The sequence below is a fragment of the Silvibacterium sp. genome (assembly GCF_047605705.1).
In the GTDB taxonomy this organism is placed as follows: Bacteria; Acidobacteriota; Terriglobia; order Terriglobales; family Acidobacteriaceae; genus Silvibacterium.
In genome coordinates, this window is the sequence record NZ_JASGFD010000034.1 from 1 (window position 1) to 56918 (window position 56918).

The 56918-nt window shown below is 62.6% G+C and carries 56 protein-coding genes and 1 riboswitch; of the genes, 33 read left to right on the forward strand and 23 right to left on the reverse strand.

Annotation, left to right across the window (positions count from 1 at the left end):
- Both QM649_RS13035 and QM649_RS13040 read left to right on the forward strand, forming a co-directional pair.
- Positions 1–341, forward strand: a 341-nt coding sequence (locus QM649_RS13035) for a hypothetical protein (protein ID WP_415199483.1), incomplete at its 5' end; no start/stop codon positions are given.
- 98 nt (positions 342–439) lie between these two features.
- A complete protein-coding gene (locus QM649_RS13040) occupies positions 440–829 on the forward strand; it encodes a putative quinol monooxygenase (protein ID WP_415199484.1) in 390 nt (129 codons plus the stop codon).
- Between the two features lie 201 nt (positions 830–1030).
- Here QM649_RS13040 and lepB read toward each other — a convergent pair whose 3' ends face one another.
- Positions 1031–1783: a signal peptidase I gene (gene lepB, locus QM649_RS13045; protein WP_415199485.1), complete on the reverse strand. Its 753-nt coding sequence runs from the start codon at positions 1781–1783 to the stop codon at positions 1031–1033.
- A gap of 290 nt (positions 1784–2073) precedes the next feature.
- Here lepB and efp point away from each other — a divergent pair, with 290 nt between their 5' ends.
- The 6 genes from efp (at position 2074) to QM649_RS13075 (ending at position 4909) form a co-directional block, all read left to right on the forward strand.
- On the forward strand, positions 2074–2634 hold the full coding sequence (gene efp / locus QM649_RS13050) for an elongation factor P (protein ID WP_129207150.1): 561 nt from the start codon (positions 2074–2076) through the stop codon (positions 2632–2634).
- A 111-nt stretch (positions 2635–2745) separates the two neighbouring features.
- On the forward strand, positions 2746–2991 hold the full coding sequence (locus QM649_RS13055) for a hypothetical protein (RefSeq protein WP_415199486.1): 246 nt from the start codon (positions 2746–2748) through the stop codon (positions 2989–2991).
- Positions 2992–3178: 187 nt separating this feature from the next.
- Entirely contained in the window at positions 3179–3592 is a 414-nt protein-coding gene (locus QM649_RS13060) for a DNA-binding protein (protein WP_415199487.1), read from the forward strand.
- Positions 3571–3954, forward strand: coding sequence for a hypothetical protein (locus QM649_RS13065; RefSeq protein ID WP_415199488.1), 384 nt, complete (start codon positions 3571–3573; stop codon positions 3952–3954). The genes QM649_RS13060 and QM649_RS13065 overlap by 22 nt, the downstream gene beginning before the upstream one ends.
- 82 nt (positions 3955–4036) lie before the next feature.
- Positions 4037–4318: an acylphosphatase gene (locus tag QM649_RS13070; protein ID WP_415199537.1), complete on the forward strand. Its 282-nt coding sequence runs from the start codon at positions 4037–4039 to the stop codon at positions 4316–4318.
- Positions 4319–4366: 48 nt separating this feature from the next.
- The gene (locus QM649_RS13075; protein WP_415199489.1) at positions 4367–4909 is read left to right on the forward strand and encodes an adenine phosphoribosyltransferase; all 543 of its coding nucleotides are present in this window, start codon (positions 4367–4369) and stop codon (positions 4907–4909) included.
- A 111-nt stretch (positions 4910–5020) separates the two neighbouring features.
- Here the strand turns inward: QM649_RS13075 and QM649_RS13080 are convergent, their stop codons facing one another.
- On the reverse strand, positions 5021–5176 hold the full coding sequence (locus QM649_RS13080) for a lmo0937 family membrane protein (protein WP_415199490.1): 156 nt from the start codon (positions 5174–5176) through the stop codon (positions 5021–5023).
- Positions 5177–5409: 233 nt separating this feature from the next.
- On the opposite strand from QM649_RS13080, the gene QM649_RS13085 reads away from it, so the two are divergent.
- Positions 5410–6432, forward strand: coding sequence for an energy transducer TonB family protein (locus QM649_RS13085; protein WP_415199491.1), 1023 nt, complete (start codon positions 5410–5412; stop codon positions 6430–6432).
- Here QM649_RS13085 and QM649_RS13090 read toward each other — a convergent pair.
- Both QM649_RS13090 and QM649_RS13095 read right to left on the reverse strand, forming a co-directional pair.
- Complete coding sequence (locus QM649_RS13090; protein ID WP_415199492.1) at positions 6377–6727, reverse strand: hypothetical protein; 351 nt, start codon at positions 6725–6727, stop codon at positions 6377–6379. The genes QM649_RS13085 and QM649_RS13090 overlap by 56 nt on opposite strands.
- A gap of 90 nt (positions 6728–6817) precedes the next feature.
- The gene (locus QM649_RS13095; protein ID WP_415199493.1) at positions 6818–7216 is read right to left on the reverse strand and encodes a hypothetical protein; all 399 of its coding nucleotides are present in this window, start codon (positions 7214–7216) and stop codon (positions 6818–6820) included.
- Between the two features lie 217 nt (positions 7217–7433).
- Between QM649_RS13095 and QM649_RS13100 the strand changes: the two genes are divergently transcribed.
- The 4 genes from QM649_RS13100 (at position 7434) to plsX (ending at position 10145) form a co-directional block, all read left to right on the forward strand.
- Positions 7434–7832, forward strand: a complete 399-nt coding sequence (locus QM649_RS13100) for a TraR/DksA family transcriptional regulator (protein WP_415199494.1) — start codon at positions 7434–7436, stop codon at positions 7830–7832.
- 437 nt (positions 7833–8269) lie between these two features.
- Positions 8270–8821, forward strand: coding sequence for a YceD family protein (locus QM649_RS13105; RefSeq protein ID WP_415199495.1), 552 nt, complete (start codon positions 8270–8272; stop codon positions 8819–8821).
- A 76-nt stretch (positions 8822–8897) separates the two neighbouring features.
- A complete protein-coding gene (gene rpmF / locus QM649_RS13110) occupies positions 8898–9083 on the forward strand; it encodes a 50S ribosomal protein L32 (RefSeq protein ID WP_415199496.1) in 186 nt (61 codons plus the stop codon).
- A 12-nt stretch (positions 9084–9095) separates the two neighbouring features.
- Positions 9096–10145, forward strand: coding sequence for a phosphate acyltransferase PlsX (gene plsX, locus QM649_RS13115; RefSeq protein WP_415199497.1), 1050 nt, complete (start codon positions 9096–9098; stop codon positions 10143–10145).
- 616 nt (positions 10146–10761) lie between these two features.
- Here plsX and QM649_RS13120 read toward each other — a convergent pair.
- Positions 10762–11208, reverse strand: a complete 447-nt coding sequence (locus QM649_RS13120) for a hypothetical protein (RefSeq protein WP_415199498.1) — start codon at positions 11206–11208, stop codon at positions 10762–10764.
- A gap of 165 nt (positions 11209–11373) precedes the next feature.
- Between QM649_RS13120 and QM649_RS13125 the strand changes: the two genes are divergently transcribed.
- Together QM649_RS13125 and glgC are read left to right on the forward strand one after the other, a co-directional pair.
- Entirely contained in the window at positions 11374–11679 is a 306-nt protein-coding gene (locus tag QM649_RS13125) for a hypothetical protein (protein ID WP_415199499.1), read from the forward strand.
- A gap of 112 nt (positions 11680–11791) precedes the next feature.
- A complete protein-coding gene (gene glgC, locus QM649_RS13130) occupies positions 11792–13045 on the forward strand; it encodes a glucose-1-phosphate adenylyltransferase (protein ID WP_415199500.1) in 1254 nt (417 codons plus the stop codon).
- Positions 13046–13195: 150 nt separating this feature from the next.
- Here the strand turns inward: glgC and QM649_RS13135 are convergent, their stop codons facing one another.
- Positions 13196–14518: a tetratricopeptide repeat protein gene (locus QM649_RS13135; protein ID WP_415199501.1), complete on the reverse strand. Its 1323-nt coding sequence runs from the start codon at positions 14516–14518 to the stop codon at positions 13196–13198.
- Positions 14519–14752: 234 nt separating this feature from the next.
- Here QM649_RS13135 and QM649_RS13140 point away from each other — a divergent pair, with 234 nt between their 5' ends.
- From QM649_RS13140 to QM649_RS13160, 5 genes are read left to right on the forward strand one after another with little or no spacing between them, the layout of a single operon-like run.
- Complete coding sequence (locus QM649_RS13140; protein WP_415199502.1) at positions 14753–15562, forward strand: RNA polymerase sigma factor; 810 nt, start codon at positions 14753–14755, stop codon at positions 15560–15562.
- Complete coding sequence (locus tag QM649_RS13145) at positions 15563–16489, forward strand: zf-HC2 domain-containing protein (RefSeq protein ID WP_415199503.1); 927 nt, start codon at positions 15563–15565, stop codon at positions 16487–16489.
- Positions 16486–17532, forward strand: a complete 1047-nt coding sequence (locus QM649_RS13150) for a LiaI-LiaF-like domain-containing protein (protein WP_415199504.1) — start codon at positions 16486–16488, stop codon at positions 17530–17532. The genes QM649_RS13145 and QM649_RS13150 overlap by 4 nt, the downstream gene beginning before the upstream one ends.
- On the forward strand, positions 17529–17900 hold the full coding sequence (locus tag QM649_RS13155; protein ID WP_415199505.1) for a hypothetical protein: 372 nt from the start codon (positions 17529–17531) through the stop codon (positions 17898–17900). Before QM649_RS13150 ends, QM649_RS13155 begins: the two co-directional genes overlap by 4 nt.
- Before the next feature lie 3 nt (positions 17901–17903).
- Positions 17904–19484, forward strand: a complete 1581-nt coding sequence (locus QM649_RS13160) for a DUF4097 family beta strand repeat-containing protein (protein ID WP_415199506.1) — start codon at positions 17904–17906, stop codon at positions 19482–19484.
- Between the two features lie 385 nt (positions 19485–19869).
- Here the strand turns inward: QM649_RS13160 and QM649_RS13165 are convergent, their stop codons facing one another.
- From QM649_RS13165 to QM649_RS13185, 5 genes are all read right to left on the reverse strand, one after another.
- Complete coding sequence (locus QM649_RS13165) at positions 19870–21165, reverse strand: dihydroorotase (protein WP_415199507.1); 1296 nt, start codon at positions 21163–21165, stop codon at positions 19870–19872.
- Complete coding sequence (locus QM649_RS13170) at positions 21162–22283, reverse strand: aspartate carbamoyltransferase catalytic subunit (RefSeq protein ID WP_415199508.1); 1122 nt, start codon at positions 22281–22283, stop codon at positions 21162–21164. Before QM649_RS13170 ends, QM649_RS13165 begins: the two co-directional genes overlap by 4 nt.
- Positions 22284–22367: 84 nt before the next feature.
- On the reverse strand, positions 22368–22931 hold the full coding sequence (gene pyrR, locus QM649_RS13175; RefSeq protein WP_415199509.1) for a bifunctional pyr operon transcriptional regulator/uracil phosphoribosyltransferase PyrR: 564 nt from the start codon (positions 22929–22931) through the stop codon (positions 22368–22370).
- 115 nt (positions 22932–23046) lie between these two features.
- Positions 23047–23727, reverse strand: a complete 681-nt coding sequence (locus QM649_RS13180) for a hypothetical protein (RefSeq protein WP_415199510.1) — start codon at positions 23725–23727, stop codon at positions 23047–23049.
- A gap of 307 nt (positions 23728–24034) precedes the next feature.
- The gene (locus QM649_RS13185; RefSeq protein WP_415199511.1) at positions 24035–24637 is read right to left on the reverse strand and encodes a hypothetical protein; all 603 of its coding nucleotides are present in this window, start codon (positions 24635–24637) and stop codon (positions 24035–24037) included.
- 220 nt (positions 24638–24857) lie between these two features.
- Between QM649_RS13185 and QM649_RS13190 the strand changes: the two genes are divergently transcribed.
- Positions 24858–25157, forward strand: a complete 300-nt coding sequence (locus QM649_RS13190) for a hypothetical protein (RefSeq protein WP_415199512.1) — start codon at positions 24858–24860, stop codon at positions 25155–25157.
- Between the two features lie 200 nt (positions 25158–25357).
- Positions 25358–25909, forward strand: a complete 552-nt coding sequence (locus tag QM649_RS13195; RefSeq protein ID WP_415199513.1) for a MerR family transcriptional regulator — start codon at positions 25358–25360, stop codon at positions 25907–25909.
- A 393-nt stretch (positions 25910–26302) separates the two neighbouring features.
- Here the strand turns inward: QM649_RS13195 and QM649_RS13200 are convergent, their stop codons facing one another.
- The 7 genes from QM649_RS13200 to QM649_RS13230 all read right to left on the reverse strand — a co-directional run bounded on the left by QM649_RS13200 (position 26303) and on the right by QM649_RS13230 (position 37583).
- Positions 26303–26575 carry a hypothetical protein gene (locus QM649_RS13200; protein ID WP_415199514.1) on the reverse strand — a complete coding sequence of 91 codons (273 nt, stop codon included), beginning with the start codon at positions 26573–26575 and terminating at the stop codon, positions 26303–26305.
- A gap of 117 nt (positions 26576–26692) precedes the next feature.
- Positions 26693–27103 (reverse strand): hypothetical protein, encoded by a 411-nt coding sequence (locus QM649_RS13205; RefSeq protein WP_415199515.1) that lies wholly within the window; start codon positions 27101–27103, stop codon positions 26693–26695.
- Between the two features lie 84 nt (positions 27104–27187).
- Positions 27188–29167 carry a tRNA uridine-5-carboxymethylaminomethyl(34) synthesis enzyme MnmG gene (gene mnmG, locus QM649_RS13210; RefSeq protein WP_415199516.1) on the reverse strand — a complete coding sequence of 660 codons (1980 nt, stop codon included), beginning with the start codon at positions 29165–29167 and terminating at the stop codon, positions 27188–27190.
- A gap of 430 nt (positions 29168–29597) precedes the next feature.
- Complete coding sequence (locus tag QM649_RS13215; protein ID WP_415199517.1) at positions 29598–30089, reverse strand: PIN domain-containing protein; 492 nt, start codon at positions 30087–30089, stop codon at positions 29598–29600.
- Positions 30016–30300, reverse strand: coding sequence for a hypothetical protein (locus tag QM649_RS13220; protein WP_415199518.1), 285 nt, complete (start codon positions 30298–30300; stop codon positions 30016–30018). Before QM649_RS13220 ends, QM649_RS13215 begins: the two co-directional genes overlap by 74 nt.
- A 229-nt stretch (positions 30301–30529) precedes the next feature.
- Positions 30530–34000 (reverse strand): TonB-dependent receptor domain-containing protein, encoded by a 3471-nt coding sequence (locus QM649_RS13225; RefSeq protein WP_415199519.1) that lies wholly within the window; start codon positions 33998–34000, stop codon positions 30530–30532.
- A gap of 310 nt (positions 34001–34310) precedes the next feature.
- Positions 34311–37583, reverse strand: a complete 3273-nt coding sequence (locus QM649_RS13230; protein ID WP_415199520.1) for a TonB-dependent receptor domain-containing protein — start codon at positions 37581–37583, stop codon at positions 34311–34313.
- A gap of 245 nt (positions 37584–37828) precedes the next feature.
- On the opposite strand from QM649_RS13230, the gene obgE reads away from it, so the two are divergent.
- The 5 genes from obgE to QM649_RS13255 all read left to right on the forward strand — a co-directional run bounded on the left by obgE (position 37829) and on the right by QM649_RS13255 (position 43187).
- The gene (obgE, locus tag QM649_RS13235; protein ID WP_415199521.1) at positions 37829–38854 is read left to right on the forward strand and encodes a GTPase ObgE; all 1026 of its coding nucleotides are present in this window, start codon (positions 37829–37831) and stop codon (positions 38852–38854) included.
- Between the two features lie 240 nt (positions 38855–39094).
- On the forward strand, positions 39095–39646 hold the full coding sequence (locus QM649_RS13240; protein WP_415199522.1) for a Panacea domain-containing protein: 552 nt from the start codon (positions 39095–39097) through the stop codon (positions 39644–39646).
- 30 nt (positions 39647–39676) lie between these two features.
- On the forward strand, positions 39677–40036 hold the full coding sequence (locus tag QM649_RS13245; RefSeq protein WP_415199523.1) for a hypothetical protein: 360 nt from the start codon (positions 39677–39679) through the stop codon (positions 40034–40036).
- Between the two features lie 63 nt (positions 40037–40099).
- Positions 40100–40161: riboswitch (Fluoride riboswitch) on the forward strand.
- Positions 40162–40178: 17 nt separating this feature from the next.
- Positions 40179–41564, forward strand: coding sequence for a voltage-gated chloride channel family protein (locus QM649_RS13250; RefSeq protein ID WP_415199524.1), 1386 nt, complete (start codon positions 40179–40181; stop codon positions 41562–41564).
- Between the two features lie 204 nt (positions 41565–41768).
- Positions 41769–43187 carry a phosphatase PAP2 family protein gene (locus QM649_RS13255; RefSeq protein WP_415199525.1) on the forward strand — a complete coding sequence of 473 codons (1419 nt, stop codon included), beginning with the start codon at positions 41769–41771 and terminating at the stop codon, positions 43185–43187.
- 69 nt (positions 43188–43256) lie between these two features.
- On the opposite strand, the gene QM649_RS13260 is transcribed toward QM649_RS13255, so the two are convergent.
- The 3 genes from QM649_RS13260 to QM649_RS13270 form a co-directional block, all read right to left on the reverse strand.
- Positions 43257–44396 (reverse strand): redoxin family protein, encoded by a 1140-nt coding sequence (locus tag QM649_RS13260; RefSeq protein ID WP_415199526.1) that lies wholly within the window; start codon positions 44394–44396, stop codon positions 43257–43259.
- Positions 44397–44529: 133 nt separating this feature from the next.
- Positions 44530–46470, reverse strand: a complete 1941-nt coding sequence (locus tag QM649_RS13265) for a CocE/NonD family hydrolase (protein WP_415199527.1) — start codon at positions 46468–46470, stop codon at positions 44530–44532.
- A gap of 176 nt (positions 46471–46646) precedes the next feature.
- Positions 46647–47399: a hypothetical protein gene (locus tag QM649_RS13270; protein ID WP_415199528.1), complete on the reverse strand. Its 753-nt coding sequence runs from the start codon at positions 47397–47399 to the stop codon at positions 46647–46649.
- Positions 47400–47561: 162 nt separating this feature from the next.
- Here QM649_RS13270 and QM649_RS13275 point away from each other — a divergent pair, with 162 nt between their 5' ends.
- From QM649_RS13275 to QM649_RS13285, 3 genes are all read left to right on the forward strand, one after another.
- Positions 47562–48632 (forward strand): 3-deoxy-7-phosphoheptulonate synthase, encoded by a 1071-nt coding sequence (locus tag QM649_RS13275; protein WP_415199529.1) that lies wholly within the window; start codon positions 47562–47564, stop codon positions 48630–48632.
- A 307-nt stretch (positions 48633–48939) separates the two neighbouring features.
- Positions 48940–49356, forward strand: coding sequence for a MerC domain-containing protein (locus QM649_RS13280; protein ID WP_415199530.1), 417 nt, complete (start codon positions 48940–48942; stop codon positions 49354–49356).
- A gap of 64 nt (positions 49357–49420) precedes the next feature.
- Entirely contained in the window at positions 49421–51700 is a 2280-nt protein-coding gene (locus tag QM649_RS13285) for an endo-beta-N-acetylglucosaminidase (protein WP_415199531.1), read from the forward strand.
- Between the two features lie 235 nt (positions 51701–51935).
- Here QM649_RS13285 and QM649_RS13290 read toward each other — a convergent pair whose 3' ends face one another.
- On the reverse strand, positions 51936–52700 hold the full coding sequence (locus QM649_RS13290; RefSeq protein ID WP_415199532.1) for an SDR family NAD(P)-dependent oxidoreductase: 765 nt from the start codon (positions 52698–52700) through the stop codon (positions 51936–51938).
- 104 nt (positions 52701–52804) lie between these two features.
- On the opposite strand from QM649_RS13290, the gene QM649_RS13295 reads away from it, so the two are divergent.
- Entirely contained in the window at positions 52805–53752 is a 948-nt protein-coding gene (locus QM649_RS13295) for an AraC family transcriptional regulator N-terminal domain-containing protein (protein WP_415199533.1), read from the forward strand.
- Positions 53753–54149: 397 nt separating this feature from the next.
- Positions 54150–55007 carry a DUF1003 domain-containing protein gene (locus QM649_RS13300; protein ID WP_415199534.1) on the forward strand — a complete coding sequence of 286 codons (858 nt, stop codon included), beginning with the start codon at positions 54150–54152 and terminating at the stop codon, positions 55005–55007.
- Between the two features lie 96 nt (positions 55008–55103).
- On the opposite strand, the gene QM649_RS13305 is transcribed toward QM649_RS13300, so the two are convergent.
- On the reverse strand, positions 55104–56177 hold the full coding sequence (locus tag QM649_RS13305; protein WP_415199535.1) for a helix-turn-helix domain-containing protein: 1074 nt from the start codon (positions 56175–56177) through the stop codon (positions 55104–55106).
- Positions 56178–56494: 317 nt separating this feature from the next.
- On the opposite strand from QM649_RS13305, the gene QM649_RS13310 reads away from it, so the two are divergent.
- The coding region (locus QM649_RS13310) for an aldehyde dehydrogenase family protein (RefSeq protein WP_415199536.1) at positions 56495–56918 on the forward strand (424 nt) is incomplete at its 3' end.

Here is a 56918-nt window from a genome sequence, read left to right on the forward strand (position 1 = left end):
CCCGCTGGTCGCGCTGCTGCGCGCAGGGCGATTCCGCCTTCGGCACCCGCTCCCGCTGGTCGCGCTGCTGCGCGCAGGGCGATTCCGCCTTCGGCACCCGCTCCCGTTGGTCGCGATTCAGCCTGAGCGGGGATATCTATCATTCCGACCGCAGCGAGACGCTCTTTGTCTCGCGTAGTGGAGGAACCTGCGGTTCTTCGCTCGATCGAAACGCTGCCAACTGTTCTCTTCCCACCCAAGCGGAGCTTGGATGGGGCACCCTCATCCTCGCTTCGCCGGGTGCCCCACGTCTCGACTTTGAGACGTGGGTTCGCAGCGTCCCGGCGGAGACAGGAAAATAGAACCCGCGCACATATTCAGAAAAGCAGCGAATCCCGCAGGCCTGCACGCTCATCTGGAAAGGATCTACGCAAAAATGCGTAACACGTTAAGGAGTTCTATGAAGACAGGCCTGCTGGCTCTTACGATTGTTGCTCTTGGATCTTTTTCCAGTCTGCATGCGCAGAATGCCGCGCCCGACACCGGGCCCATCACCATCGTGGACCACGTCGACATCAAGCCGGATGCCTACCTGCCTGGAGCTGAAGAGAAAGCGGCAGCGCTCTTCCGTGCGGAGGAAGCCGCGTCCCGCAAGGATGCGGGCATCGTTTCCTACGAGATTTACCAGCAGCTCGACGCGACGAACCACTTCACCTTTGTCGAGACCTGGCGCAGCCTGAGAGACTACCAGCGCCACGAAGGCTCCGACCACACCGTTGCCTTCCGCAAGCAGATCGAGCCGGTGCTGGGTGGTCCGTTCGATGCGCGGCTCCATAAGGCCTGGAAGTAGGGACTGGCCGTCCAGGCCATTCGCCTTCGGCACGCAGGTTCCTCCACTCCGCTACGCTTCGGTCGGAATGACAACAGGAGAGGAGAGCGGGGTTAGGGTATACCCCACTCAAGCCAGCCCCAGGCTTGAATGGGCCACCGTTTGGGTGCCTGCAGCCCCACGTCTCGCACAGAACGAGACGTGGGGCACCCGCCTCTTGCTTTACACCACGCGGTGCAGCGTGCGCGACCAGCGTGTGTTCTGGAAGAACGTGAGCGCGGTGTGGACGAAGTCCTGGAGCCGGGCGCCGATGCCGGTGATCTCGTCTTCCTGCTCCGGCATGTCATAGGACCAGTACACGAACATCGGCCGCCCGAGGATGTTTTCCTTCGGCACGAAGCCCCAGTAACGGCTGTCGAGGCTGTCCTCGCGGTTGTCGCCCATGGCGAAATACTTGCCCTCGGGAACGACGAGGTCGCCACTCTGGATGCGGGTAGGCAGCTCCGCCGCCCATTGCTCCGTCACCCCCATCGCCTCATCCGCGGGCACGCGCGGAAAATCGTCGACATACGGCTGAAAGGGGGCGCGGTCGTCTTTGTAGACATAGGGCTCCGTCTGCGCCTTGCCGTTGAGGTAGACCGTGCCGTTCTCGAGATGGATGTGGTCGCCGGGGATACCGATCACGCGCTTCACGAGCGGGGATTTCGTCTCATTCGGCTTGATGAAGACGATGATGTCGCCGCGACGGATCGGGCGATAATGCACCAGCGGCATCCACTTCGCGGGCTTCGCGAAGGTCGTCCGGTCGACGACGACGTGGTCGCCGATGAGGATCGTATTCAGCATCGATCCGCTCGGAATGATGTAATTCTGAAAAACGAAGCTGAAGGCGAACAACGCCACCACGATCATCACGCAATATCCGGCGAAGCCCTCAAGCGCCGTTTCGCCGCTCTTTTCCTGTTCCTGCGTCAACGATTTCCTCTCCTTGCCCTGCCCGGATCTAGTCCAAGGCTATCCGGACGGCTGCCGCTTCGTCTTCGATAGACCGCCGCGACCGTCCTTCCGTCACCGGGGCCCCTGCTAAGATAGAGTACTGGAGCGTTTCGCGCGCGCCTGCCCATAGCCTGGTCATGGCCGCGCATTCCGGGGCACTCTTCTTTCGGCCGCACAGGCGGCCACCGCCGGAATCGCCCCGCCGGGCTTCCCATCGCCATCGAAGGGAAGCTCAAATATCCAGGATTTTGGTTTAGGAGCGATTTTTTATGGCGATTCCCGCCACTCAGATGCGTCCCGGCATGATCATCAAGCACAACAACGAGCTGCATGCCGTTTTCTCGGTCGAGCACCGCACGCCCGGCAACCTGCGCGCCTTCATCCAGGCCAAGCTGCGCAACCTGCGCACTGGCGCCATGTTCGAGCACCGCTTCCGTTCGCCTGATCCGATCGATCGCGTCATCGTCGACGAAATCGACATGGAGTTCCTCTACAACGACGGCGACGACTACTACTTCATGGACACGACGAACTACGAGCAGACCCACCTGAAGCGCGACACGCTGGGGGATGCCGTCGAGTACCTGACGCCGAACCTCCAGATCACCGTCTCGTTCTTCGACGGCGTGGCCGTCGGCATCGAGCTGCCGCAGGTCGTCGAGCTGACCGTGGTCGAGACGGAGCCGGGCCTGAAGTCGGCCACCGCTTCGTCGGTGACCAAGCCGGCCAAGATGGAAACCGGCCTCGTCGTGCAGGTGCCGCCCTTCATCAACGAAGGTGAGAAGATCCGCATCGACACCGCCGAAGGCGCATACATGAGCCGCGCGTAAATCCGGCTTTTCGTCCCGGAACGGCGCAGCTTCGGCTGCGCCGTTTTTATTCTTCTTTATCGTGACGGCAGATACACACAACCCTGGCCTTGCCGTGCTATTGTGCCGGGCATGAAAGTGCAAGAGATCTTTCGCCGCCTCTATCGAGTGGACAACTGGCTCTTCTATGCCGGCCTGCTGCTGCTTGGGGCCGGGATGTTTTCCGAGCTGGTGTACCAGTCCAGGGTCAATCGCACGCTCTTTTTCGACCCGGTATCGATTACCGGGATGCGTATCGCTATTCTCGGACTCTGGATCGCGCTCATCGCCGGTCTGCTGCGCATTGTGCTCTGGTTCACCGGGCGGACGATCCGCTAGCGTTCGCTCTGCGCGTTCGCGAGAGCCGCAGTCGAGGGGGTCCATTTTTGCGCCCCGACTCTGCCCCTGCGCTATCCCTGCACGATCCCTGAGCAGACATAAGCAAAACTTTCGTACCAGCCCCGACAGGCGTCGCGGATCATTCCGCGCCATTTTGCTTTGCGCCGTCCCTACAATCATCGCCAGCATGAACCGGCGAGACCTGCAGGCATTGGCGAATCTCCGCATTTACGAGGCCCAGGCGCTCTATCGCGCCAGGCAGTACAGCGGGGCCTATTACCTGGCGGGATATGCGGTGGAGTGCGCATTGAAGGCGTGCATCGCAAGAAGGGTGAGACGCTACGATTTCCCGGATAAGCGCATCGCCTTCGAGTCCCATACTCACGACCTGCAAAAGCTCGCGACAATCGCCGGTATCCGGACCGAACTGCAAACCGTCGCAGCAGAAGATCCAGCCCTTGCCCGTAACTGGACCACAACCCAGTCCTGGTCCGAGGAGAGCCGCTATCGCGTCATCCCGCGCATGGATTGCCGCACCCTGCTCGATGCCATAATGAACGAGGAACATGGAGTGTTGCCATGGATTATCCAGCGCTGGTGAACATCGAATTCGACAAGGGCGGTGCCGTACTTTCGGCTCTCGAAGCTGCCGAGATTCCTGTCACCGTCGCATTGTGGGTACAGTTTCCCGAATATTCCGATTGGCGCCTGGTCCTTGCTGCAAAGAAACTTGACCCTCTGGATACCGGCGACGCGTACGGCAGGATCCTTGAAGCGCTCCGCGCGGCAGGGTTCACACCCTGGAACACTCCAGGGCTGTACTTTATGAGAACCACCGATCCATTTATCCGCGCTCTGCGCAAATCCTATCGCCACGTCAACCTTATGGCAGGGTCACACCTTGGCGGGCAGACCTGGGGCGATCGCTACGTGATCGACGCCTACGCCTGCAGGATCGCCTGACGGCAAGGCAAGAGCGCGTCCCGCTCCACGCGCGGTGGCCTTGCTTCGTGACCGGGGATTTGAAACACTAACCCCGCATCGCATGGTCCGCCATTATCTCGTCAAAGGACGCGTCCAGGGGGTCGGCTTTCGCTGGTTTGTCCACCGCGAAGCCGCGGAACTCGCCCTGCACGGCTGGGTCCGCAACACCGAAGACGGCCACGTCGAAGTCGTCGCCTCCGGCTCTGCCGATCAGCTCGCGGCGCTCGACCAGACGCTGCACAAGGGCTCGCGCGGCAGCCGCGTCGATGCCGTTGTCATCCACGAACTCGACGAGAGCGAGGCCGCGAAGCTCGGCCCCTTTCAGATTGAAGGCGCCTGGTAGCGGCGCCGCCCATCCACTCAAGACCGAATTAAAGGAGCAATACCACCAATGTCCCACCGGCCCATTGATTGCGAGCCTCTGAAGGAACTCGTCCGCACCGTGCCCGACTTTCCCAAGCCCGGCATCCTCTTCTACGACATCACCACGCTGCTCAAGGACAAGGCCGGTTTCGCCGAGATGATCGATGCGCTCGCCGCGCACTACATCGGCAAGGATATCGATCTCGTCCTCGGCATCGAAGCACGCGGCTTCATCTTCGGACCCGCGCTGGCTTATCGCCTCAATGCGGGCTTTGTGCCCGTCCGCAAGCCGCGCAAGCTGCCTGCGGAAGTGGCGCGCGTCACCTATGACCTCGAGTACGGCAGCGATACGCTCGAGATCCACGTCGATGCGATCGAGCCCGGGCAGAAGGTAGTCATCGTCGATGACCTGCTCGCCACCGGCGGCACCATGGAAGCCACGGTCAAGCTGGTTCGCCAGCTCGGCGGCCACATTGCCGGCCTCGGCTTCGCGGTCGAGCTCGACTTCCTCAAGGGCCGCGAGAAGTTTTCCGACCTCGACGTCTTCAGCCTGCTCCACTACAACGAGTAGCGACGCAAGATATACGGGCATAGATAGATATCTGTAACTGTTACAGACACAAAAAGAGCGACCCCGACCGGGGCCGCTCTTTTTCTTGCTTCCGCTGGAGCTACGCCGGGACTAGACCGCCGCGGAGCGGCCGCCGCGCAGGAAGTGGAAGATGATCGAGATCACAGCGAAGATCAGCAGCAGGTGAATGAGAAAACCTGCCGTGTGGAACACCACGAAACCGCCAATCCACGCCAGGAACAGTACCAATGCCAGAATCAGAAACATATCGGTTGTCCTCGCTTTGCTTGTAGCTTCTGCCAACGAGAACATAGATGGAGAATGCGGCATTTAGGTTATCCGGAGCCGGTTATGCCTTTGGTCCACGCAGAATCCGCGTATGCGGCTCGCGGGTCTTTCGTGCGATCCGCATCGTCTTCCTGATGTTCGGCAGCACACTCTTCAGCACAGCTGCTGCCGAGGATTTTGTCTGATAGCTTCAGAACGAAAGAGAGTTCTGCATGCCGCGTGCCTCGATGTTGCGCTCGCTCCTTTACTTCGCGGGGCTTCTTCTCGTTCTTCCTTTCGGAATCACCCGGGCCGCGCACGCGCAGGTCATGCCGACACGCAACTGGCAGCGCGCCCTGGCGCAGGCGCGCAGCATGCTCCCCGGCACGAGCAACGACGGCGTGCCGTATCACCTTCACTACGACCTGCATTTCCGCGGACCGCATGACAGCGACCGCATCGGCACCTACGACATCTACGTCGACCCGCATCGCTTCCGCCGCACGGATATCGACTCCGGGGATTTTCATGAAACCTTCGTGGAGAACGTCCAGGACAACTCGGCATCCTGGCGCTCCATTACCGGCGAGATGCCTCTCGGCATCTACGATTTCGAAAGCATTCTTCGCGACCCGTCTCCGGCCATCTTCGCCATCGATCACAGCGAGAGCCCAAAGCCGCCTGTCGTCCGCCAGCAGATCCTCGAAGGATCTCCCTATGACTGCGCCGACGATGGAGAGATGGCGCGCGTCTGCTTCGATCCCTTCACCCGCGTCTTTGCCATCGCCCAGATTCTTAACCAGAGCTTCGTCTACTCCGACTGGATTCCCATGAACGGGGCGCAGAGGAACCGGCGCGCGATCCCTTCCCTCATCCGCATATACGACGGCAAGACGCTGCTGTTGACCGCGAACGGCAAGGTGGAGAAGTTCCAGCAGTTCGCGCCGTTGTTCTTCGTGCGGACGAGCCCCCAGCAGAAGGATCCCGTGGAGCTTCGCCCTGTCGTGCGCTTTGGGGATTTCAAGGCCGTTCCCTGGTACGGCAATGCGGCCGTGCGCATCACGGTGAACGCGGAAGGCAAGGTGGAGCACGCCGACGTGGTCGACATCGACAACCACAAGATCGAACACGCGGCGGTGAAGTTCATCCGCGACCTTCGCTTCCGCCCGGCCAGCGAGGTTCCCGACGCGCCCGCGACCTTCACGACCCTGTTTTATCTGCGCTATCTGCCTCGAGCGGGGATGTCTCTTCCGTAGCCAGCGGATGCAAGATGAGTTCGTCTTCCGGCTTCAGGTAGCCCTTGCGGCGAAACCAGCTTTCCATGGCCGCGTGCAGCGCATCGAGCGGCACCTTGAGGCCGGCTTCAAGCAGGCCGTCGTCTATGGGGAGCGTGTCCTCTAAGGCCGCGCAGGCCGGAGATTCCCGCTGGGCAGAACTTCCGGCCCCACTCTCGCTCCGGCATTCCATCCAATTTTCGATCCAGACCACCGGACAGGCATGCCGCTCTCCGGACGCATCTACCCACTCCACGCGCAGTTTACGCAGGAACATGGAATCCCCGTCGCGCCCGCAGGCGCAGGTTCTTGGCAACCTCTTCTCAACACAAAGGCTCCACGCGGAGGCGTGGAGCGCGGTCGGTGCTTACGGCAACGGCTGCGCGTCGTCCTCGGTCGGAATCAGCGCAGGAAGCTTGCTGGTGTGTCCAGCCTCGTGCAGCACGGCGTCCAAGTGCCCCAGCACCTCGTCCACCGTCATGGTGTACATCTCGCGGCCATTGTCATAGCCGGTTTCGATGGCCTGCTTCAGATAGCGGCCGGCGATCTGCACCGCCAGGGCGTCGGTGATCACCTTACCCGTCCGCTTCTTTTGCTCCACCCATGCCGTACACGGCATGGCCATCCAGACGGAGCGCCCATTTACGTCGAAGCGTACGTCCACAGCATCGGCATGGCGGGTGGCAATTGCCACCACGTTGGCCGTCCAGCGGCAATGCAAAGACTCGCCGCTCCACGTATCGGTCACCTGGAAGTCTTCGTACATAGCACCACCAGCCTAATGGCACCCGTAGCGCCCTGCAAGGTCAAGCGTCACCTTCGCCCGGGAAAATTCGATCCTGCCTTGAAGCTGCACCAAAACCCTAAACGGGTGCGTCATTTTCTTTGGAAGCAGAACAAATCTTTTGCGCAAGTCTGCGTCCAAAACGTTGTCATATAAGTAACCCCGGCCAACGCCGGATCCCCTGAAGGAGCCTTGCGCTGTGAATCACTCCGACCTCACCCCCTCCACCAAGAACCCAAACCGCATGTACGAGGAGAAGCTCCTGCACCAGAAGCAGCTGCTCGAGTCCACGATGCGCGCCACGGTACGCCAGGGACGGCAGACGATCGCCGAGGACATCCTCGACCCGGCCGACCAGGCCGTCTTTTCCTATGAGAAGGAGCTGCTCTTCAGCCAGGGCTCGCATGGCCATGCCCAGCTCAACCTCGTGAAGCAGGCGCTGCTGCGCCTCGAGGACGGCAGCTACGGCGAGTGCCAGCACTGCGGCGAAACCATCGGCAGCAAGCGCCTGGAGGCGGTGCCATGGGTGCGTTCCTGCATCACCTGCCAGGAGAAGATCGAGCGCGGCGAGATGGACGACTCGGTCCGGGCGGCCTAGGACGGGCTCAGGGCTCAGATAGAGCACCAAGCTCGACGGTGGCCCATTCAAGCCCGGTTTTGGCTCGAGTGGGGAAGCACAAACTCCGAAGCAGATGTCATTCCGACCGAAGCGAACAAAGTGAGCGGAGTGGAGGAACCTGCAGTTCTTCGCAGGATCGGAGAGAACCGCAGGTTCCTCCACTGCGCGGCCTACGGCCGCTCCGGTCGGAATGACAACCCATAACGTGAAGAGCAAGTAGCAGATGCTTGGGGCAACGTTCGAGCTTCGCGGCCCAGGCTGGCCTGGGCATGCGTGGGAGGCCTGCGGGGGCCATCCGGAAAGGGCGGCGTTTTACTGCGCTCTGAGCCCGGAAAGCTGAGCCTTGTATGAGCCCTGTATTTGACCCGCCACCCCTCGAATCCTTACTCTCGAAAGAGAACATTCAGAGGATAGCCATGCAGATCACCGTGCTCGATCTCGAACGGGAGCCGCTAGAATTCGACCTCGCGTTGCCTCCCGGCGCCATCCAGTACGGCGAGGAAGTCGCCCAGACGGGTGACCTTGCCGTAAAGGGACGCGCCGACGTCATCGAGGAGCATCGCGGTCCGCGCGACATCGTCTCCGACATCCGCCTCCGCGCCAGCTACAAGGGCAAGGTCGAAATCGGCTGCGCCCGATGTCTCGAACCGGTTCCGCATGCCGTTTCGGGCGAGTTTGACCTGATCTTCCGCCCTATCGACGCAGAGAAAGACGGTGGCGAACACGCCATCTCGGCATCAGAGACCGAAATCGGTTATTATCAGGGTGGCGGTCTTTCGCTGGAAGACGTGTTGCGGGAGCAGGTGCTTCTTTCCCTCCCCGTTCGAACACTCTGCCGCGAGGACTGCAAAGGACTTTGCCCGCACTGCGGCCGAGATCTGAACTCCGAATCCTGCACCTGCGAAGCGGCTTTGTCCGATCCACGGTGGTCGGCGCTCTCGGACTTGCGCAGCCGGATAAAATCATAGTGTTTACGGTCCTTCGCACCGGCCGGCTGCCTTAAGGCGCCTGAAACAGCGAGGGATACCGCGAAAGGAATCTGCAATGCCTAATCCAAAGCGGCGTCATTCCAAGGCCCGCACTGCAAAGCGTCGCGCGCATGATGCGCTGACCGCAACCGGCATCTCCGAGTGCCCCAGCTGCCACGAGCGCAAGCTCCCTCATCGCGCCTGCCCGAAGTGCGGCACCTACAAGGGTCGCGATGTCCTGGAAGTCAAGGAAGCCAACTAACTGCCGCATTCGATGCTGATTGACATCGCTCTCGATGCCATGGGTTCGGATAAGTCTCCCGAACCCGAACTCCGCGGAGCGATTCTCGCCTGCCGTCAGCTGCCCGTCCGTGTCCACCTGGTTGGGCCGCAGGATATCCTGCGGCGCGGCTTGAAGGACATGCTTGGCCGCGAACGCCTGCCGATCGAAATCGTCCATGCCAGCGAGCATATCGCCATGGACGACAAGGCCGCGCATGCTGTCCGCACCAAGAAGGACAGCAGCATGCGCGTAGGGCTGAAGCTCGTCCGCGAGAAAAAGGTCGCCGGATTCTTTACTGCCGGCAACACCGGCGCTGCCATGGCCACTGCAAAGATGGTCCTGGGCGCGCTCCCGGGCGTCGATCGCCCGGCGCTGGCGCTCATCGTCCCCACGATGTCCGGCTCCCCCGCCATTCTTCTCGACGTAGGCGCGAATGTCGACTGCAAGCCGCAGAATCTGGAGCAGTTCGCCGTCATGGGCGAACTTTACGCGCGCAGTGTGCTCAAGATCAGCCGTCCCCGCGTCGGCGTGCTTTCGGTTGGCGAAGAAGAAGGCAAGGGCAACGACCTCACGCGTGAGGCCTACGCCCTGATCAAGCAGCTTCCTCTCAATTTCATCGGAAACGTCGAAGGCCGCGATATCTATAACGGCAACTGCGACGTGATCGTCTGCGACGGCTTTGTCGGCAACGTGGCCCTTAAGACCTCCGAAGGCCTCACCCGGCTTGTCCGCGAGATGCTCAAGGCCTCGCTGACCTCGACGGTGACCGCGCAGGTAGGCGCTCTGCTCTCACGCAAGGCGTTCAATGCCTTCAAGCGCCGCCTCGATCCCTCGGAGTACGGCGGAGCCCCTCTGCTGGGTGTTCGTGGCGTCTGCATCATCGGCCACGGCTCCTCGAATGACCGCGCCATCATGAATGGCGTCCGCGTCGCCGCGGAGTTTGCCCAGGCAGGCATCAATGAACGGATCGCGACGGAATTCAGCCAGCGCACACCTGAGCCCGCGACCACTGCCGATTCCCTCGGCCTGCCTCTCCAGTAAATCCCGCTTTCTCTCAAGCGCAGAAAAGCCACCGCTGAGCGGTGGCTTTTTCTGCAATTTGAATGGCCAGTCACTGGCCTCCCGAAATGCCTCAGGAGCCCTATGAGCTTCCCTGGCTTGTGCACTCGGCCCGGGCAGAACCTCTTTGGGTCGCTGCTCTCGCGGCCGGTGCGTATCTTTTGGCTCTCGCTTTTTGTTTTGCGGAGCCTGTAACGTCGCTGGCACTTACCTATTAAGCAATCGGTGTGCCAATCTTTGCATCTTTAAAAATCAACGACTTAGATCGAGGCATAGGAGGCAGAGTTCCATAATCTGGAATCCATCCTGCTTTCAGAAAATGGAAAACCATAGTCCGGGATGGATTGCGTGGGGAATGTCATATCGATTTCTGGAAATTCCCTGTCCCACAGGCGGCCTTCGACGAACCCACGTCTCAGAAGCGAGACGTGGGGCACCCGGGTGCTCCTTCTATCAAGGACAGATGCTCTTATGAGCTCGTTGCTCCCCACTCAAGCCAAAACCGGGCTTGCATGGGCCACCGTCGGGATTCTGCGAGCCCACGTCTCAGAGGCGAGATGTCGGGGCCCCCGGGATCGGAATGACAGACGTTTCGGAACTAGCTGCGGAGGGCTCGCTTGCGGCGTTCCTTCTTTCGCGCGCCGAGGAACGAGCTCATTGCGAACCAGAAGAAGATCAGGGCCAGCGCCGCGTAGGTGACAAAATGAACATGTTCATCACCGGCGTGCCAGTTCTGGCGAAGTTTCCATGCGCTCTGTACGAAGAAGAGTCCGAAGATGGCGAAGAAGACTCCGGTGATCTCGAGCCAGAGAACGCCACCGGCATGGACGAATGGTCCCCAGATGGATTCTCCGAAGCGTTTGCCTTCACGCCGGACGGTCCTGGCCGTCTCACCCGCCTGGCGGACGCGCTCTTTATAGACCGGCGCCTGTTGCTGCACATGTTGTGTTGTCTGCTGCGCCGCCTGCGAGGCGCGCTCGCGCAGCATTCCCGAAGCCACCCGCAACCCGACACCCAGCCCGCGGCCTACCCGCTCCGGTTTCATGCAAAAAGTTTAGCAGCCGCCTTTCTGATTCGAATTGCGGCCCTCTCTCATCAGAAGTAAGGTAGAGAGATATAGTAAGGTAGAGAGATATACCGTCTCCGGCCCCTGCCTCGTCGGAATTCCATCGATTCCGTTTCCAGACAGGGCGGAAAGGAAGTCAATCCGTTGAATTCAAATCTCAGGAAGCTGGTCGAAAAGCTGGGAGAAGCGATCCACGAGAGCGTCTCCGAGTCTGAATATATTGCAGGCGTCGTTTCCGACATCCGCAAGCAGGGTTTCGACGTACTCCTCATGCTTGAAGCCACCATTGGCCTCAATGAAGTGGAACAGCAACCTGCAGGCGCATCCGAGCCATCGAATGCACTGAACCAGGAAGGGAATGAGACGTTTACCGCGCAGGATTTGAGCTTCCTCAAATCCCTCCGCATTTCACTTCAGGATGACAAGGAGCCCGAAAGCCAGCTCGATTAGCGGCTGATCTCCGCCCCCGCTCCTGTGGTAGTATCCGCTCGTCCCCGTCTGGCCAAATCACTCTTGCCGTTACCATTAGAGGCCAGGGGACCAAAGAGGATGCGACCGCGTCATGAAAGATACACTCGGCGTTCTGTTAGCAGGCGGTGCTGGGGAACGGCTCTTTCCCCTCACCCGTGACCGCGCTAAACCGGCTGTGCCCTTCGGGGGCAACTACCGGATCATCGACATCACACTCTCCAACTGCATTAATTCCGGTCTGCGCCGCGTCTACATCCTGACGCAGTACAAGGCTCTCTCCCTCAATCGTCATATTCGTGAAGGCTGGACCAGCGTTGTAGCCCAGGAGCTGGGCGAGTTCATCGAAATCCTACCTCCCATGCAGCGCGTGAGCGCCAACTGGTACATGGGCACGGCCGACGCCGTTTATCAGAACATCTACTCCATCGGCGCAGAGCAGCCGAAGCACGTCCTCATCCTCTCCGGCGACCATATCTACAAGATGGACTACGGCAAGATGCTCGAGCACCATAACGCATCGGGCGCCGACGTCACCCTGGCCACGCTCCCGATCGAGCCGCACGAGGTCTCCCGCTTCGGTGTCGTCGAAGTCGAGCGTTCGGGCGAGGTCATCGGCTTCCAGGAGAAGCCCAAGAGCACGAACCTCCGCTCGCCCTTCAATCCGAACATGGTCGACGCCTCGATGGGCATCTACCTCTTCAATACGGATGTGCTGCTCCCGGCCCTGATGCAGGACGCCGAGGATCCTACCTCGAAGCATGATTTCGGGCACAATATCCTGCCCAGCATCCTCGGCAAGTACAAGATTCAGGCCTACAACTTCGTCGACGAGAACAACCAGCATGCCCTTTACTGGCGCGACGTGGGCACCCTGGACGCCTACTATGACGCCAACATGGACATCGCCTCGGTCTCGCCGATCTTCAATCTGTACGACGAGCACTGGCCGATGCGTACCCGCGTGCGCCAGTATCCGCCGGCGAAGTTCGTCTTCGGCGAGCCGGGCCGCACGGGCATGGCCGTGAACTCGATCGTCTCGGCCGGCTGCATCGTCTCGGGCGCGGTGGTGCGCAACTCCGTCCTCTCGCAGGATGTGCGCGTCAACTCCTACTCCGAGGTCGACTCGAGCATCGTCTTCTCGCACGTCAACATCGGCCGGCACTGTCGCATCCGCCGCGCCATTATCGACCGCGACGTTCACCTGCCCGAGGGCACCGTCATCGGCTACGACCAGAACGAGGACAAGAAGAACTACTTCGTCACGCCCAGCGGCCTGACGGTGGTCACCCGTGACCACTCTCTCTATGAGAGCCCGGTCCGGCCGGATTTCCTGCAGCCGAGTTAACGGGCAGCGGGAACGGGTAGTTCTGTATTGGATACTTCGGGGGCGGTTTGGCAGGAAAGACCGCCTCTGGAGACATAAAAGGAAATGCAAAAGCCCCGGAAAAGCGATAAGATTGGTGATTATGAACTGTCTTCTGAAAGAAGATCCTGCTTAAGCGTCGCTCTCCAGCTGGCGCTGCAGTTTTCTTAAATCCCTGAGCAGGTTGTAGTGTCTCTGGTCCGAGACGCACATGAGCGTCCCGCCGGGGCCCAGTTCACGCGCGAGACTCGCGGTCGCCGTATCGATGTGCCTGAATTTGACGGCCTCGTCGTACACATTTCTGCAATCCTGATAAATCTCTTCCCGCATTCCCTTCCGCTTATTCCTGTCCGCGATTGTGGGGCAGAGTCTTGCATTGGCGCAGGCCCGGTTGATGAAGACCTTGATCATCCTTCGTCCGCGCTCGACGGCAGGCAGCTTGTCGCGCTGAATCACGACTTTCTTGAGTAGACGGGCGGCTTCGTCGTATTTGCCCAGCTCGTCGGCGATCCAGGCCAGGTTGTAGAGCCCGCGTACATCTCTCGGATTCAGTTCAAGGCATCTTTCGAGATAGCGTTCGGCCTCCTTGATCTGCGTGCGGGAGACGGGCTCGCCCGCTTTCGAGATGTTTGAGAGGGTGAAGGCCGCCCGCTGAGCGAAAATACGCGCATTCGATTTGTCCATGTCGTTTGCGCGCTGGATGTAGATGAGCGCACGCCGCATGTCGGCCATGTCATATTTGCCTGAATCGACCCTGGCTCGTGCCGAATAGAAGTTTGCGAAGCTGGCCATGATCTCAGCGACGGTCGCGCATTGCGCCTCTGAACCCTCGTGGCTGAAATATTCGAAGGCGGCCAGCGTCATCTCCGCGAGCATCAGCTCCTGCTTTTGATCCTCCGACATCTTGAGATAGGGATCGCTGTGGGTCCAGACCTCCGACATGTCGACTTTGCGCCGGATTCGGAACAGCAGCGCATTCAGCGCCTGCTGCATGCCGAACAGGCTGGGGATGTCAGCGCGGAACTCCCGGCGCTCCTCGCGGGCCTTGTTCAGATCCAGCTCCGCGTCGGCTTTGAACTTGGCAATCTGCTTTTCGAGAGAGCCGAGTGAGCGGTCGGCCTCGGCGCGAGCGTTGTTCAGCCCGAAGGCGGTGAGCAGTCCGAGGAGCAGGGTGTAGAGGCCGTTGCCGACAATCATCTCGGTGATCAGGTGCTCCAGATCGTCGGCGCGCTTGTCTATCTGCTGGGCGCGGCTATCCAGCGCCTTCTGCTCCAGCTCGAGCTGCTTCGTCTGCCTGTCCAGATCTGCCTGAAGACGAGGCAGGTCTCCGCGTTCTTCGACGATGACAGTCGCGGCCGGCGCCGGTGCAGGCAAAGCCCGCGGCGGGTGTCCGACTTCCCAGGCGGCGTAGAGCTTCAGAATCATGAAGCAGGCGAAGGCGAACGTAAGCAGCAAGAGCGCCGTCCCCCATATCCATTTCCGCAGGCCCGACCATTTCCGCAACCACCGCCGTTGCCATCGCCGCATACCGCCTCCGATATGTTCGAATTTCTGTCCGCGCCGCGTTGCCCCCCACACCGTACACTACGAAGACATTGCCGGGTACTTTGTTTTGCCTTCCGGGCACCACGAAGAGCCTGCTCCGGTTGCCCACGGAACCGGAACCGCGCAGGCTGCGTATGGATGTACATGAGCACGGCAGCAACACTTTCGTGGGGCATCGATGGATTCGAAGGATTGGGCGACCGGTTCGGGCTTCGCCGCCCGCAGCCGGCCTCGCAACAGCCGCCGCGGCAGACCTTCGAATCGCATCCCCAACCGGCACGACCGGCGCAGGATCCGGCACGGCCCCGCACCCCCGAACGTCACTCCGACCGTAGCGCAGACCGTGGAGGCCTGAACCGCGCAGTGGAAGCCGACTGGCAGATTGTCGTACAACGCTGTCTCGATGGCGACTCCGCCGCCTGGGCGGAGCTGGTGCGCTTTCACCACCGCCGCATTTATTCTCTGTGCTTCCGGTTCACCGGTTCCGCACAGGATGCCGAAGACCTTACGCAGGACGTCTTCATCAAGGTGTACGGCAATCTTTCCAGCTTCGATCTCACCCGCGGCAGCTTTCAGACATGGATCACCACGCTGGCCCGCAACCTTCTTGTCGATCACTTCCGCCGCACCAAGAACCAGCGGGTGACCGATTCGATGGATGCCGGCTGGGAGGAATCCGAAGAGCTGCCTCTTGCCGGCCGCCTCGCAGCGTCCGGCCCAACCCAGCACGACCGCGCCGCCCAGAAGGAGATCGCACGCATGGTTCAGGACGCCCTGACCCGCATCTCCCCCGAGCTTCGCGAGGCCGTCATTCTGCGCGACCTGCAGGACATGGATTACAAAGAAATTGCCCAGGTTTTGCGCATCCCAGAAGGTACCGTGAAGTCCCGTATCAGCCGCGGCCGGGCGGAACTCGCCCGCATTCTTGAGCGTAATAAAGGCCAGGTGGTTTAAATGTCCGAGCGCAATCCATTCGATCCGCACAGCAAGCCCGCCGGCTCCAACTCCGGCCATGGCATGCGCCGCGACCTCAGCTGCGAGGAATGGGAAGCCCTGCTGGCCGATGCCCTTGACGGCACGCTCCCGGCGGGCGAAGACCGCGTCTTCGACGAGCATGCCGCCGCCTGCGCCACCTGCGGCCTGCTGCTCAGCCAGGCCCGCGATGGCCGCGACTGGCTCGAATTCCTGCATCCCGAACCGGAGATGCCCTCCGACCTCGTCGACCGCATCCTGGGCAAGACCAGCGCCGCCACGGCTGACCGTCCGCTGGCCGTCTACGGCGCGCCAATCGCCGCCGCACCCGGCGTCCTGACCATGCCGGCACGGCGCTTTATGCCGGGCTTCCGGGCGATGGACTCGCGAATGATGATGACCGCGGCGATGGCCTTCTTCTCGATCGCACTCACGCTGAACCTGGCCGGTATCCGCGTGACCAACCTGCGGCTCGCCGACCTGACGCCTGCCAGCATCCAGAACAACCTGACCCGCCAGTTCTTCGGCGCGAAGACCCAGGTTGTGCGGTACTACAACAGCCTCCGCGTGGTCTACGAGTTCGAGTCGAAGATGCGCGAGCTGCGCCAGGACGAAACGACGGAACCCAGCCAGCCGGTCCGTCCCTCTGCGGGACAGGACAAGCCGGCATCCGAGGCTCAGCCGCCCGCGGCCAATCACCATAACGGCGGCAAACTTCTGGCCCTCCCCAACGCGCCCCACTCGGACGATGCCCTGCGTGGTCATCCGGAGCTGGCGTCCACTTCCCATTCCTTCCCCGGCGCGGATGCCCGCCTGCGCCGGAGCACCCCCGACAGCGGAGTCTCCCACCATGAGGTAGTCGCATTGCTCGCTCTGAACACAGACCAGGCAGAAGGGAGCTTGGCATGAACTGCGCAAACCATCCCGAACTTCCCGTAGCAGCCTTTTGCCAGAATTGCGGCAAGCCTCTGTGCACGGCCTGCGTGCGCTCAGTCTCCGGCATCATTTACTGCGAACCCTGCCTGGCCGCGAAGCTTGGCATCGGCGGCGTGCCCGGAGCCGGAACAGGAGCCGCGACTGGAACCGGCACCGCGGCCGGCAGCTACACCGTCTCCGGCTCGCCCTCATCCGGCTACCAGTACACGGTGAACCAGGGCGGCTACACGGCCACCGGCTCGACGAACGGCGATGTGAACTTTACCGCCGCCGGCCCGATTCCGCCGCCGCAGGACGGTCCGAACCCCGGCGCAGCCTTCGCCCTCGGCTTCATCCCCGGCGTAGGCGCCATGTACAACGGCCAGTTCATGAAGGCCATGGTGCATGTGCTGGTCTTCGTGGTGCTGGTCGCGATCACCGACAATCACCCGATCTTCGGCATCTTCATCGCGGCCTGGATCGCGTATCAGATTTTCGACGCGCACCAGACGGCCAAGGCGCGCCGCGACGGCCTGCCGCTGCCCGACCCCTTCGGCCTGAACGAGCTCGGCGACAAGATCATGCCGGGCAGTGCGAAGCCGAGCCCGTTTCCTCCGGCGTCCGCGTATCAGCCGTATCCGCCGGTGCCACCTGTTGCGCCGCCGCCGGGAGCACCCAGCGCAGGATTTACCGGCTCGGCAGGGTTCACCGATCCTTATGCGAACCCGGCTTACACCGGGGTTCCGCCGGTCGATCCAGCGGTCTCCGGCTTTGCCCCGATTCCGCCTGTACCGCCGCAGCCCGCGCCGCGCCGTGAGCCGATCGGAGCCATCATTCTTATCGGACTTGGCGTGCTCTTCCTGCTGAACACACTCGACTTCTTCCGCTTCGACTGGATCGGGCACCTGTGGCCGCTGCTGATCATCGGCCTCGGCGCATGGATGCTGATCCGGCGCAATGCAGGCACGACCTTTTCTGGCCGTAAAGACAAGGACAACGACACGCCGACTCCCCCACCGGCCGGAGGTGCGCAATGAACACCTATCTCTGGATCCACCGCGCCAAGGGGCCGGCCATGCTGGTCATCTTCGGCATCACCGCGCTGCTCAACGAGTGGGACATCCTCTCGTTCGGCAAGAGCTGGCCGCTCTACCTGATCGCGCTGGGCGCCTTCCAGCTGGCCGAGCGCGCGGCGTGGTCACAGGCGCAGGCCTCGGGAGCCGTTCCGTATCCCGATCCCGCAACCTACGGCGCTCCCTATGCGGGCGCACCGGGCTATCCGCCGTACGCCGCGACGCCTTATCCCGGAGCACAGCCGCAGCAGCCTGCCGCACCGACGCCTTCTTCCAGCTCGCTTTCGATCTCCCCTTACGACACCACCCGCGACAGTCAGGATCGGAGCTAAGCCATGGCCGCCGCACCTCCGCCTTTTTCGCCCCGTGACGCCCAGCGGCAGGCCCGCGACTACGCCCGCTGGCAGCGAGAGCAGATGCGCGCCCAGCGCCAGTACTGGCGCGGCTACCGGCGCGCTTCCATCACCGGCCCCGTCGTGCTGCTTACGGTCGGCATCCTTGCCCTGCTCATCGAAACCGGCCATATGAGCGGCTATGCCGTCTGGAACTGGTACTCACGCTGGTGGCCGCTGATCCTGATCGGCGTCGGCCTGGTCTCGCTCGCCGAATACTTCTTCGATCGCGACAACCCGTATGCGGGACGCCGCTCCTTTGGAGGCATCGTCTTCCTCGTGCTGCTCTTCGCTTTTCTGGGATGGGGCACACACCAGGCGCACCACTGGGGCCCGTTCACCGAGCAGTTCGGCAACAACGGCGACGACTTTTTCTCACTCATGGGCGAGGAGCACGATAACGACGTCTCGCTCTCGCAGGCCATCGCCACCACCGGCGCAGTCAGCGTGCAGAACCCGCGCGGCGACGTGACCATAACCGCCTCTTCCGACAACCAGGTGCACCTGAACGCCCACCAGGTGGTACATACGAACTCCGACGACCGCGCGCACCAGATCTTCACCCTGATCACTCCGCGCATCGAGTCGTCCGCCTCGGGTGCAGTCATCACCGTGCCCGGCAACAATGCAGGGCGCGTCGATCTCACGCTCGAGCTGCCTGAGAAGCTGGTGGCTTCCATCAACGCAGGCCATGGCGATGTGACCGTCTCCGGGATGAGAGGCTCGGTCGAGGTCTCCAACAACCACGGCGATGTGAAGTTCGACGACATTACGGGCGACGTGCACGCGCACATGGATCACGGCGATTTCTCCGCGCACCAGGTGAGTGGCCACGCGCTCATCGACGGCCGCGCCGACGACATTACCCTCTCCGAGCTCAAGGGCGAGGTCCTGCTCAACGGCGACTTCTTTGGCGATATCCATCTTGAGCAGATCGGCTCGGCAGTTCACTTCCACACCGGCCGCACCGATCTCGACGCGCAGCACCTGGGCGGCGACCTGAGCATGGACTCCGATGACCTTTCGGCCAGCCAGGTGTCAGGCCCGGTCCGCATCGTGACGCGCTCGAAGAACATCGACCTGACGCAGGTGGCGGGCGATGTGCACATCGAGGACAGCGATGGCGACATCAATCTCGGCGTGGCGCTGCCGCTCGGCAACATCCAGGTGACGAACCGCTCGGGTGGGCTCTCGGTCAGCGTGCCCTCGAGCGCGGGCTTTACCGTCACCGGCAGCACGACGCAGGATGACGACATCGAAACCGATTTCCCGCTCCAGACCTCGGAGTCCGGCGACCGCCGCAGCCTGAGCGGCACGGTGGGCAAAGGCGGCGTAAAGCTCGACCTGACCACCTCGCATGGCACGCTCGAGCTGAAGAAGGGATCGAACCTCGAACTCAAGCCGCCGACTCCGCCGACGCCTCCCACCCCGCCGACGCCGCCAAAGTTGCCGTCCTCGCTGCCCGGTGGGGCGAAGCACCTGAAGGCTCCTGCGGGGCCGGCTCCGACAACTACGGAGCAGTAGGCGCTGCTTCTCCGAAAATGCACACGGGTGAACCCCATGTCTCAGAAGCGAGACATGGGGTTCTTCTTTTGCGGCGTGGATCTCACGTCTCGATCCCCACGTCTCAAGGGCGAGACGTGGGGCACCCGGGTTTGTGTGACGGATGCTTAGATCCGGTGTTCACCACAGAGCGCACGGAGAGGTTCGTGCCTCCCGCCCAAGCGGAGCTTGAACGGGGCACCCTCATCCTCGATTGTGAAGAGAACCGCAGGTCCCTCCACTTCGGTCGGGATGACAACGATTTTAGATTTCGGGAAGAAAAAGAAAACGGCCAGAAGAGGCGATACCTCCGCTGGTCGTTTTGTGACTGACCGCTAACACGAGAGCGACGCGCGAGGCCGGCTCGCTACTGCTTCTTATAGACGATGCGGCCTTCGCTGATGGTGATGGCGACTTCGCCCTGCATCTCCCAGCCGTCGAAGGGGGTGTTCTTCGACTTCGAGCGCGAGTTTTCCTTCTTGAAGACCCACTTCTTCGCGGGATCGAAGATGACCACATCGGCGAAAGAGCCCACTGCCAAAGTGCCGCGGCCCTTGAGGCCGAGCACGGCTGCGGGCTGCGCGCTCAGCAGCGAGATGACGCGATTCAGCGGCATCCGGTGGCGCACATGCAGCACTGAGAGCGTGAGACCCAGCGCGGTTTCGAGACCGGTGATGCCGTTCGGCGCGCGCTCGAACTCCTGCTCCTTCTCATGCGCGGCGTGTGGGGCGTGATCGGTCGCGATCGCGTCCACCGAGCCGTCGAGAATGCCTTCGATCATCGCCGCACGGTCCAGCTCGGCGCGCAGCGGAGGATTCATCTTGGCGTTCGTGTTGTAGCCGGCCACCGCCTCTTCGTTCAGCACGAAGTGATGCGGCGCGACCTCGCAGGTGACGCGCAGGCCGTTGCGGCGCGCGCGGCGGACGGCATCGAGCGCCGCCTTGGTGGAGAGATGCGCCACGTGCAGGTGCGCGCGTGCATCCTTCACCTGCGCAAGCAGCCGCAGGTCACGCTCGACGAGGCTCGACTCGGACTCGACGGTCATACCGCGCAGCCCCATGCGGAAGGCCATCGGCCCTGCGTTCATGGAACAACCGCCGGTCAGGCGCGTGTCTTCGGCGTGCTGGATCACGGGCAGGTTGGCGCGCGCAGCCGCTGTGAGGGCCTCGCGCATGATGCCTTCCCCGAGGATCGGTTTGCCGTCATCGGTGACGCCTACCGCGCCCGCAGCCTTCAGCGAGCCGTACTCTGTGAGCGATTCGCCCATGGAGCCGCGCGTTGCCGCAGCGATGGGGAAAACACGGATGGACGCGCCGCGCTCGGGTGCGAGCATCCAGCGGGTGCGATCCGGCGAATCATTCACAGGCGTGGTGTTGGGCATGCAGCAAACGCTGGTGAAGCCGCCTACGGCTGCCGCAGCGGTGCCGCTCGCAATCGTTTCCTTGTAGCCCTGTCCGGGCTCGCGCAGATGCACGTGGATGTCGACGAGTCCGGGAGCCACGACGAGGCCCTTCGCATCGATAATCTCCGCACCCGGGGACTTGATCTTGCCCGGCGCATCGATGGCGGCCACGCGGCCTCCGTCGAGCAGCACGTCCTTCAGCGCGTCCACATTGTTTACAGGATCCAGCAGCCGTCCGCCGCGAATCAGAATCGCCGTCATTCGGCCCTTCCCTTCTTCTTTGCCGCGGTCTTCGCAGGCGCCTTGGCTGCCTTTGCCGCGACCTTGGTCTCAGCCTTCGACACAGACTTTGACTCGCGTGGGGGCAGCGCGCGTGCAATCAGCGCCATGCGGATGGCCAATCCATGATGCACCTGCTCGGCAATGACCGACTGCGGGCCATCGGCCACGCTGCTGGTGATCTCGAGTCCGCGGATCATCGGACCGGGGTGCATGATGACCGCCTTCGGCGCGTGCGCGGCGATGCGCTCGGCATTCGCCTGGTAGCGCGACTTGTACTCTTCGAGATCGATGGAGAGGCCCGCAAGCCGTTCGGCCTGGATGCGCAGCATCATGACGATCTGCGACTGATCGAGTGCCTTCTCGAAATCGCGTTCGATGGTGATTCCGGGGCCTATGGAAGCGGCCGTTTCGGGCAGTAGCTGCGTGGGTCCGCAGAGGAGGACACGCGCGCCGAGGCGCGGCAGCAGCAGCGCGTTCGAGCGGGCCACACGGCTGTGGAAGATGTCGCCGCAGATGGTGACGGTCACGCCTTCGAGCAGCTTGTCGGTGACCGGCTCGCCGCTCTTGCCGAGCGCCCGCAGAATGGTGCGCAGGTCGAGCAGCCCCTGTGAGGGATGCTCGTGCATGCCGTCGCCCGCGTTGAGCACCGGCAACCCGGTTACGTCGGCCAGCAGCTGCGCCGAGCCCGAGTAGGGGCTGCGCAGGATGATGCACTCCGCGCCGAGAGCCTTGAGCGTGATGCCGGTGTCCTTGAGCGATTCGCCCTTTTCAATGCTCGACGACTGCGCGCTCACCAGCGAGGTGTCCGCGCCGAGCGCCTTGGCGGCCAGCTCGAAGGAGGTACGGGTGCGGGTGCTCGACTCATAGAAGAGCAACGAGACGCGGCGCTTGTAGAGCCGGTCCGCGCGTTCGATCGCATCCTGGGATTCGAGTTCGTCGGCCAGCGCGAGGATCGCGCCTACATCTTCGAGCGACAGGTCGCCCACTTGCAGCACCGATCCGGCAGCTACATGGTTCTCTTTCACCGGCGACGTCAGCGGTTCAGCCGCCGTCGGTCGCACTGCGGCGCTCTTGCCGCTTTCTCTTAAGGTAGGCATGGAAACTCAGAATCCTTAACAAGGCAAGCTATCGCTCGACCCAACAATACTCAAACGATCCCCTAACGATCATCGAGCGGGTGGTTATTCCACCCGCTCCACCAGCACTACCTGCTCGTCGTTATCGATTTCGCGTAACTTCACTTCAATAATCTCGCGGCTCGAGGTCGGCACCTTGCGGCCCACGAACGTCGCCTCGATCGGCAGCTCGCGATGCCCGCGGTCGATCAGCGTGAGCAGCTGCACCCGCCGCGGCCGTCCGAAGTCGAACAAACCATCCAGCGCCGCGCGGATCGTGCGTCCCGTGTACAGGACGTCATCCACCAGCACGATGTTGCGGTCCGCCACGTCGAAGCCCAGCGAGCCCTCGGCCACCACGGGCCGCGCGCTGTGCGTCGAAAGATCGTCGCGATAGAACTGGATGTCCAGCACGCCAGTGTCGATGGTCCGCTTCTCGATGGCGCCGATCAGCTTCGCCAGCCGTTCGGCCAGCGGCACACCGCGCCGCTTGATGCCGACCAGGCCAAGGCGGTCCGCGCCGTTGTTCTTTTCGATGATCTCGTGGGCAAGGCGCACCAGAGTGCGCTCAATCTCGGAGGCCGACATAATTCGGCCCTTTTCGCGCAATTGCGGTTTTTCTTGGGACATAAGGTAGGCTCTTGCCGGATGATACGAGGCTGCGCAGCGCTGGGCAAGTCACTGCAGGACCATTCTGTATGCGAAGCTATTCTGCCTGCGTTCGCGAAGCCAATCTCTATCGTATTCAGGAGCTCCGCGCCGTCCGGCTGCCGAAGCCCGCAATTCTCACACCGATTGCGCCGCCCGCCGCGGCAAAAAGCAACATGGCCAGCGCCGACCCGGCCGCGCCCATCAGGGCCATGGCCGCCGTGCCGTCCGGAGTAAGCCAGAAATGCAGGAACCAGGGAATCGTTGCCGCCGCCTCGGGGTTGGAGTGCGCCATCTGCGTGGTCATCTGCTGACCCAGCTCCTGAAACTGGCGGTCGATGGATGCGCCGTTGTGCAGCAGGTAGCGTTTGAGCACCATGGTGAGGCCGTCCGCGGCATTCGCGACGAAGGCGGCCATCACGCCCAGCAGGCCACCGATGCGCCAGCCCGTGCTCCGCGCGGGCATCAGCCCGGTGCGGCGGCGATAGAGCGAGATCGCCATGATTCCACCGCCGATGACCCACAGCGCGCCGAAATCCAGCAGCGACGAAAGAATGCCTACCGGAAGGGCAAGCATCGCGGCAGTCAGAATCGCCGGCTTCCAGAGCACCACGCCCGGATCGCGGCCCGGCGTAAAGGAGGATCCCTGGCCCAGCGTTTGCACGCTCGCAGCCTCATCCGTCTCCTCTACCGGCTCGTAGCGCAACTGGGGCGCGCCGCAATGCGGACAGAAGGACTCGGACGTATTCAGCGCCGTACTACAGCGATGGCAGAGCATTTCCACACTTCGACCCTATCTCAGCGCGGCAACCGAGCGCAATCACCCGCTGCCGTCTCCCGCCCACTCGGGCCACACCGTGGTGACCGGCCGCGAGGGTGGAGGAACCTGCAGTGAGGCGGCTCGCCCCGGAATATCCTCGCTGCGCGGGCCAGACTGCAGGTTCCTCCACTCCGCGAGACGATACAACCGTCTTACTCCGGTCGGAATGACAGGCTTCTTTAGAAATTCTGCCAGATGCAGGCAATCAGAAACTCTGTCGAGACGGCCTTAGCTTTCGCGCTGAGAGCATACGTTCGAACGCCCTTCAGTTCGAGTCCTTGTCGTCCTCGCTCACGCTCGTGGGCAGCTGCAGCTCGACCAATGTGAATTTTGTGCCCGTACCATCGCTCTGCTGCACGGCGAAGATGTGCTGGTGATGCCGCGAGCCGGCCTTGAGCGAAAGCTCTCCGTCATGGAGGACGTGGACGTTCGTCTTGTTGCCGTCGTTATCGCTGCAGTTCAGGCCTTCGCGCGTCACTGTCGGCGTGCCTACCGCATCGTTGCCCTTGCAGCGCACGACGTCACCATAGCGGCCGAGCGCTTTCTGGTAGAAGGACACCACTGCGTCCTGCGAATCCCCTGTGTGATAGGTCACCGCACGTACGCGAATCTGCCACTCGCCGAAGCCGAGATGGACATCGGCTGAATTGTTGCCGTCCTTATCCGCGGCGATCGTTGAACCCGGATACACCGGCAAACCTACGTCCGCGGCTGTCGTCTGGTCCGCCTTCACGTGCAGGCCGCCGAGCGGCGTGTCGATCTTGACGTTCTTTTCCTTGCCGTTGTCGTCCTTATCCACCTGCACACGGCAGCCCGCCGTCATCAGTACCGCCAGCGCCGCAGCGCATGCCACCATTGCTCGTTTCATCCCGGCCCCCACAAAACCAACTTGAGCGAAAGATACGCGATTCCTGGCGCGATCGTTCCTTTTTCTCTCCGGCGCAGATAGAAATGGCCGATCACGATTCATCACACACGTCGCAGCGATCGTGCAGGAACGAGATCACGGACGTGATGCTCAAGAGCTTCCTCATGAGGAAAGACCAGAGAGGTGAGCGGCATCCGGTGGCAGAATGGAGGCTATGGGGATGATCGAGGAAACCTGGCAGGTGATCCAGGACTTCCTCGCGCCGGAGCTGCGCGCTGTTTCTGTGCGCATCGAGACGATGGAGCGCCGTCTGGATGGGCGCATCGATGGATTGGGGCAACGAGTCGAAGCGCTCGAGCATCGTGTCGACTCACTCGAACGCCGGATGGACGATCGCTTTTCCAGTCTGGAAGTCCTGATACTCCGCCAGTTTCAAGAGCTGAAAACTTCGATGGAGGTCGATAGACGCCTCTCGGCATTGGAGAACAAATTCTCCGAACCGCCGCCCAAAGCATCCTGAAACCCTATTCCGTCCAGTGACGGATACAAATTCCCGATCGGCCGTGAACCCTTCTCTGCACCACACCCTGTGCAGAAATCGCTTGCCCCGGGCTGCTTCCCATGGCCTATACTTTTCTCTGGAAGCGGCTGGGGCGAAGGCGCGGCGAGAATCGCTCTCGCGGGCCAGCCTGGAATGCAGTCCCCTCTTCTCAGGTGCAGATGGCCAAAAACGCGTCCCAGCGGCAAACCGGTCCCGAAGCTCCGATCCCCGACAAGCTCTATTTCCGTATCGGTGAAGTCGCGAAGCTGTGCGGTATCGAGGCCTACGTCCTTCGTTTCTGGGAATCCGAATTCCCCCAGCTACGCGTGAACAAGAGCGGCACCGGCCAGCGTCTCTATCGCCGCCGCGATGTCGAACTCGTACTCCGCATCAAGAGCCTGCTCTACTCCGAGGGCTACACCATCGCCGGCGCGCGGCAGGTCTTTGCCGCCGAGGCCAAGGAGCCACGTAAGAAGGCCCAGGCCGAGCTTCCGCTGCCCGGCCATGCCGCGGTGTCTAACGGCGCGAACGCGAGTGGCAGCAAAACCGGCAACGAGGCCGCTACGCAGGCGATCGAGGCGCGGCTCAACAGGCTCCGTGCTGAATTGAAAGATATTCTGGGGCTGCTCTCGGGCCCACCCGAGGCCGCGTCCGCGCGTCCGAACCGCCATGCGGGACCGCGTGAGGTCCGCACAACAAAAACTCCGGGACCGAGCCTCTTCGACGCTTAGAAGCATCTTTTAAGGCTTCGCGATGAGGCTGTTTGCACCCCACTCAAGCCAATACCGGGCTTGCATGGACCACCGCCGGCATTCTGCGAACCCATGTCTCAAAATCGAGACATGGGGCACCCGGGGTTCTTTCCTCCACAAACACAAACTGTCATTCCGACCGGAGCGGACGCAGGCCGCGGAGTGGAGGAACCTGCAGTTCTTCGCTGGACCGGATAAGACTACAGGCGGTTTTCTCTCCCACCGAAGCGGAGCTTGGATGGGGCACCCGGCATTCTGCCATTCTGCGAACCCATGTCTCAAAGTCGGGACATGGGGCACCCGGCGCGTCGGGGAGCCCGGTTCGCTCCGGTCGGGATGACAAGCCTGCTCACCGCGCCTGTCGATATACCTCTACCGATGGCTCTGGTATTCGCCCAGCTCGGACTCGATTTCGCCGGTATTCATGAAGCGCTCCATGGCCTGCATCGCGCAGCCCTGTCCGCAGAGGTGGTAGATCTCCTGGCTGCGGCTCTCGGCGATGTTCCAGGGCATCAGCGTGAAGCGGCCGGACGGCTGTCCTTCCTCAAAGCAGGGGACATCGCCGACGATCGCCATCCACCAGTGATTGGCCTCGCCCTTCTTTTTCCCGCAAATGTCACATGTAAACGAGACGTCCCAAACCATATCCAGCCCCCGCACTCCGCGCGGCGGTGTCCCGCCGCCGGACATTTCCTCACTATGCACCAGCTTTTGGCCGGATGCACGTCAATTTCTTGCCTCTGACTACGACTTCCGTTCCATTCAGGTCAGCCGGACGGCGATACCCGTCTCTGCCTGCAACTGCTTCAGCAGGTCCGCCTGGCTGGACTGCGGCAGCTCGAAATCCACGTAATTCTGGCGTCCCGAGCCGTCGCGGTAAATGATCCGGAGCAGGTGATTCGCCATGAAAAACTGTAGCCCGGAGATCTGCCCATAGGGAACCGTCCGCTGCACCGCTTCCTTCACCACGAAGAGCACATTCTTCGAGTCGGCATCGAGGTTCAGCGTGCCTTCCCGCTGTTCCGCCTTGCCGGACTTTACCTGGTCGGCCGGAACCGTCACCTTGACCTTCGGATAGGCTGTCACCGCGCTCTCGGCCAAAGCCGTCATCCCGGACATAAGGCCGGACATAAAACCGGCGCACACCACCACCGTGGCGAGTCTCCTGTACATGCAGGTCACCTTTCGTCGTATAAAACTGCCTGTTGATTGGACTGCAGAAAGCCGCTTCAGGCGTCTTTCCTGAAATCCAGCCGGCTACACGGCCTTTGCCGCCCGCCGCGCCTGGATTTCGATGTACACGTGAATCAACGAGAGCGCTGCCGGGGTTACACCCGGAATGCGGCTCGCCTGCCCGATGGTCGCAGGACGCACGCGCAGCAGCTTCTCCTGCATTTCGCGCGAGAGCCCGCTGACGGCGGCGTAATCGAACCACTCAGGGATGGCCTTGCCCTCGGCCTTCTTCAGCTTCTCCATCGAGCGTTTCTGCTGGTCGAGGTACCCGGCGTACTTGATCTCGGTCTCGACCGACTTGATCTCGTTGCGCACCTGCGCGGTCAACGTGCCTTCTGTCTGCTCGAGCCATGCGGCGAAACGCTCGTCCTGCTCTGATTGCTGGAGCGTGACCAGCTCTTCGCGGATCAGAGGATAGAGTGCTTCGATGGTCGCCTCGGGCCGCTTGAGCACCTGCGCGTAGGTGTGGCCCTGCAGACCTGCGGAAGCAATCTCCGGCACGCACCCGGTTACGCGCTCCGGCACGACCTTACGCGCGGTTAGCAGCTTTTCGAGCGCCACCGCACGCGCCTGCTTGGCCTCGTACTCGGACCACGCCTCGTCCCCGATGAGGCCCAGCCTGCGGCCATAGGGCGTGAGGCGGCGATCGGCGTTATCGATGCGCAGGTGCAGGCGGAACTCCGCCCGCGAGGTGAACATGCGGTAGGGCTCGTTGGTGCCCTTCGAGATGAGGTCGTCGATCAGGATGCCGGTGTAGGCTTCGGTGCGGTCGAGCGTGAACGGAGCGAGACCGCGCACCGCGAGCGCCGCATTGATGCCCGCCATGATGCCCTGGCACGCCGCCTCCTCGTAGCCCGAGGTGCCGTTGATCTGGCCGGCAAGATAGAGTCCGCGGAAGCTCTTCACACGCAGCGAGCGGTCGAGCTCGGTCGGGTCGATGGCGTCGTATTCGATGGCGTAGCCGGGCCGCAGCATCTCGGCGTTCTCGAGGCCGGGGATCGAGCGCACAATCTGCCATTGCACTTCCATTGGCAGCGATGTCGACATGCCGTTGACGTAGACCTCGTGCGTGTTCAGCCCCTCGGGCTCGAGGAAGAACTGATGCTGCGCCTTGTCGGGAAACTTCACGACCTTGTCTTCGATGGAGGGACAGTAGCGCGGCCCGGTGGCCGAAATCTGCCCCGAGTACATGGGCGAACGCAGCACGTTCTCGCGAATGATCGCGAGCGTCTCGGGCGTGGTGTAGGCAATGTGGCAGGAGATCTGCCGCATGGGCAGCGTCTTCGTGCGGAAGCTGAAGGGCGTCGGATCGGCATCGCCCGGCTGCTCTTCGAAGCGAGCCCAGTCGATGGTGCGGCCATCGAGACGCGGCGGGGTGCCGGTCTTGAGGCGGCAACCGCGCAGGCCCAGCCGTTTCAGCGATTCGCCCAGCAGGATCGCAGGCGGCTCACCGCTGCGGCCGGCAGGATACTGCTCTTCGCCGCAGTGAATCAGTCCGTTGAGAAAGGTGCCCGTGGTGATGACGGTCGCGCCGGCGAGGATGGTGCGTCCGTCGCGCAGCTTGACGCCGACGATGCGAGGCTCGCCTTCGCCTGTGCTCTCTGTGGGGTTCTCGATGACCACATCGATGACTTCGGCCTGCTTGATGAACAGGTTCGGCTGCGACTCCAGCACCTCGCGCATCTTCACGCGATATTGCTGTTTGTCGCACTGCGCGCGCGGCGACCAGACGGCCGGTCCACGCGAGGTATTCAGCAGGCGGAACTGGATGCCGACCGCGTCGGCCACCTCCCCCATGATGCCGCCGAGCGCATCCACTTCGCGGACAAGATGCCCCTTGGCGATGCCGCCGATGGCGGGGTTGCAGGACATCTGCGCGATGAGGTCGAGGTTGAGGGTGAACAGCGCCGTGCGCAGTCCCATGCGCGCCGAGGCCATGGCTGCCTCGCAGCCGGCATGCCCCGCGCCCACGACCAGCACGTCGTATTGTTCGGTGAAAGCCATTGCAGACTTTATTTTATCGTGGGGCCGGCAGAATCCGCCCGGTTCCCGCCTGCCCGGTGCGTCCGGCTAACGATCGCGTCAGGCCAGCGATTCCGCCGGCGTCACCGGATGGAAGATGAACTCGGCACGGCATTCCAGGCAATGGGAATCGAATCCGCCTTCCGATCCGCTCTCTCTCGGCGTGCGATTTGCGATCGCGGCACCCCCGCATTCCTTGCAGTAGATATAGTCGTGTTCTTCGTGGAAATTTATCGCCATACGCTCCCCCTCTGGCAGCAGCAATCAGGATGAGAGTGATACTAGGGAGTCGGTTGTGCACCTGACCATTGCCAGAAGGAGGCAGGGCATCCCACGAAAGCCTGAGTGGCTTTGCCCCTTGGGGCAATCGGCTCACATCACATCTCGGCTTTGAGATGTGGGACGCAAGATCTCAGAGCTGGACGATCTGCAGGCCGGGGATTAGCTGGAAGTGCTTTACGTTGAGGGTGGCCACGCCGAAGCCGAGATGAAGGGCCGTCGCTCCGATCAGGAGGTCTTCGAAGCCAATCACAATGCCTCGCGCCGCCTGCTCGCCTTCGATCTTTCCCGCGAGTTGTGCAATTTCCAGTGAAAATGGATGCACAATCAGATCCTGCAAAGCCCCTTCCGCGAAGATGCGTCGCCTCTCGCGTTGTTCGCTCGTTCTTGCGCGAAACATGCCATGCGTAAGCTCAACGACGCTTACGGCTGAAAGCGCTACATCAACTTCCCCGTGCAAGGCCCGCACCCTGCGAAGAATGCCTTCGACAGGCTCCCTGCGACGCTCGCTGGCAATCAGGATAGAAGTGTCTAGAATGAACCCCACGGGATCAGTCCCACGCTGAGGTGTCGCGGGGCTTACGGTTGCGGATGATCTCTTCGAGATCGGCTGCAAACTCAGCATCCATCACGGACTCATAGCCCAGCTCTTTCGAGCGTGCCTCGGCCAATGCAATGGATTCAGAAATGGATCTGCGCGGTAAGGCTGGCGCCTTCAACACCGCCACGGTCTTCGGTCCATCTTCGATCACGACTTCCGCACCCGCGCGCACCTGCTCCAGCAGATTCGCGAAATCGCGCGCTGCCTCGGCTGCCGAGATGTGAATCGTTGCCATGCCCTTCATGATAGTCCCGAAGCAGGAGCCCGCACAGGGAAAACACCCCTTAACAAATATCCTCCATGCTCCACAAAAGGCGCAGAGAGGGTCGTGCCTCCCGCCCAAAAGCAGAGCCTGGACGGGGCACCCTCATCCTCCCGAATTTGCAGTCTTTGTGCTTGGGAATGAAACAGCCCAAAATAAAAGCGGCGGCCCGAAGGCCGCCGCCGGAGTTTCTCTTGCAGGTTTAGAAGTCGAGCTTCAGACCCAGCTGCACCTGGCGCTGGCTGTACACGAAGTTCGAGTTTGCATTCGTTACCGAGCCGAAGCCCGACTCGCCGCTCACGCCGCCCGTCGTCGAGAACGGGTTGTAGACCAGGTTCGAGCCCGAAATCGAGTAGGCCGTCGAGGTCACGCCCGTTACGTTGACGTGGTTGAAGACGTTGAAGACTTCGCCCAGCAGCTCGACGTTGAAACGCTGGCTGACGGGGAGGTCCTTTTCGAGGCGAAGATCGACGTCCGCCGTCTTCGGCTGCATGTAGGTATCGCGGCCGATCTGGGTCAGGTAGGTCGAGGTGGCCGAGCCGTTCATGCCCGAGCTCGCCGCAGCGTACGTGTAGTTGCCGTAGGTCTCGCTGGGCTGGGTGCCGGTGATCGCCGCCGAGTAAGGCAGGCCATTCTGAATCTGGATGACCGGATTCAGGTGCCAGCTGTTGATCAGGTACTTCTTCCAGTCGGCGGCGTTGCCCGGATAGTTCAACAGTGCCCAGGCCACGAAGCGGTTCGGCACGTTGAAGGTCGAGTTGCCGTAGTTCGCCCGCGGATTGTTCCACGGATCGTACCAGTTGTTCGTCGAGGGCGAGGTGCTCTCGTTCTGGTTGAAGTCGAGCGCGTGCGACCAGGTGTAGTTCACATCGAACTGGGCGTACTTGTTGCTGCGGTTGGTGAAGTCGACCGCCAGCGCGTTGTAGCTCGAGTTGATGTTGCTCACCACCTCGGTGACCGAGCCGAAGTCCGGATTCACGTAGGTGTTGATGGTGCTGCCGCTCTTCGGCTTCGCCGTCTTGGCGTAGACGTTCGAGGTGATGGTGGTGCCACAGGCCAGCGGTCCGCAGCTGCCGCCGGAGGTCTTCGGCGTAACCGTCAGCGTGGTCTGATACATGGTCGCCTGCGCCGTGCTGGTGGAAGTCGCCAGCGACGAGGGATTCAGGTTCAGGTTGAGGAAGTTCGGCAGCTCGCGGGCCGTCGAACCGAGATAGCTGATGGTGAAGGTGTTGCCGTGGCCGAAGTCCTGCTGCACGCTCAGGTCGAATTCCTGCGTCTGCGGGGCCTGGAAGTTCTTGGCGAAGTAGTCCAGGCTCGGCGTCGGGAAGGTGCCGGTGGAGATGACCTGCGGGAACTGCGGCACGGTCGCGCTCGCCGCGTCACCGTAGATGGAAGGCACGGTGTACTGGCCGAGCGGGCTGCCCGTGGCTTCATACGTGTTCAGGATGATGCCGTTCAGGATACGGCCGTAGTAGAGGCCATAACCGGCGTGGACCACCATCTTGCCCTGGCCGTAGGGATCCCATGAAAGACCTACGCGCGGACCGATGTTGTTCTTGTCGCTCGGCTGGTTCGCGGTCGGCGCATAGGGATACTTCTCGGTCGCGATCAGCGAAGGGAATGGCGGCGGAACGTGCTCGTAGTCGTAACGCACGCCCACGTTCAGCGTGAGGCGCGGGGTCAGCTTCCAGTCATCCTGCACGAAGAAGCCGTAGTCCATAGTGGTGATGGTGAACTTCGGCGTACCGAAGCCCTGGGTGAAGCCGTAGTAGCAGGGATCGCCGCCCAGGCCCGTCTGCGATTCGGAGCTGTCGCAGGTGCCGCCGGGCTTCAGGATGTCCGCGAAGAAGTCCGAGAAGTAGGTGTAGGTGTACACACCGTTGCTCTCGTAGAGATTGTTGATGGTGTCGGCGTTGCGCAGGATATCGAAGCCGAACTTGATGTTCTGGTTCTTGTAGGTCCAGTTGGCGGTGTCGCCCAGCTGCGTCTTGCGCTCGTCCGGATAGGCCGCGCGGAAGGAGTAGTACGGCATGCCGGCGGTGAAGCCGTTGTTCGTCGCGCCACCGTAGATGGAAAGCTGCACGGGCACGCCGGTGGAGTTGGTGAGGTAGTCCTGGGTGAAGGCGCTGTGGGCCTGCTGGCCTTCATCGTCCAGCTCGCGGCCGTACTGGAAGCGCAGTTCGTTCGAGAGCGAGGGCGAGAAGACGCTGGCCAGTTCGGCAAGGCCGTAGTCGAGCTTCACGAAGTCGGTACCGAAGGTGTCGACGGCGTAGTTGTTCGAGGTCTGGGTCTGCACGCCGCCCGGCGAATCCCAGCGCAGGCGATGGTAGAGCAGGCTCAGGTGCTCGGTGCCGGAGATCTGCCAGTCGAGCTTGGGGGTGTTCAGCACTTCATCGCCGGTACGCGGCGTGGTGCCGAGGTCGTCGAGCAGGCCGGGCGTGCTCAGACCGGTCAGCGTCGAAACCGCCGAGCCGTAGAGCAGCTGATCGTAGTGAAGCGCCGCGGTGGCATAGCTGCCGCCGTACACGCGCCAGGCCAGGGCGCAGGCGCCCGCGTCGCCCGCCGAACCGCTGCCGGTAAAGCTCGATGCCGTAGAGGTGGAGGTGCAAGCCGCGCCGGTCGGCAGGCTCGTGTCCGCGTACTGGTTGAAGAAAGCGCTCGGAGAAGCCGGCTTGGCTACGCCGGGGAAGTTACGGCGGTACTGGTCATAGGCATAGAACCAGAAGAGCTTGTCCTTGAGGAGCGGACCGCCGGCGCCGAAGCCCCAGCGCTTGCGCCAGTCCTTGGGCTGGAAGGGCTCGCCGGTAACGATGTTCGGAGCGCCGCCCGAAGCGGGCTCGGTCACGCTGGTGAAGGTGGTGAACGGGTTCAGCGCGCCCCAGTCGTTGTCGCGATCGTAGAAGTAGGTCTGGCCGTGGATCTGGTTGGTACCGCTCTTGGTAATGGCGTTCAGTACGCCGCCTGCCGCGCGGCCGAACTCGGCCGAGTAAACGCCGGTATTCACCTGGAACTCGGCAATCGCGATCTGCGAGGTCGAGTAGCCTTCACGCGTACGTCCGCGCTCTTCCGAGAAGAAGGCCTGGTTGTCGTCCGCGCCGTCGATTTCGACGTTGTTGAGCAGCGGGCTGATGCCGCGGAAGCTGATGAGACCGAAGCCGTTCGCGTCCGCCACGGCACCGGGCGTCAGCAGCGCCAGGTTCGACCAGCGGCCGCCGTTCAGCGGCAGGTTCACGATTTCCTTCGAGGTCAGGGTCTCGGAGATTTCCGGAGACTCGAACTTGAGCACCGGCGCTTCGCCGGAGACCGTCACCGACTCACTCGTGGAACCGGTGTTCAGCGAGGGATGCAGCTCGGTGAGCGAACCGACGGTGACCGCCACGCTATTCGCGTTATAGGTACCGAAGCCGCTTGCGGTGATGGTGACGGTGTAGGTGCCGGGGTTGACCAGCGGGGCCTTGAAGTAGCCGCTCGCGTCGGTCGTCAGCTTGATTTCGGCATTGGTGCCATCGTTGTGCAGCACCACATTCGCGCCGCCGATGACAGCGCCCGATGCGTCTTCCACCGTTCCGGCGATAGCACCCTGGGTCGTCGACTGCGCCATGGCCGAGGTCCAACACAGACCGGCCAGCACCAGCGAGAACACACAGCCACGAAAACCGCGGCTACGGCTCATACGATTCTTCATTCTCTTGGCTCTCCTAAAAAACTGCTTCCTGCTTTGCGGCCATTTCGATATCCCGGCCGCTTCTCTACGGTGTGGCTCGCAGCTCTAACCCGGCTTAGCCCATCCCACGGGGCAAAAGTCAGCACGCAGCAAAGCTGTTCTCACGGTCCTACCGCAGCAGGATTTCCAATCCTGCCTATCTACGTTGCCACAGTCTTATAAATAGTTTGTGACAATCTGAAACAATTGCCGCTTGATCCCCGTCAATGGCAACGCACACACCTGATCCGCGAGAACTGCTTGCGCGAAGGCAACAACCCTAGAATCTAAGCTTTACCCCGGCCTGCAGCTGGCGCTGCCGGTACGCGGCCGAGGTGTTCGCCGAGGTCACGGTTCCGAAGGCCGACTTCCCCGTCGCCCCGCTCAGATAGGTCAGCCGGCCATCATTCGTCTCTGTCGCGCTGTTATCGGCGTAGTAACCGATCGTTTCGATCGAAGTCACATTCTGGTGATTGAGCGCATTGAAGGCCTCGGCCATCACTTCGAGTGAAACGCGCTCGGTCAGCGAGGTCCGCTTCGCTACCCGCACATCCATATTGGTCACTGGTGGGCGGCGATACGTGTTCCGCCCAATCCAGGGCACGAGGTTGCCGCCTCCCAGCCCGTTCAGGCTCTCCCCCAGCCCGCTGATCGGAACATAGGAGCCCGTGATGACGCCGGGATCGTCGATGGCCGCGCAATCCGCGCCGGACTGCAGCCATTGCTCATAGGAGCAGGCCAACGCCGGGATGGAGCCGGTCGTCTGCATGGAGTACGGTAGGCCGCTGCGCCACTCGCCGGTCATGGCCAGGGTGTAGCCGGTGAAGGCGCGGCCGGCCCACTTCTTGAAGTGCCAGGGCTCGTGCAGCACCACCTGCCCGGCGATCCTCTGACGCGCGTCGAAGCTCGACGCCGCCCATTCGAGGCCCGGTTGCAGCGGGTCGTAGAGGCCGCTTTCCGTCACCAGCGCCGATGTCGCCGGGTTGCCGTCCCACGCATGCGCGTAGGTGTAACCGATGTTGAACTGCATCGCACCCTGCCGTCGCGTCAGCTTTAATGTGCCCGCCTCATACTTCGCGTTCGTCTCGCTCTCCAGCGCGTAGATGGCGTCGTACGCCGGGTTCAATCGCTTGTAGTAGAAACGACTGTCGTGCTCGACCGACGCATCGAGAGGACCGAGGTGATCGGGGTCGTCGATGGTGTAGCGGATGGTTCCCGTAGTGGTGAGGTCTACGTTGCGATCTACCACCTTCATCAGCTCGCGGCTCAGCGCGACGATGCCGCTGAGGCTCACCACCGTCTGCCTCCCGACGCGCTGCTGCAGCGTCGCCGCGCCCTGCATCACCTCGGGGTTCTGGAAATGGCGATCGAAGTACACGGCCTGGGGCACGATCGGCAGCACGGAGGAGGCGCCAAAGACATAGGGAAACGGCGGCGCGCCCACATCGAGCGGCTTGGCGTAGTAGCTCTGCGCGCCCACGCCGCTGCCCGTGAGCGTGACCGCGCTATACACCGCCGCGTTGGGGATGCGCCCATACGCAACGCCCGCGCCCGCCTCGATGACGGTGCGGCCGGAGCCGAAGATGTCCCACGCGAATCCGGCGCGAGGACCATAGTTGTTGCGATCCTGCGGCAGGAAGCCGGTCTGTGGCAGCGCCGCGTTCACGACCGTCCGATTCGTATCCGGCAGGCGCTCGCGCTCGTAGCGCACACCGGCCGAAAGCGTCAGTCGCCGCGTCAGTTTCCACTCATCCGAGAGATACGCGCCGTAATCTTCTGTTTCGATCGACCAGTCCGGCAGGCCCACCGTCTGCCGGTAGTACGAGTAGCAGGGATACTTCCCTGCCCCGGTCGAAGAGCCATCGCAGGAGTCCGGCGCGATCAGGTCCGACATGAAGTTCAGCAGCGAGGAATACGAGTACGCGCCGGTCTGCCCGTTTAGTCCGTCGATCACGTCCTGCACGTGCCCGTAATCGAAGCCGAGTTTCACGGCGTGCTTGTGGTGAACCCACGAGATGCCGTCCACGAACTGCTGGCGCTGCTCGTCCGGATAGGCGCGCTTGTCGCTGGCCGTACGCGTGCCGAAGGTGAAGCCATTCGTACGGTCGACGGCCACCTGCGGTGCCAGCCCCCATGCGGCGCTGGTCAGCGTCTGCTCGAAGGCCGCCGGCTTGCTCGGAAGCTGCGCCAGCCGCTCGCGGCTGTAGCCGAAGCGCGCCGCGTTGAGCAGGCTGGGGCTCACGGTGTAGGTCCAGCCACCTATGGCGGTTTCGCTGGTCGTCGAGCTGGTCCCGAAGCTACCCACGCCGTAGGTCTCGGTCGCCGCGGCCAGCGCGCCGTTGGTCGATTTGCGGCCCATCCCGCCTGCCTCCAGCAGCAGGCTGTGGCGATTGTTCGGCCGCCAGTCGAGCCGGGCGAAGCCGTTCTCCTGGTTCGCGGTGCGCGGGACGTTGCCCAGCATCCCGGCCAGCTCGCCCAGCGCGGTATCCCAGGCCGTGAGAGCCGCGGCGTCGGAGAGCCCGGCCCGCGCTGCCAGCGTCGCCACGTTCTGCGCGCTGGGTGCGGCGAAGAAGGTCTCCGGCAGATTCGCCCGCGCCACGCCGGGGAAATCCCGCCGCTGCATCTCGAAGGCCCCCAGCCAGAAGAGCTTGTCCCGCCGCAGCGGGCCGCCTGCCGAGGCGCTGCCTTCGCGGCGCACATCCGTCGGCTTGTAGGGGACGCTCACCCAGTCGCCCGCTGCGTCCTTCTCCGTGAGCGATTGATAGCCATTGCCCGCGCCCCAGGCGGCATCGCGATCGTAGAACGCCGCTTCGCCGTGCAGGTGATTGCTGCCGCCGCGCGTCACCGTGCTCACCACGCCTCCGGCGGCGTGGCCGTACTCGGAGCCGGCATTGGCCGTGCTCACCTGGAACTCGCGGATGGCGGCCTGCGCCGTGGCGTAGCCTCCGCTGGTGTTGCCGCGCGTCTGCGCATGAAAGGCCAGCGTGTTGTCGATGCCGTCCACCGTGGCCGCGTTCAGCATGGGGCTCAGGCCGCGATAACTCACGCCTGCCGCCGCGCCTGCTTCATCCGCACCCACAGCCGGGGTCACGGCGCCTGCCGAAAGCCCGGCCGCCGCGCTGCGGTCGCCGGTGGCCGAGGGCAGGTTGTCGACCGCGCCCTCGTCCAGATTGTCACTGAGCGCGGGCTGCGCGGCGGCTACCGTCTTGCGCTGCCGCGCCTTCCATTTCGGCTCGATGGCGGCCATGGTCAGCTGCGCGGTCATCGCCGTCACCCGGCCCACCTCGACGGTGACGCTCTCCGCCCGCCACACCGCGAAGCCAGGCGCGTTGATGCGCATGGTGTAGACGCCCGGCGCGACCTCGCCAAAGCGGAAATTCCCCTTCCGGTCGCTCAGGACCTGGATTTCGTCGCCGGTGGCCGTGTTCCTGAGCGTGATGAGCGCCGCGAAGAGACGGCCGCCCGCGTCTCGGATGGTTCCGGAGACCGCGCCCCCGGTGGGCGACTGCGCCCATGCAGGGATGGCCGCCAGCACCGCGCACAGCAGCAGCATGGCTGCCAGCCACTGGCTCCTTTTCCGACACCCTGACCCGCCCCGCGACCGTCTTCGGAATGGCACCGCACGCCTCGCCGTCCGCACCCGGAAAGCCCGCGCAAACCCTGCTGTAGACACACGCGCGCGGCCGCCGCACGGCCCTGCGGCTCACTCCTTCCGCCCGCGACCGTTCGCCGATGTTCTTCTGTTTCCCTGGTGAGGTGTCTGGAAGCGTACCCGATCCGATAAACTGTTAGTTCACAATGTTCATCGACGAAGCAAAAATCCGCGTAAAAGCCGGTGACGGAGGTAATGGCTGCATGGCCTTCCGTCGCGAGAAGTTTGTCCCCCGAGGAGGTCCCTCCGGTGGAGACGGCGGCCGCGGCGGCAACGTCATCATGGAATCGACCCAGCGCCACAACACGCTGATCTTCTTCCGCTATAACCCGGAGCATAAGGGCGAGCGCGGCGAGCACGGGCTCGGCTCGAACTGCACCGGCAAGGACGGCAAGGACATCATCCTGCAGGTGCCGGTCGGCACCGCTGTCTACGACCAGGAGACGGGCGAGCTGATTCATGACTTCCGCCTGCCCGACGAGCGAGTGGTCATCGCCAAGGCCGGCCGCGGAGGCCGCGGCAACCAGCACTTCGCCACCTCCACGCACCAGGCGCCGCGCGAGCACGAGCCCGGCTTCCCGGGCGAAGAGCGCATGCTGCGCCTCGAGCTGAAGGTGCTGGCCGATGTGGGCCTGGTGGGCTTCCCCAATGCGGGCAAGTCGACGCTGATCTCGCGCATCTCGGCGGCGAAGCCGAAGATTGCCGACTATCCCTTCACGACACTGCAGCCGAACCTCGGCGTGGTCTCGGTGGGCGAGGAGCCGCATGAGCAGAGCTTCGTCGTCGCCGACATTCCCGGGCTGATCGAGGGCGCGCACCTCGGCGCCGGACTTGGCACGCAGTTCCTGCGACACATCGAGCGCACGCGCCTGCTCGTCCACCTGGTGGATGTGTCGGACGCGAGCGGCCGTCCGGATGCGGTGGAAGACTTCAAGGTGATCCTGAAGGAGCTGGAGAGCTTCGGCCACGGCCTCGACGAGAAGCCGATGATCGTGGTGGCGACCAAGATCGACTCCGCCAATCCGGAGAAGCTCAAGAAGCTGAAGGCCGCGGCGAAACGCCGCAAGCTCGACTTCTACGAGATTTCCGCAGTGACCGGACAGGGCATCGAGGCTCTGAAGTATGCGATCGGGGCCAAGGTGGCGGAATATAAGGCTGCGGAGATCGGCTAAAGCGCTCAATTCCTACTCCGCAAATAGATGCGGAGTAGGAATGTTTGAAAGTAGGGTCCCCTAGAAGAACGCCGATAACTTCTGGAACCAAATTACTCGCCCATGCCAAACGAGATGCACTTTGCTTGTGAATCCTGTGGAAAACTGGGATCATGAATGAGTGCTTGCCGTCTTTTATTCTTTCGTGTTGAAGTCAAGCCTAGCGAGCGACGTAGAGCCTGATTGGAGAAAAAGATGCAAATGACCTTCGACGAAACGAAGGCTACTCAAGTGGCTGCCAAGTTCTTAAAGCTCGCTGGCGGAAGGCTGAAATACCTTGCCCTCATTAAACTGCTTTACAAGTTAGATCGCGAAGCCTTAAATCGCTGGGGCGTTCCTGTAACAACCGATCGATATGTATCGATGAAATTGGGTCCGGTCACCAGCAATATCTACAACCTGATTAAAGGAAGTAAAGCTTCCGCATCGCCAACTTTCTGGTCTTCCCACATCGAGCATGATGGGGGATATTCCGTCTCTCTAACTATCGATCCGGAAGACTCTGAGCTTTCAAAAGCAGAGGAAGATCTTATTGATGAGATTTTTGCTGCGGACGGCGGGAAAGATGGATTCAAATTGGCAGATGAATGTCATCGTGACTTTCCGGAATGGAACGATGAGGTCGGGAGTTCATCTACACCGATTGAGATCCCCGAAATCTTATCGGCATTAGGCAAATCAGAAGAGGAATTTGCCCATACGGAGTCAACGATCAGTGCTCAAAAAGCGCTAGCCAAGCTATTGGCCTCTTAAATCGTGACCTTCACGGCTGGCGACACATTCTTGTTTGATCTGAAACATGCTACGTCGCATCTGTGGGTCATAACAACCAACCCCAATCCCGATGGGTACGTATTGGTTGTCAGCTTGACCTCTCTGAAGGGCAGCAAAGATCAGACTGTAATCCTGAACCCTGCCGATCATCCATTTATCAAGTGGGCCACGTGCGTCGCCTATGCCTTCTCCGATCTCATGACAGTTGAGAAGCTATCTGAACTCATTGAATGCGGTAATGCGAAGCAGCACCATCCTATGAGCGCAGATCGCACCCAGCTGATCTTGGATGGCTTCCTTTCCTCTGACTTTACGAAGAAGAGAATCGTCCAGTTTGTGAAGCAATACAAGGCTACTCACAAACAGTGAGATCATCGTCCGCTCTGAATCCCTCAATTGACGCCGCCCTCCCTGCCCCGCTAACCTAATTTCAAATCTAAAGGCGATGGAGTTCGCCTCAACCGCGCCCTGGCGCTGATGACTCCTACGACTTTCCTTCGTAGGAGCACGTTTGAAATCCAACTCCGCCTTCCGTCTTTTCTCTGAGCAGTCGCATATCCTTCTGCAGCTTTTGCGCTGGCTGGGAATCGCCTCGTGCGCCGGTGTGCTTGGCGGCTCGGCGTCGGCGCTGCTGCTGGCCTCGCTCAACCTGGCCACCGATGTTCGCGAGTCGCACCTGTGGCTCATCGCGCTGCTGCCGCTGGCCGGGCTCTTCGTCGGCTGCCTCTACCGCTATCTGGGCTCGTCGGTCGAGGCGGGCAACAACCTCATCCTTGAGGAAGTCCACGAGGAGGTGCAGCATCCGCGGGGGACCATCCCGCTGCGGATGACGCCGCTGATCCTGCTCGGCACCTTTCTGACGCACCTCTTCGGCGGCTCGGCCGGGCGCGAGGGCACCGCCATCCAGACGGGCGCCTCGCTCGCCGACCAGCTCACACGCCTCTTCCGCCTCCGGAGGGGCGACCGCCGCATCCTGCTGATGGCCGGCATCAGCGCGGGCTTCGGCTCGGTGTTTGGGACGCCGCTGGCCGGGGCGGTCTTCGGCATCGAGGTGCTGGCCATCGGCCGGCTCAGCTACGCGGCCATCTTCCCCTGCTTTGTGGGGGCCTTTGTGGGCGACCTCACCACCCGCGCCTGGCATGTGCACCACACCGTCTACACGGTGACGCAGCTGGCGCCGATGACCCCGCGGAACCTGCTGGCGGCCTGCGCGGCGGGCATCGCCTTCGGCGTGACCGCGATGCTGTTTGCCAAGGCGACGCACGCGATCTCGCACTTCATGAAGAAGCACATTGCGTGGGGACCGGCGCGGCCGCTGCTCGGCGGCATCGTAGTGGCGCTGGCCGTGGCTGCGGTGCACACGACGCGCTACATCGGGCTGGGTGTGCCGGTCATCGTCGAATCGTTCCAGCATCCGCTCCACTGGTATGACTTTGCCGCGAAGTTCGCCTTCACCGCGGTCACGCTGGGCACGGGCTTCAAGGGCGGCGAGGTGACGCCGCTGTTCTACATCGGCTCGACGCTGGGCAACGCGCTGGCGCACATTCTGCCGCTGCCTACCTCGCTGCTTGCCGGGATGGGCTTTGTCGCCGTCTTTGCCGGGGCCGCGAATACGCCCATCGCTTCGAGCCTGATGGCGGTGGAGCTCTTCGGCGCCGAGGCCGGGGCCTTCGCGGCGATTGCCTGCGTGGTCAGCTATCTCTTCAGCGGGCACTCGGGCATCTACCACGCGCAGCGGCTGGGCAGCAGCAAGCATGCGGCGCTGACGCACGAGGAAGGCCTGTCGCTGGCGCTGATCGCGAAGCAGCGCGAGGAAAAGCAGACCCGGCTGCAGAGATGGAAACAGCGCGTGGCCGAGAGGCATGCGAAGAAGCCCTCGGACCCGGCGAAACACTGATTCCTCCCGCCCAGGCTTCGCCTGGACGGGGCACCCAGCTCCTCGCTTGTTCAAGGAGAACCGCAGGTTCCTCCACTGCGCTTCGCTTCGGTCGGAATGACAACTTCGAGGTGAGAAATAGAGCGGCCAAACGAATATATCGATATGACCCAGTAAACGCCTGCTCATGACACAGTCTCAGCCTGCCGGATACCATTGCCTTATATGACAACTTCAGTCCGCTCCGCCGCCTCCCGTTGCGGCACTGCATCACTTTGCCGAGCTGCCTTCTGTGCTCTGCTCGCCTTCGCTTCCGCCTCACTGGCTGCCGCCCAGACCGCACCCACGCCCTCAAAGGCCACGATGGAAGACCTGCGCGGACTGGCCCCGGTAAGCGCACTCTCGAACACTCCGGCCGGAGAGAGCACGCTGGCCGCAAACCTGCGCGTGACCGGCGGCATCGAGACAGGCAAGATCCATCAACCCACGCTGCTGCCCTTCAAGGAGCAGGAGCAGCTGGCGCTGGCCGATGTGTACACGCCGGGCCATGACCTGGCGCAGCTCTCGGACGGGCTGGGAACGAAGCTGAGCGCGGCCTACCTGACGCACTTTCACGTCATCGACCGCGGCCATGACACGCCGCTGGCACCGGCGATGGAGCGGCTGGTGGCCTTCTCGCTTTCGACGACCGGCAACCACTCCAATGCGGGCAAGTTTTTCTTCGGCGACGGCACTACGGATGGCACAGTGCCCGTCTCGCCTGAGGTGAAGGCCATTTATGCCGAGATTCACGGCAGTCCCGACCCCTTTGGCCGCGCGTATCACCTGCCGGCTGGCGCGAAAGGATCCGACCCTTACGGCGACTCGAGGCCTTTCCAGACTGAGCCTGCGTTCAAACATTACTCCGGCACCGACTACTTCCACACGCCTGCCACCAACGACGAATACGACCGCGGCCGGCTGATGGACCTGACGAAGAATCCCTCGTATCCGAGCGGCCACACCACCCACGGCTACACCGGCTCGCTGATATTGGCGCTGCTGGTGCCTTCGCGCTACCAGCAGATGGTGGCGCGCGGCGCGGAGTACGGCAATGACCGCATCCTCGTGGGCGCGCACTATGCGATGGACGTGCTGGGCGGGCGCACGCTTGCGCTGCATGACATGGCACACCTGCTGGCGAACGATCCTGCCTACGTGAAGGAATCGCCGGATGGACAGCTGCCGCCGATCGGAGACTTCCAGGCAGCGATCAAGGCCGCGCGCGCCGAGCTCACGCCGATCCTCGAAGCCGCCTGCGGCGCAAAGGTAGAGACCTGCGCTGCCGACGACACAGGCCGCTTCCGCCATGCCGATGCGAACCAGGCCTTCTACGAGGCGACGCAGACCTACGACCTGGGGGTTGCGCATCCGGAGACGGCGAACAAGGTGGAGGACGTGGCGAAGATCGCTCCCGAGGCCGGCTATCTGCTGACCACGGCCTTCCCCGGCCTCTCGCTCGAGCAGGCCGACCGCATCCTCACGGAAACCGAAGGCCCCGGCGGAGGCTTCCTGGACGACGGTTCGAACTTCGGTCTGTATTCGCGCATCAATCTCTATGCCGCGGCTGGGGCTGCTGCGCAGCGCTCGGCTGTCGCCAGGTAAGCACGTCTACCGAGAAATAAGAAGGCCGCCTGCATGGGCGGCCTTCTTGCATGCATGAAACGATGCGCTTTAATTTCCGGCATGCCAATACTGGCTGAAGCCGCTGTATGCGGCGGGCAGAGCTGCGAGGATCCTGCGGCGCATCTCCAGCAGATCGACGGAGCCGAGCGTCTTGTAAATGACCTCGCCCTTCGGACCGAAGACCACGGTGTAGGGCACGGCTGATTTCCATGCCGGATCGAAGGCCGCCTGCAGTGCGGATGTATCGTCGGACGCAAACAGGTAGTTCGTGCTGGTGGCATGCTTCTTCTCGAGGAAGTGCTGCACGCTGGGCTGCTCGTCCGGCGTATTCGCGGAGACCGTGATCAGCTCCAGGTCGCGGTCGCTGTACATGCGATAGGTGTCTTCGAGATCGGCGAACTCGGCCACGCAGGAGCCACACCACGTTGCCCAGAAATTCACGATGGTGACGTGGCCCGTGGGCTGGCGAAGCTTCTTCAGGCCCGCTGTGTCGATCGATGCGACATGCACCGGCTCGGCATCAAGCTTCGCCTCTGCGGCCTCGCGCATCGACGCCTTCTCCGGCCACTTGGTCGAGCAGCCGAAGGTCCCTGTCTGCTTTACCGCAATCTCTTTGCCTGCGAGCAGCGCATCGATGGCATTCTGCGCGTCGTGCGTGGTGACCTTCTCGATGCGGTAATTGTTGTCGAAGCGGCCCTCGTAGCGCAGCCTGCGGCTCTTATCGAAAACGAAGACATGCGGCGTGGCCTGCGGTCCGTAGGCCTGCGTCACAGCCGGCGCGTCGCCCGCATAGAGATAGGGATAGCGCAGGTGCTTGTAGGCCACGCGCAGCTTCATCTCCGGCAGCGTATCGCTGGTGTCGGAGGAATCCAGCTCGTCGATGCTGATCGCCTTCGGGTCATTGCCCATGATGGCGACGACGGCTACGCCCTTCTTTCCATAAGCCTCATAGAGCTGCTCGATGCGCTGCTCGTACATCTGCGCGATGGGACAGTGATTGCAGGTGAAGATCACCGCGAGCACCGGGCTGGCGGCGTAATCGCTGAGCGCGTGCACCTTCCCATCCGCACCCGGCAGAGAGAAGTCCGGCGCAGGCGAGCCCAGAGCCAGAATCGGATGCTCCTGCTGCGCGTGAAGCGACAGGGCTGCAATTGCAATCATGATTGCTACAAATAGCTTCTTTCCCATCGAGACACTTCTCCTGAGCAGCCTGCTTCTGGCACTTTACTCTTCCCCATGAGCCACAGAAAAGCCCGGAGCACGCGGTCCGCATCGTCTGCGGGCTACGCCGTCCGGGCTTTCGCTTGCGAGGCTGTGGACCTTACTCCGCCGGAACCACCGGCAGGCTGATGTAGCTGGCCTGATCCGGCGCGTGCCAGATGCGCTGCGTCGCCTTCTGATAGTCGCCGGGCTTTGCGGTGAAGATGTTATCCACGTACTTCTGCGGATTGCGGTCGTAGAGCGGAAAGAGCGTGGACTGCACCTGCACCATGATGCGATGGCCGGGCAGGAAGGTGTGATTCACCATCGGCAGACCGAAGACATAGGGCAGCGGCGTATCCGGCTTGATGGGCTCGGGATGCTCGAAGCTGGTGCGATAGCGGCCGCGGAAGATATCGATGCCGACCGGCAGCTCATAGCCGTTGTGGATGCCGGCCTGCTCCGCAGGCAGCTCCGACTCCGGTTGCACGTCGATGAGCTTCACCACCCAGTCCGAATCCGTGCCGCTGGTCGAGGCGATGAGATGCACCGTCGGCTCACCGGAGAGCTTCATCGGCTCCTTCAGCGGCTCGCTGACGTAGGTCACCACGTCGGGACGCCCATCGACAAAGCGCTGGTCGGTGACGAGCCACGTCCGCCAGTTGGAGCCATCGACGGGACGCGTGACATAGGGCACGGGCTTCGCAGGATCGGAGACGTACTCGTCGAACTGAGGCCCTTCGGCGGGCTTATCGAACGAGAGCTTGCCGTCCGCCTGAAGATAGAGCGGCTTCGATTCGGTCGGGCAGCCCTTTTCGCAGGCTTCGGGGAAGACCTTCTTCGTCTCCCAGCGGTCGAGGCCAGGGTTGTAGATCCACGCGTTCGGCGTGTCGGCCTTGGGCGAGCCGGGCTTCAGGTACTGGTCGAAGAAGGGCAGCAGGACATCCTCGCGCCATTGCGCGGTCGTATCGGTGGCCCACACCAGCGGGCCGAGATTGCGGCCCGGACGGTTGACCTGGCTGTGGAACCATGGGCCCATCACGAGGTGATTCATCGAGTCCGGCACACCTGCGGCCTTGAGCGCGCGGTAGCTGTGGATGGCGCCCCACATGTCTTCCTGATCCCACAGGCCCTGCTCCCACATGGTGGGCACGGTGAGCTTCTTCTGCGCGATCAGCTTGTCGAGAGCCTGCGACTGCCAGTAGCCGTCATAGGACGGGTTGTCACGCATGACCTTCCAGAAGGGCAGCTGCTCCATGCCCTGCGCCTGCGCGAAGGCATCGGCGGAGCCGGCTTCGAGGAAGTTCGTGTAGTCGTCCTTGTACTTGCTCGAGACACGCGGACCCTCGCCACGCGCCGATGTCTGCCCCAGCACGTAGGCGATGTTGACCTGGCGGAAGGCTCCGTAGTGGAACCAGTCGTCGCCCATCCAGCCGTCGACCATCGGGCTTTCGGGCGCGGCCACCTTCAGCGCGGGGTGCGGATGGAGCAGGGCCATCACCACGGTGAAGCCCTCGTAGCTCGAACCGATCATGCCCACGCGGCCATTCGACTCGGGCACGTTCTTCACCAACCAGTCGATGGTGTCGTAAGCATCGGTGGTGTCGTCGGCGCCGCTCGGGTTGTAGCCGGAATTCACCGGCGGGGCCGTCATCAGGTACACGCCCTCCGAGCCGTACTTGCCGCGAATGTCCTGGTAGACACGGATATAGCCGTCCTTGACGAAGATCTGGTCACTGAGCGGCATGGTGTCGAACATGGTGTCCTTGTCGCCGGTGGCCGAGGCGCGATGCGCCGCGTCATAGGGCGTGCGCGTCAGCACGATCGGCGCATTCTTCGCACCCTTCGGCACCATGATCACGGTGTAGAGCTTAGTGCCGTCGCGCATGGGCACCATGACCACGCGCTTGTCGTAATCCTTGTGCCGCTCGGGCGCGACGAACTTCGCCGGCAGATCGTCCGACGGCAAGGATGGATCGGCCAGCTTCACCTGCTGCGCCATCAAACCCGAACTCAAACTTACACTCAGCAGACCGGCAACCAGCCACTGCGAACGATTCACGCCCAGCACCCCACGCTCAAGATTTCAGAGGAATTGCGAATGGGGAAAGGGTATCACCGCGGGCACAGAACTGCCGACATAGAGTAAGACGCACCGGCAACGTCTTCAATCATTCCACATCCCGGCAATCGGAATGAGGGCTCGGTGCTAGCTTCCGACTGTCTGTACTTACAAACTCAGTTAGGAAGCTGGGGTGCAGGCAATACCTGCGGTGCGAGCTCAGGGGGCAGGGGAAATGAGATCTCCAGCGCCTTCAGGGCGCTATCTGCTTCGGCTTTCTCGCGCCATTTCCGGGCAAATTGCGCTATGTGCGAGTAAGGTGTATCTCCTCGCTGCCGGTCAGCATTCATCTGCCCGACCATGTTGATATCCACCTGCTCTCTCCCATTCCAGTAGGCGCAGGTTATCGGCTGTTCTCTGCATCCCGGGTTACTCATTTTCTTCCTGTCTTCGTCGGACAAGCGCTGCGCCTCTCCTGCAAGCACTGCCGGTGTGAACTTGCCGGCAGCTTCACCCTCTGTCGCCTCTACCCAGAACCGCGCGGCAGACAGGATGCCGTCCCGCCTCGCCTGCAGGGCATGCACGACATTCTCATTCCCTTCGTATGAGCCGTCGGCATAGATCACCCCGTCAATATCCCCTGCCCATGTGCATCCGGAGGGCTGAGGTGAGAGATTCTGGTCTGAAAAAAATCGCACGCCGGGCAGGATCACGCTTTCCTGCATGGCTTCATCGGTAGGACGGTGAGAGATGCTCTCATAAGGGCTGTCGAGTGCGTCATGTACCGTGGCGGTGCCGGCGTTTCCACATTTGCCTTTGAAGTGAAAGGCTTCGATCGGCTTCTGCGAATCGTTGACGAGAATGACCCAGCCGCTCGATCCATCCGACAACTCCATGTGATAGCCGCGGCTATTCGCGGCAAGCAGCACGGAACATCCACAGAGAGCCACGGCAATCAGTGGCAGTGACGACAACGGCATCTTATTCCTCCCCAACAGTCACGCTCCCGCACTCTATCCCTGAATCCCTGCCCTGTCACCCGGCTTTCGCTCCTCTCCTCATCACCCCACCCTGTATCCTGTTCCTTGGCCATGACGTTCCCGACATACAACCTCCGGATCCGGTCCACTAAAGTTGTCATCCCTCCTGTCTTTGTCGTCGAGGAGATGCCGCTCACCGAAACCGCCTCGCGCACCGTGTTTGAGGCGCGCCAGCAGATCGTGAACATCCTCAACGGCGCGGACGACCGTCCGGTCGTCGTCGTGGGGCCCTGTTCCATCCACGATCCGGAGGCGGCGAAGGAGTACGCCGGGCTGCTCAAGCAGGCCATCGCCGAGCTCTCCGAGGACCTGATGATCGTGATGCGCGTGTATTTCGAGAAGCCGCGCACGACCATTGGCTGGAAGGGACTCATCAACGATCCCTACTTCGACGAGTCGTTCCGCATCAGTGACGGGCTGCGCATCGCCCGCCGCCTGCTGCTCGAGCTGGCCGAGATGGGGGTGCCCTCAGGCACCGAGTTCCTGGACATGATTTCGCCGCAGTACGTCTCCGACCTGGTGAGCTGGGGCGCCATCGGCGCGCGCACCACCGAGAGCCAGGTGCATCGCCAGCTGGCGTCGGGACTCTCCTGCCCGGTCGGCTTCAAGAACGGCACCTCGGGCAACGTGCAGATCGCCGTCGAAGCAATTCTCTCGGCGACGCACTCGCACACCTTCCTCGGCACCACGGAGACGGGGCAGTCGGCCATCCTGCTCACCGCGGGCAATCCGGACTGCCATATCATCCTGCGCGGAGGACGCGGCGTGACCAACTACAACGCCGAGTCCGTGGCCTCGACCGCCGCGCAGATGGAGAAGACCGGCGTACCGCCGCGCATCATGATCGACTGCAGCCACGCCAACAGCGGCAAGGACCATCGCCGCCAGGGTGTGGTGTGCCGCGACGTATCCGCGCAGATCGCAGCCGGTGACCGCCGCATCATGGGCATCATGATCGAGAGCAACCTGGTGGCCGGCGCGCAGTCGCTGGTCGACGGCAAAGCCCCGGTCTACGGGCAGAGCATCACCGACGCCTGCATCGACTGGCCGGAAACGTTCGAGCTGCTGCGCGAGCTGGCCGCCGCAACGCGCGTGCGCCGCACGGCTGCGGTACCGGCTTAAGCTTCTGATCGATCCCAGGTCTCAGAATCGAGACCTGGGGCACCCGGGGTTCGCTCCTAAGAAACATATGCTTGCTCCTCCCACCCAAGCGGAGCTTGGTGTTCCCCACTCAAGCCAACACCAGGCTTGAATCGGCCACCGTCGGATTCCCGCGAACCCACATCTCGAACAGAATGAGATATGGGGCACCCTGATCCTCGCTGGTTGAGACAACCGCAGGTCCCTCCACTTCGCTTCGCTCCGGTCGGGATGACAAGACTTCAGGGATTGGGTAGATCGTGTGGGAATCAGGTAGCATAGGCCTCTTATGCCTCGATCCGCCTGCAGCCCTGCATCCACCTTCACCGCCGACCACATCGGCATCTGGACCTCGTGGCTCTGCGTCGCGCATTGCCTGCTTACGCCGGTGCTGCTTTCGATGTCCGCAGTCCTCGCGCACTTTCTGCCGTCGGAAGAGCATGTTCATCGCACGCTCGCCGTCTTTATCGCCTTCATCGGCGCGGTGGCCATTGTGCGCGGATTCCGCCGCCATCGCCGCCGCCGCGTGATCGCGCTGATGGCCGCGGGCCTCGCCATCCTCTTTTTCACGGCCTTTTACGGCGACCTGTTGCCGAATCACATCGTCGAAGTCGGCGTCACCTTCTGCGGCAGCCTGCTGATGATCTCCGCGCACCGCATCAATCACACCTTCTGCAAGCGCTGCGACTGCGTTCCTTCTGCATGACCCAGCGGAAGTCCGGGTAAAGCGTTTTGCGGCGCAGCCGCCCGATGCGAATAATAGAGGGAAAATGGCTTCCTCCAACGAGAACAGCACGACCGCCAGCGCTTCGCTCACGCGACGCCAGTTTTCCTTTTTTGCCGCCGCTTCCGTATTCGGAGCCCTTGCCTCGAAGCACGCCTTCGGCCAGGAGCATCATGCGCACGCCGCTTCCGCGGGCGAGCTGACGCCGAAGTTCCCGCTGACTGCGCACGTGGAAGACAACTTTGCCGCGCTGATGGAGTATGTTCCGTCGGTCGATCCCGATGCCGCGTTCTTCCGCTCGCTGGTGCCCCGCGCCGCGCGGATTGCGCCCTTCGCACCCACGCAGGCGCATCCCAAGCTGAGCGCGCAGCCGCAGGTGGCCACACTCACCGGCTGCTATCGCACGCTCGGCGCCGACTACGACGAGCGCTACCGTCGCATCCGTTACGGCACGCCGCCAGAGGGCGGGCTCTATGTCTCGCGCATGATCGGCTATCACGACGTAGTGGTGAGCTGGAGCGGCCCGGGCGTGATCCCGAACCCAGCGCTGACCGACGCCGCGCACCGCAACGGCGCACTGTGCCTTGGCACCATCTTCCAGCCCGATAAACGCATCTTCGATTCGAGCGTGGTGCCGGCGAAGGAGGTTGCCGCCAAGTTCGTGGAGCTGGCGATCTACTTCGGCTTCGACGGCTACTTCATGAACTTCGAGCTGGGCACGCCGCAGGGCCATGCGCAGATTCTCGACCTGCTGGGCATGATGCACGAAGAGGCGCATCGCCGCGGCAAGACGGACTTCTACATCCAGTTCTATGACGGCTCGGCGGATATGAACAAGCTGATGCCGGTGACCGCGCCGAACTCGCCGCTGGTGCCTGCCGCGTCCTTCGCGGACAGCACCATGCTCGACCAGGGATGGAGCGGCTACAGCATGACGCACGGCTGCTGTTCGGGCGAGCCGACCGATGCTGCGTCCGTGTATGAGTATTGCCGCAAGCACGGCCTCGATCCATACAAGTCGGCGTACTTCGGCTACCAGCTTTATCCGGGACCGGGCTATCTCGGGCTCTCCGCGCCTTCGGTCATCCAGCCGAATGACAGCGCAACGGCCTATGGCAGCCTGCAGGTCTACAGCTTCGAAGACGGCCTGTTCACCATGCAGCGGGCACTCGATAAGGCACCGGGGCACACCAGCGCGCTTACACCTGAGGAAGAATATTACTCACTCGAACGCGCCTTCTTCAGCGGGCAATCGCAGAACCCCGCGCTCGACAACACGCCCACCGCGGAGCAGGCGCATATCTATGCGACCGTCGCCGAGGGCAAGCGCCGTTACGCCGATTACTCGCCGACCGAGGATCACGCGAACGACCAGGTGAAGCTGCCCATCACCTATGGCGTGGCGAACTTCACCGTCGAGCACTCGGTCATCGGTTCGTTTCCGTTTCTCACGCGCTTCAACCTCGGCGCGGGCGATGCGTTCTTCATCGATGGCGCGAAGCAGAGCGACCATGCATGGTTCAACATGGGCATCCAGGACCTGCTGCCGACGTGGCAGTGGTGGCTGGAGCCGATGTACGGCGCGCTCGATCGCAACGCCGCACAGTACGCGCCGCTCGACGTCCGCTTCGATCGCAGCATTGCTTATGACGGCGGTGCATCGCTGCATATCTCCGGCAAGCTGGATGGGCGCGACGGCATTGCGCTGCACCTCTACAAGACGAAGCTGGCGATTGAGAATGCGGACGATCTCGCGCTGCAGCTGGTGTGGCAGGGCACGGGTGAGTGTCTGTCGGTTGGCCTGATCTTCGAAGATGAGCCAGGCAAGACCGAGTGGATCGGCCTTGCGGATACGGCTCATGTATCGCGACAGTCAATTGCTCAGAATTGGACGCGCTCGCAGGTTGCGCTCTCGCCGTATCGTGGACGCATCCTCGCCGCGCTGCTGCTCGGCTTCCGCCGCGAGAAGCATGCGGACGCAGCGGTAGATCTGCACATCGGCGAGATTTACGCAGGCAGCCCGCTGAAGGCCGAGACGCTCACCGCGCCTGCGGACTTCAAGGTTGAAGCGCATGCGGCAGGCACCGCGCCGAACACGCTGCACGCGCGCCTGCGCTGGACGATGCGGAACTCGGACGCGTACTACGACCTCTACAGCGTGAGCGCGGCGAACGCACGCACGTGGATCGGGCGCGTCACCGGCGATCGTTACTTTGCGGAGAACGTGAGCGCGGATACGGGCACATCGTTCGAGCTGGTGGCGACGAGCCGGGAGACGCCTCTGCTGCGCAGCCAGGCAGCGAAGGCTGCGCTGACGGCCAGCTAGGGTTCGAAAAAATCAGGTGCCCCACGCATGCGATCTTCTGCTGCGTGGGGCATTGTTTTGCTCACACAATGGGTTCGTACCTTCCCACCCAAGCGAAGCTTGGATGGGGCACCCTCTTCGTCGCCTGTTTTGCGTGGAGACCCGGTTCGCTTCGGTCGGGATGACAGGCAGTGTCTCTATGAAAATCGCGACCAGCGGGAGCGCCACGCGAAGCGATCCGCCCTGCGCGGAGCAGTTACATCATGACGCCGCCGTTGGCCTCGATGCGTTGCCCGTTGACCCAGCGATTTTCGTCCGAGAGCAGCGAGGCGATCATGGGGCCGATGTCCTCGGGCAGACCTGCGCGGCCGAGCGCCGTGTGCTCGGCGACCCTCTTGTTCACCTCCGGATTATCGCGCACGATGCCGCCGCTGAAGTCCGTCGCCACTGCGCCCGGAGCCACGACATTGACTGCGATGCGACGCGGCGCAAGCTCGGTGGCCATGTGCCGCGAGAGGACTTCCAGCGCGCCCTTCATCGATGCATAAACGGCGCCGCCCGGCATGGAGAGACGGGTGCGCGTGGTCGATACATTCACGATGCGGCCTCCATCGTGGATCAGCGGCAGCAGCTTCTGCGTGAGGAAGAAGACGCCCTTGAAGTGCACGCGGTAGACGTTGTCCAGCTCCTCTTCCGTCGCCTGATCGAAGGGCATGTTGCGATGGTTGTTGCCGGCGTTGTTCACGAGATAATCGAAGCGGTCTGCGCCGAGCTTCGCCAGCGCTTCCTTCACGCGCTCGGCGAATCCGTCGAACGACGCGGTACTGCCCAAGTCAAGCTCGAGCGCGATAGCTTCAGCTCCTGCTTCCTTCGCCTCTGCAACCACCGCTTCCGCATCCACAGGGCGGCTGAAGTACGTAAAGATCACATTCACGCCACGCCGCGCAAGGCTCACTACGGTGTTACGTCCGATACCACGGCTACCGCCGGTTACGAGTGCAATTCTTTTCTGCTCTGCCATGATTCCTCCGATTCCCTGTTCTGAGGCTAGGCCACAGCTGTTGCGGCGTGAATGGCGAAGGCTGGCATTTTCCTGCCTATTCCTCTCACGTACACTCTTGCTGTATGCCGAGTGAACGCAACGAGCGAAGCCGCCGCCTGGCAGAGCTGGCCCGGGCGCTGCGCCGTTATACCGACTCCCATGACGGCGCGAACCCGTACATGACGGCGATCGAGGGCTTCGCCATCCTGCGTTCGGATCGCCCGCGGCAGCCTTCGCATCGTCTCTTTCGGCCCGCGCTCTGCATCACGGCGCAGGGCGCCAAGTGGGCCATCTTCGGCGATCGCCGCTACGTCTATCGTGCCGGGCAGGCGCTGGTCGTCAGCGTGGAGATGCCCTCGCGCGGCGGCGTCCTCTCGGCCAGCCCGGATGAGCCATTTCTCGGCATTGTGCTGCAGCTCGATCTCGGCATTCTTCACGATGTTGCCGCCGAACTGCAGACGCGCATTCCAGCAAGCACGACCAGCACCTCCGCGAAGTCTCTCTCGGGCGTTTCCGTTGTCGACATGAATGTCGAGCTGCTCGACTGCGCGCTGCGCTGCATCCGCCTGCTGGATACGCCCGGGGCGATCGCGCTGCTCTACCCCGGCATCATGCGCGAGATCTGCTACTGGCTGCTCACCGGCCCGGGCGGCGAACAGATCTTCCGCGCCCTCGCGGGCAGCCAGCAGGAGGAGCGGCTGATCGCCGCGATCCAGGCACTCAAGGAGCATTTTGCCGAGCCGGTGCGCGTCGAGAGCCTGGCGGCCATCGCGCACATGAGTCCGGCGACCTTCCATCGCCAGTTCAAGTCCGTCACCGCAATGACGCCGCTGCAATATCAGAAACAGATTCGCCTCCTGGAAGCGCGGCGGCTGATGCTGGCCACCCGTGCGAATGTCGAGACCGCGGCCTTCCAGGTCGGCTACGAGAGCGCTTCGCAGTTCAGCCGCGAATATGCCCGCATGTTCGGCCGCTCGCCGCGCAGGGATGTCCTCGCGCTCAGGAACTCGGATGCGCTGGCCGCGGACTGATGTGAAGACACATTCTGGAGATGCGGCTTACTCTTCCCCACCCAAGCCCACAGAAGGCCTGGATGGGCCACCGTGAGCATCCTGCGAACCCACGTCTCAAAATCGAGACGTGGGGCACCCGGCCGCATCCTCAACGTGAACAGGTTCATTCCCTCCCGCCCAAGCAAAGCTTGGACGGGCATCCTTATCCTTGCTTCACAAGCGAAACGCGGGTCCATCTACTGCGCAAACCGTTTCGGTCGGGATGACAGCGTTGTTGGGTTTACCGTTCTCTTCAAGGTTCTGTAACCGAACAAGGATTCTCTTCCACCGCGCAATCCCATACCCTTGGGAGTGATCGCGTCCGTGCTCACGCATATGCGCAACCGGACCAATCTTTTCCGCGAGAGAAGCATCCATGCCCTGTAACCCCGAAGAACTGCGGCACGTCCCGCTCTTTGAGCTGCTCGATGAAGAAGAGCTCGCCGTGCTTGCCAGCCAGGTCGACATCAAGCAGTTCGCTGCCCGGCAGCGCATCTTCAAGATCGGCGAGCCCTCGAAGCACGCCTATGTACTGCTCTCCGGCCATGTGCGCGTCACCACCGTCGACGAGGATCAGCAGGAGGTGCTGCTCGACGAGCCCTCGCACGGGGATGTCTTCGGCTTCGCATCGATGATGGACCAGACGGCGCACCATGCCAGCGCCATGTCCATGACCCAGTCCGAGTGCCTGGAGATCGACCGCAACGACATTGCCATCCTGCTGCAGCGCAAGCCGATGGCCGGCCTCGACATGCTCACCATGCTCGGCCGCCAGTTCCACGCCTCGCAGCGGCTCATCCAGCTGCGCGCGCAGCGCAATCCCAACGAGGTCATCGAGAACGAAGCCACTTTCGGCGAACGGATCGCCGATGCGGTCGCCGGCTTCGGCGGCTCGTGGAAGTTCATCATCAGCTTCGGCGTCACCCTCATCGCCTACACGATGCTGAACGTGATCTTCAAGAGGCTCGCGTGGGATCCGTATCCCTTCATCCTGCTGAACCTGTTCCTCTCCATGCTGGCCGCGCTGCAGGCGCCGGTCATCATGATGAGCCAGAACCGCCAGGATGCGAAGGATCGCCTGCGCAGCGAACTCGATTTCGAAGTCAACCGCCGCGCCGAGTCGGAGATCCAGGAGCTGTCGCGCAAGCTCTCTCTGCTCACCGAGCAGGTGAGCGACGTGGAAGACATGCTGCGCGATGCGGCGAAGCAGACTGCGCGGTCTGCCGGGGATTGATTTACTTTTTACGTCCGTGCCCACGTCTCAGAATCGAGATGTGGGGCACCCGGATCCTCGTTTATTGAGAGCAATGCGCGAGACGGCAGAGTTTCGCTATTCCTCGACAGGACGCTTCAGCCGCCGGTAGAAGGTGCTGCGGTTTACGCCGAGGCGGCGCGCAGCATCGGAGACGTTTCCATTCGCAGCGGCCAGCGCGCGGCGCAGGGCATCGTCCTTCATCGACTGGAAGCTCTCCTGGGCCGCGGTCTCGACCGTAGCCTGGTGCGCGGTACCTGTGCAGGAAGGCAAGGCTGCCGTGGGTCCGGCTGTCACCGCGAACGCCGTCTGCCCCAGCCGCTCCACCACGCCGAAGCAGATGGCCGGATGCCCAGCTTCCGCCGATTGCAGCCGTAACTCCTGCGGCCCGAGCCGGAGTCGGCCGGCAAAAATCTCCTCCCGTCGCGCGCAGCCGATCGCCCGCGTGGATAGCCCGGCGTAATGGAGACCGCGCGGACTGGCCGCGCGCAGCAGGCCGTCTTCGAAGACCATCACACCCTCTTCCGGCGACCCCAGCCAGGACGGATGCGGATGCAGCCGCACCACGGTAGCCGAACGCCAGCGCGCTCCCGGCTGCATGGCCGTCTCGAGAGCCCACTCCAGTACCCAGTCGTGCTCCATGCGCATGACCGCGTGCCGTACCAGCCGCCCCACGCTCGCCGGCAGCTCCGCTGCCCGCCCGGAGATATCGAGCACGCCCGCAAGCTGCCCGTCCGGCGAGATGATGGGCATGCCCGCGCAGGCCAGGAAGCGGTTTTCGTCGAAGAAGTGCTGACCGCCTACCACCTGCGTGTAGCGGCGCTCCACCAGCGCCGTGCCGATGGCGTTGGTCCCGGTAATCTGCTCCCGCCAGCAGGCGCCCGGCATCAGGCAGACGCGCTGGGCGCGGGTCAGGAACTCGCCTGAGCCGTGCGAGTCGAGAATCGTGCCCTCCACGCTGGCCAGCACCACCAGATGGCCGGTGCCTGCCAGCAGCCGGTCGAGCAGCGGGAACTCGCGCAGACCCAGCCGGCGGAGATGCCGGTGCTGCTCGTGCTCGCGGTGTAACTCGTTCTCCCGCAGAAGGTTCTGGTGGATGTGCCATTGCGGCGCCATCCCATACTGGCGGCACCGCTGCCAGGAGCTTTCCACCCATTCCGGCACCCGGCGCGCCGGGTGGCTCCCGTTTCCGCGTTGGTCGGCGCTCCGTTGATCCGCGCTACGTTGACCGGCGCTGCCCGGCTCCACCATATTCGTTCTCCCGCAGAATTCGACGCGCCGCAGCCTGAGTGATGCAGGGCGCAACAGGCTTTTTTACATCCCGCCGGAGCGCCATGACAAGGAACTCTGCCGGGCTGTTGCAGGATGCAACAGGCTCAGTGCCTCCCCTTGGCAACCGTATATCCGCGGAGTAAGGATGTCTGTCGTTCGATATGCCCTGCTCAGGGCCAGGAAAGGATTACCCCCTCATGGCGACCATCACTCCCGTTCAGATCGATCCTCAGCATTACGGCCACCCCGTGACCTTCAAGAAGCGTTACGGCAACTTCATCGGCGGCGAATGGGTCGCCCCGGTCGGCGGCCAGTACTTCGAGAACATCACCCCGGTCACCGGCAAGGTCCTTTGCGAGATCCCGCGCTCCGGCGAGGCCGATATCGAAAAGGCCCTCGACGCCGCGACCAAGGCGAAGCGCGGCTGGGCCAAGACCTCCGTCACCGAGCGCTCGAACATCCTGCTCAAGATCGCCCAGCGCATCGAGGACAACGTGGAGCTGCTGGCCGCCGCCGAGACCTGGGACAACGGCAAGCCGATCCGCGAGACCACCGCGGCCGACGTTCCGCTCAGCGCCGACCAATTCCGCTACTTCGCAGGCGCCATCCGCGCGCAGCAGG

Coding starts and splice junctions, on each gene's coding strand:
- QM649_RS13040 (WP_415199484.1), top strand. CDS start 440: ATGAAGACAGGCCTGCTGGCTCTTACGATTGTTGCTCTTGGATCTTTT.
- efp (WP_129207150.1), top strand. CDS start 2,074: ATGGCGATTCCCGCCACTCAGATGCGTCCCGGCATGATCATCAAGCAC.
- QM649_RS13055 (WP_415199486.1), top strand. CDS start 2,746: ATGAAAGTGCAAGAGATCTTTCGCCGCCTCTATCGAGTGGACAACTGG.
- QM649_RS13060 (WP_415199487.1), top strand. CDS start 3,179: ATGAACCGGCGAGACCTGCAGGCATTGGCGAATCTCCGCATTTACGAG.
- QM649_RS13065 (WP_415199488.1), top strand. CDS start 3,571: ATGGATTATCCAGCGCTGGTGAACATCGAATTCGACAAGGGCGGTGCC.
- QM649_RS13070 (WP_415199537.1), top strand. CDS start 4,037: ATGGTCCGCCATTATCTCGTCAAAGGACGCGTCCAGGGGGTCGGCTTT.
- QM649_RS13075 (WP_415199489.1), top strand. CDS start 4,367: ATGTCCCACCGGCCCATTGATTGCGAGCCTCTGAAGGAACTCGTCCGC.
- QM649_RS13080 (WP_415199490.1), bottom strand. CDS start 5,176: ATGTTTCTGATTCTGGCATTGGTACTGTTCCTGGCGTGGATTGGCGGT.
- QM649_RS13085 (WP_415199491.1), top strand. CDS start 5,410: ATGCCGCGTGCCTCGATGTTGCGCTCGCTCCTTTACTTCGCGGGGCTT.
- QM649_RS13090 (WP_415199492.1), bottom strand. CDS start 6,727: ATGTTCCTGCGTAAACTGCGCGTGGAGTGGGTAGATGCGTCCGGAGAG.
- QM649_RS13095 (WP_415199493.1), bottom strand. CDS start 7,216: ATGTACGAAGACTTCCAGGTGACCGATACGTGGAGCGGCGAGTCTTTG.
- QM649_RS13105 (WP_415199495.1), top strand. CDS start 8,270: ATGCAGATCACCGTGCTCGATCTCGAACGGGAGCCGCTAGAATTCGAC.
- rpmF (WP_415199496.1), top strand. CDS start 8,898: ATGCCTAATCCAAAGCGGCGTCATTCCAAGGCCCGCACTGCAAAGCGT.
- plsX (WP_415199497.1), top strand. CDS start 9,096: ATGCTGATTGACATCGCTCTCGATGCCATGGGTTCGGATAAGTCTCCC.
- QM649_RS13120 (WP_415199498.1), bottom strand. CDS start 11,208: ATGAAACCGGAGCGGGTAGGCCGCGGGCTGGGTGTCGGGTTGCGGGTG.
- glgC (WP_415199500.1), top strand. CDS start 11,792: ATGAAAGATACACTCGGCGTTCTGTTAGCAGGCGGTGCTGGGGAACGG.
- QM649_RS13140 (WP_415199502.1), top strand. CDS start 14,753: ATGAGCACGGCAGCAACACTTTCGTGGGGCATCGATGGATTCGAAGGA.
- QM649_RS13145 (WP_415199503.1), top strand. CDS start 15,563: ATGTCCGAGCGCAATCCATTCGATCCGCACAGCAAGCCCGCCGGCTCC.
- QM649_RS13150 (WP_415199504.1), top strand. CDS start 16,486: ATGAACTGCGCAAACCATCCCGAACTTCCCGTAGCAGCCTTTTGCCAG.
- QM649_RS13155 (WP_415199505.1), top strand. CDS start 17,529: ATGAACACCTATCTCTGGATCCACCGCGCCAAGGGGCCGGCCATGCTG.
- QM649_RS13160 (WP_415199506.1), top strand. CDS start 17,904: ATGGCCGCCGCACCTCCGCCTTTTTCGCCCCGTGACGCCCAGCGGCAG.
- QM649_RS13165 (WP_415199507.1), bottom strand. CDS start 21,165: ATGACGGCGATTCTGATTCGCGGCGGACGGCTGCTGGATCCTGTAAAC.
- QM649_RS13170 (WP_415199508.1), bottom strand. CDS start 22,283: ATGCCTACCTTAAGAGAAAGCGGCAAGAGCGCCGCAGTGCGACCGACG.
- pyrR (WP_415199509.1), bottom strand. CDS start 22,931: ATGTCCCAAGAAAAACCGCAATTGCGCGAAAAGGGCCGAATTATGTCG.
- QM649_RS13180 (WP_415199510.1), bottom strand. CDS start 23,727: ATGCTCTGCCATCGCTGTAGTACGGCGCTGAATACGTCCGAGTCCTTC.
- QM649_RS13185 (WP_415199511.1), bottom strand. CDS start 24,637: ATGAAACGAGCAATGGTGGCATGCGCTGCGGCGCTGGCGGTACTGATG.
- QM649_RS13190 (WP_415199512.1), top strand. CDS start 24,858: ATGATCGAGGAAACCTGGCAGGTGATCCAGGACTTCCTCGCGCCGGAG.
- QM649_RS13195 (WP_415199513.1), top strand. CDS start 25,358: ATGGCCAAAAACGCGTCCCAGCGGCAAACCGGTCCCGAAGCTCCGATC.
- QM649_RS13200 (WP_415199514.1), bottom strand. CDS start 26,575: ATGGTTTGGGACGTCTCGTTTACATGTGACATTTGCGGGAAAAAGAAG.
- QM649_RS13205 (WP_415199515.1), bottom strand. CDS start 27,103: ATGTACAGGAGACTCGCCACGGTGGTGGTGTGCGCCGGTTTTATGTCC.
- mnmG (WP_415199516.1), bottom strand. CDS start 29,167: ATGGCTTTCACCGAACAATACGACGTGCTGGTCGTGGGCGCGGGGCAT.
- QM649_RS13215 (WP_415199517.1), bottom strand. CDS start 30,089: ATGCTGAGTTTGCAGCCGATCTCGAAGAGATCATCCGCAACCGTAAGC.
- QM649_RS13220 (WP_415199518.1), bottom strand. CDS start 30,300: ATGGCAACGATTCACATCTCGGCAGCCGAGGCAGCGCGCGATTTCGCG.
- QM649_RS13225 (WP_415199519.1), bottom strand. CDS start 34,000: ATGAGCCGTAGCCGCGGTTTTCGTGGCTGTGTGTTCTCGCTGGTGCTG.
- QM649_RS13230 (WP_415199520.1), bottom strand. CDS start 37,583: ATGCTGCTGCTGTGCGCGGTGCTGGCGGCCATCCCTGCATGGGCGCAG.
- obgE (WP_415199521.1), top strand. CDS start 37,829: ATGTTCATCGACGAAGCAAAAATCCGCGTAAAAGCCGGTGACGGAGGT.
- QM649_RS13240 (WP_415199522.1), top strand. CDS start 39,095: ATGACCTTCGACGAAACGAAGGCTACTCAAGTGGCTGCCAAGTTCTTA.
- QM649_RS13255 (WP_415199525.1), top strand. CDS start 41,769: ATGACAACTTCAGTCCGCTCCGCCGCCTCCCGTTGCGGCACTGCATCA.
- QM649_RS13260 (WP_415199526.1), bottom strand. CDS start 44,396: ATGGGAAAGAAGCTATTTGTAGCAATCATGATTGCAATTGCAGCCCTG.
- QM649_RS13275 (WP_415199529.1), top strand. CDS start 47,562: ATGACGTTCCCGACATACAACCTCCGGATCCGGTCCACTAAAGTTGTC.
- QM649_RS13280 (WP_415199530.1), top strand. CDS start 48,940: ATGCCTCGATCCGCCTGCAGCCCTGCATCCACCTTCACCGCCGACCAC.
- QM649_RS13285 (WP_415199531.1), top strand. CDS start 49,421: ATGGCTTCCTCCAACGAGAACAGCACGACCGCCAGCGCTTCGCTCACG.
- QM649_RS13290 (WP_415199532.1), bottom strand. CDS start 52,700: ATGGCAGAGCAGAAAAGAATTGCACTCGTAACCGGCGGTAGCCGTGGT.
- QM649_RS13295 (WP_415199533.1), top strand. CDS start 52,805: ATGCCGAGTGAACGCAACGAGCGAAGCCGCCGCCTGGCAGAGCTGGCC.
- QM649_RS13300 (WP_415199534.1), top strand. CDS start 54,150: ATGCCCTGTAACCCCGAAGAACTGCGGCACGTCCCGCTCTTTGAGCTG.